This window comes from Corynebacterium sp. HMSC063A05 (genome assembly GCF_001809695.1).
GTDB classification, from domain to species: Bacteria; Actinomycetota; Actinomycetes; order Mycobacteriales; family Mycobacteriaceae; genus Corynebacterium; species Corynebacterium amycolatum.
Map to the genome: position 1 here is coordinate 57,672 of NZ_KV798504.1, position 57,671 is coordinate 115,342.

49 protein-coding genes (2 of these 49 cut by a window edge) are annotated in these 57,671 nt (G+C 58.8%); 11 read left to right on the forward strand and 38 right to left on the reverse strand.

Features of this window, described 5'->3' with window-relative positions:
- On the reverse strand, window positions 1-930 hold the 5' portion of the coding sequence (locus HMPREF2651_RS06780) for an NAD(P)/FAD-dependent oxidoreductase (RefSeq protein WP_049181063.1). It extends 492 nt beyond the left edge of the window; the window shows 930 of its 1,422 coding nt (coding positions 1-930); it begins with the start codon at window positions 928-930; its stop codon lies beyond the left edge, outside the window.
- 186 nt (window positions 931-1,116) lie between these two features.
- Between HMPREF2651_RS06780 and HMPREF2651_RS06785 the strand changes: the two genes are divergently transcribed.
- Window positions 1,117-2,571 carry a class I SAM-dependent methyltransferase gene (locus tag HMPREF2651_RS06785; protein ID WP_070586010.1) on the forward strand — a complete coding sequence of 485 codons (1,455 nt, stop codon included), beginning with the start codon at window positions 1,117-1,119 and terminating at the stop codon, window positions 2,569-2,571.
- Between the two features lie 117 nt (window positions 2,572-2,688).
- Window positions 2,689-4,416 carry an FAD-binding dehydrogenase gene (locus HMPREF2651_RS06790; RefSeq protein WP_038625529.1) on the forward strand — a complete coding sequence of 576 codons (1,728 nt, stop codon included), beginning with the start codon at window positions 2,689-2,691 and terminating at the stop codon, window positions 4,414-4,416.
- Window positions 4,417-4,455: 39 nt separating this feature from the next.
- On the opposite strand, the gene HMPREF2651_RS06795 is transcribed toward HMPREF2651_RS06790, so the two are convergent.
- On the reverse strand, window positions 4,456-4,740 hold the full coding sequence (locus HMPREF2651_RS06795; RefSeq protein WP_005511316.1) for an Lrp/AsnC family transcriptional regulator: 285 nt from the start codon (window positions 4,738-4,740) through the stop codon (window positions 4,456-4,458).
- Window positions 4,741-4,914: 174 nt separating this feature from the next.
- Between HMPREF2651_RS06795 and tpx the strand changes: the two genes are divergently transcribed.
- Window positions 4,915-5,412 carry a thiol peroxidase gene (gene tpx, locus HMPREF2651_RS06800; RefSeq protein ID WP_038625527.1) on the forward strand — a complete coding sequence of 166 codons (498 nt, stop codon included), beginning with the start codon at window positions 4,915-4,917 and terminating at the stop codon, window positions 5,410-5,412.
- 64 nt (window positions 5,413-5,476) lie between these two features.
- Here the strand turns inward: tpx and HMPREF2651_RS06805 are convergent, their stop codons facing one another.
- From HMPREF2651_RS06805 to HMPREF2651_RS06825, 5 genes are all read right to left on the reverse strand, one after another.
- Window positions 5,477-6,514 carry a hemolysin family protein gene (locus tag HMPREF2651_RS06805; RefSeq protein ID WP_038625524.1) on the reverse strand — a complete coding sequence of 346 codons (1,038 nt, stop codon included), beginning with the start codon at window positions 6,512-6,514 and terminating at the stop codon, window positions 5,477-5,479.
- Between the two features lie 3 nt (window positions 6,515-6,517).
- On the reverse strand, window positions 6,518-7,954 hold the full coding sequence (locus HMPREF2651_RS06810; RefSeq protein WP_049181062.1) for a hemolysin family protein: 1,437 nt from the start codon (window positions 7,952-7,954) through the stop codon (window positions 6,518-6,520).
- Between the two features lie 487 nt (window positions 7,955-8,441).
- A complete protein-coding gene (locus HMPREF2651_RS06815) occupies window positions 8,442-8,660 on the reverse strand; it encodes a hypothetical protein (protein WP_049181061.1) in 219 nt (72 codons plus the stop codon).
- 181 nt (window positions 8,661-8,841) lie between these two features.
- Window positions 8,842-9,552 carry a YceI family protein gene (locus HMPREF2651_RS06820; RefSeq protein ID WP_049181060.1) on the reverse strand — a complete coding sequence of 237 codons (711 nt, stop codon included), beginning with the start codon at window positions 9,550-9,552 and terminating at the stop codon, window positions 8,842-8,844.
- A gap of 17 nt (window positions 9,553-9,569) precedes the next feature.
- Window positions 9,570-9,959: a hypothetical protein gene (locus HMPREF2651_RS06825; RefSeq protein WP_080972838.1), complete on the reverse strand. Its 390-nt coding sequence runs from the start codon at window positions 9,957-9,959 to the stop codon at window positions 9,570-9,572.
- A gap of 81 nt (window positions 9,960-10,040) precedes the next feature.
- On the opposite strand from HMPREF2651_RS06825, the gene HMPREF2651_RS06830 reads away from it, so the two are divergent.
- Window positions 10,041-10,430 carry an RNA polymerase-binding protein RbpA gene (locus tag HMPREF2651_RS06830; RefSeq protein ID WP_005511311.1) on the forward strand — a complete coding sequence of 130 codons (390 nt, stop codon included), beginning with the start codon at window positions 10,041-10,043 and terminating at the stop codon, window positions 10,428-10,430.
- 310 nt (window positions 10,431-10,740) lie between these two features.
- Here HMPREF2651_RS06830 and HMPREF2651_RS06835 read toward each other — a convergent pair whose 3' ends face one another.
- From HMPREF2651_RS06835 to HMPREF2651_RS06855, 5 genes are all read right to left on the reverse strand, one after another.
- A complete protein-coding gene (locus tag HMPREF2651_RS06835) occupies window positions 10,741-11,556 on the reverse strand; it encodes a polyprenol monophosphomannose synthase (RefSeq protein WP_038625514.1) in 816 nt (271 codons plus the stop codon).
- Between the two features lie 12 nt (window positions 11,557-11,568).
- Window positions 11,569-13,257 carry an apolipoprotein N-acyltransferase gene (gene lnt / locus HMPREF2651_RS06840; protein WP_049181059.1) on the reverse strand — a complete coding sequence of 563 codons (1,689 nt, stop codon included), beginning with the start codon at window positions 13,255-13,257 and terminating at the stop codon, window positions 11,569-11,571.
- Between the two features lie 38 nt (window positions 13,258-13,295).
- Window positions 13,296-13,916 carry an FxsA family protein gene (locus HMPREF2651_RS06845; RefSeq protein WP_049181058.1) on the reverse strand — a complete coding sequence of 207 codons (621 nt, stop codon included), beginning with the start codon at window positions 13,914-13,916 and terminating at the stop codon, window positions 13,296-13,298.
- 112 nt (window positions 13,917-14,028) lie between these two features.
- Window positions 14,029-17,679 carry a cobaltochelatase subunit CobN gene (gene cobN, locus HMPREF2651_RS06850; RefSeq protein WP_049181057.1) on the reverse strand — a complete coding sequence of 1,217 codons (3,651 nt, stop codon included), beginning with the start codon at window positions 17,677-17,679 and terminating at the stop codon, window positions 14,029-14,031.
- 173 nt (window positions 17,680-17,852) lie between these two features.
- Window positions 17,853-19,406, reverse strand: a complete 1,554-nt coding sequence (locus HMPREF2651_RS06855; protein WP_049181056.1) for a lipase family protein — start codon at window positions 19,404-19,406, stop codon at window positions 17,853-17,855.
- A 249-nt stretch (window positions 19,407-19,655) separates the two neighbouring features.
- On the opposite strand from HMPREF2651_RS06855, the gene cobG reads away from it, so the two are divergent.
- From cobG to HMPREF2651_RS06875, 5 genes are all read left to right on the forward strand, one after another.
- On the forward strand, window positions 19,656-20,831 hold the full coding sequence (gene cobG / locus HMPREF2651_RS06860) for a precorrin-3B synthase (RefSeq protein ID WP_049181055.1): 1,176 nt from the start codon (window positions 19,656-19,658) through the stop codon (window positions 20,829-20,831).
- 11 nt (window positions 20,832-20,842) lie between these two features.
- Window positions 20,843-21,493, forward strand: coding sequence for a precorrin-8X methylmutase (locus HMPREF2651_RS06865; RefSeq protein ID WP_049181054.1), 651 nt, complete (start codon window positions 20,843-20,845; stop codon window positions 21,491-21,493).
- A gap of 3 nt (window positions 21,494-21,496) precedes the next feature.
- Entirely contained in the window at window positions 21,497-23,107 is a 1,611-nt protein-coding gene (gene cobJ / locus HMPREF2651_RS06870) for a precorrin-3B C(17)-methyltransferase (RefSeq protein WP_049181053.1), read from the forward strand.
- A gap of 295 nt (window positions 23,108-23,402) precedes the next feature.
- Window positions 23,403-23,999, forward strand: coding sequence for a hypothetical protein (locus HMPREF2651_RS10925; RefSeq protein WP_141746487.1), 597 nt, complete (start codon window positions 23,403-23,405; stop codon window positions 23,997-23,999).
- Window positions 23,980-24,285 carry a hypothetical protein gene (locus HMPREF2651_RS06875; RefSeq protein ID WP_049181052.1) on the forward strand — a complete coding sequence of 102 codons (306 nt, stop codon included), beginning with the start codon at window positions 23,980-23,982 and terminating at the stop codon, window positions 24,283-24,285. Before HMPREF2651_RS10925 ends, HMPREF2651_RS06875 begins: the two co-directional genes overlap by 20 nt.
- A 24-nt stretch (window positions 24,286-24,309) precedes the next feature.
- On the opposite strand, the gene HMPREF2651_RS06880 is transcribed toward HMPREF2651_RS06875, so the two are convergent.
- From HMPREF2651_RS06880 to HMPREF2651_RS06960, 17 genes are all read right to left on the reverse strand, one after another.
- A complete protein-coding gene (locus HMPREF2651_RS06880; RefSeq protein ID WP_049181051.1) occupies window positions 24,310-25,050 on the reverse strand; it encodes a cobalt-precorrin-6A reductase in 741 nt (246 codons plus the stop codon).
- Window positions 25,038-25,811: a precorrin-4 C(11)-methyltransferase gene (gene cobM, locus HMPREF2651_RS06885; protein ID WP_038625492.1), complete on the reverse strand. Its 774-nt coding sequence runs from the start codon at window positions 25,809-25,811 to the stop codon at window positions 25,038-25,040. Before cobM ends, HMPREF2651_RS06880 begins: the two co-directional genes overlap by 13 nt.
- Window positions 25,812-25,856: 45 nt before the next feature.
- A complete protein-coding gene (locus tag HMPREF2651_RS06890) occupies window positions 25,857-27,083 on the reverse strand; it encodes a bifunctional cobalt-precorrin-7 (C(5))-methyltransferase/cobalt-precorrin-6B (C(15))-methyltransferase (protein ID WP_070586011.1) in 1,227 nt (408 codons plus the stop codon).
- On the reverse strand, window positions 27,080-27,844 hold the full coding sequence (locus tag HMPREF2651_RS06895) for an SDR family NAD(P)-dependent oxidoreductase (protein ID WP_049181049.1): 765 nt from the start codon (window positions 27,842-27,844) through the stop codon (window positions 27,080-27,082). Before HMPREF2651_RS06895 ends, HMPREF2651_RS06890 begins: the two co-directional genes overlap by 4 nt.
- 31 nt (window positions 27,845-27,875) lie before the next feature.
- Window positions 27,876-28,991: a M24 family metallopeptidase gene (locus HMPREF2651_RS06900; RefSeq protein ID WP_053088408.1), complete on the reverse strand. Its 1,116-nt coding sequence runs from the start codon at window positions 28,989-28,991 to the stop codon at window positions 27,876-27,878.
- A 47-nt stretch (window positions 28,992-29,038) separates the two neighbouring features.
- The gene (locus HMPREF2651_RS06905) at window positions 29,039-30,655 is read right to left on the reverse strand and encodes an AMP-binding protein (RefSeq protein ID WP_049181048.1); all 1,617 of its coding nucleotides are present in this window, start codon (window positions 30,653-30,655) and stop codon (window positions 29,039-29,041) included.
- Between the two features lie 69 nt (window positions 30,656-30,724).
- Window positions 30,725-31,576, reverse strand: coding sequence for a GDSL-type esterase/lipase family protein (locus HMPREF2651_RS06910; protein ID WP_049181047.1), 852 nt, complete (start codon window positions 31,574-31,576; stop codon window positions 30,725-30,727).
- A 162-nt stretch (window positions 31,577-31,738) separates the two neighbouring features.
- A complete protein-coding gene (locus HMPREF2651_RS06915) occupies window positions 31,739-34,525 on the reverse strand; it encodes a DEAD/DEAH box helicase (protein ID WP_049181046.1) in 2,787 nt (928 codons plus the stop codon).
- Between the two features lie 24 nt (window positions 34,526-34,549).
- Complete coding sequence (tatC, locus tag HMPREF2651_RS06920) at window positions 34,550-35,776, reverse strand: twin-arginine translocase subunit TatC (RefSeq protein ID WP_246817343.1); 1,227 nt, start codon at window positions 35,774-35,776, stop codon at window positions 34,550-34,552.
- An 18-nt stretch (window positions 35,777-35,794) separates the two neighbouring features.
- Window positions 35,795-36,106 carry a Sec-independent protein translocase subunit TatA gene (gene tatA, locus HMPREF2651_RS06925; protein WP_049181044.1) on the reverse strand — a complete coding sequence of 104 codons (312 nt, stop codon included), beginning with the start codon at window positions 36,104-36,106 and terminating at the stop codon, window positions 35,795-35,797.
- A 74-nt stretch (window positions 36,107-36,180) separates the two neighbouring features.
- A complete protein-coding gene (locus HMPREF2651_RS06930; RefSeq protein WP_049181043.1) occupies window positions 36,181-37,212 on the reverse strand; it encodes a helix-turn-helix transcriptional regulator in 1,032 nt (343 codons plus the stop codon).
- On the reverse strand, window positions 37,212-38,240 hold the full coding sequence (locus HMPREF2651_RS06935; RefSeq protein ID WP_049181042.1) for a helix-turn-helix transcriptional regulator: 1,029 nt from the start codon (window positions 38,238-38,240) through the stop codon (window positions 37,212-37,214). Before HMPREF2651_RS06935 ends, HMPREF2651_RS06930 begins: the two co-directional genes overlap by 1 nt.
- 42 nt (window positions 38,241-38,282) lie before the next feature.
- Window positions 38,283-39,773, reverse strand: a complete 1,491-nt coding sequence (gene pafA, locus HMPREF2651_RS06940) for a Pup--protein ligase (RefSeq protein WP_049181041.1) — start codon at window positions 39,771-39,773, stop codon at window positions 38,283-38,285.
- Window positions 39,774-39,776: 3 nt separating this feature from the next.
- A complete protein-coding gene (locus tag HMPREF2651_RS06945; RefSeq protein WP_005510795.1) occupies window positions 39,777-39,971 on the reverse strand; it encodes a ubiquitin-like protein Pup in 195 nt (64 codons plus the stop codon).
- A 59-nt stretch (window positions 39,972-40,030) separates the two neighbouring features.
- Entirely contained in the window at window positions 40,031-41,632 is a 1,602-nt protein-coding gene (dop, locus tag HMPREF2651_RS06950; protein WP_193393891.1) for a depupylase/deamidase Dop, read from the reverse strand.
- Window positions 41,625-43,202 (reverse strand): proteasome ATPase, encoded by a 1,578-nt coding sequence (arc, locus tag HMPREF2651_RS06955; RefSeq protein ID WP_239663047.1) that lies wholly within the window; start codon window positions 43,200-43,202, stop codon window positions 41,625-41,627. Before arc ends, dop begins: the two co-directional genes overlap by 8 nt.
- 109 nt (window positions 43,203-43,311) lie before the next feature.
- Entirely contained in the window at window positions 43,312-44,154 is an 843-nt protein-coding gene (locus tag HMPREF2651_RS06960; protein WP_005510776.1) for a tRNA (adenine-N1)-methyltransferase, read from the reverse strand.
- 106 nt (window positions 44,155-44,260) lie between these two features.
- Here HMPREF2651_RS06960 and HMPREF2651_RS06965 point away from each other — a divergent pair, with 106 nt between their 5' ends.
- A complete protein-coding gene (locus tag HMPREF2651_RS06965; RefSeq protein WP_049181039.1) occupies window positions 44,261-45,148 on the forward strand; it encodes a RecB family exonuclease in 888 nt (295 codons plus the stop codon).
- Window positions 45,149-45,341: 193 nt separating this feature from the next.
- On the opposite strand, the gene HMPREF2651_RS06970 is transcribed toward HMPREF2651_RS06965, so the two are convergent.
- From HMPREF2651_RS06970 to HMPREF2651_RS06990, 5 genes are all read right to left on the reverse strand, one after another.
- A complete protein-coding gene (locus HMPREF2651_RS06970; RefSeq protein ID WP_049181038.1) occupies window positions 45,342-46,655 on the reverse strand; it encodes an anaerobic C4-dicarboxylate transporter in 1,314 nt (437 codons plus the stop codon).
- Between the two features lie 39 nt (window positions 46,656-46,694).
- Complete coding sequence (gene aspA, locus HMPREF2651_RS06975; protein WP_049181037.1) at window positions 46,695-48,143, reverse strand: aspartate ammonia-lyase; 1,449 nt, start codon at window positions 48,141-48,143, stop codon at window positions 46,695-46,697.
- 304 nt (window positions 48,144-48,447) lie between these two features.
- Entirely contained in the window at window positions 48,448-49,293 is an 846-nt protein-coding gene (gene hisG / locus HMPREF2651_RS06980) for an ATP phosphoribosyltransferase (RefSeq protein ID WP_038625460.1), read from the reverse strand.
- A 14-nt stretch (window positions 49,294-49,307) separates the two neighbouring features.
- Window positions 49,308-49,571 (reverse strand): phosphoribosyl-ATP diphosphatase, encoded by a 264-nt coding sequence (locus HMPREF2651_RS06985; RefSeq protein ID WP_005510825.1) that lies wholly within the window; start codon window positions 49,569-49,571, stop codon window positions 49,308-49,310.
- A gap of 5 nt (window positions 49,572-49,576) precedes the next feature.
- Window positions 49,577-50,278 (reverse strand): HAD family hydrolase, encoded by a 702-nt coding sequence (locus HMPREF2651_RS06990; protein ID WP_239663046.1) that lies wholly within the window; start codon window positions 50,276-50,278, stop codon window positions 49,577-49,579.
- A 155-nt stretch (window positions 50,279-50,433) separates the two neighbouring features.
- Here HMPREF2651_RS06990 and HMPREF2651_RS06995 point away from each other — a divergent pair, with 155 nt between their 5' ends.
- Window positions 50,434-51,339 carry a thioesterase family protein gene (locus HMPREF2651_RS06995; RefSeq protein WP_048734210.1) on the forward strand — a complete coding sequence of 302 codons (906 nt, stop codon included), beginning with the start codon at window positions 50,434-50,436 and terminating at the stop codon, window positions 51,337-51,339.
- A 7-nt stretch (window positions 51,340-51,346) separates the two neighbouring features.
- On the opposite strand, the gene metH is transcribed toward HMPREF2651_RS06995, so the two are convergent.
- The 4 genes in view from metH to HMPREF2651_RS07015 are tightly spaced (at most 49 nt apart) and all read right to left on the reverse strand, a layout consistent with a single transcriptional unit that may run on beyond the window.
- Window positions 51,347-55,006: a methionine synthase gene (metH, locus tag HMPREF2651_RS07000; RefSeq protein ID WP_049181036.1), complete on the reverse strand. Its 3,660-nt coding sequence runs from the start codon at window positions 55,004-55,006 to the stop codon at window positions 51,347-51,349.
- Between the two features lie 49 nt (window positions 55,007-55,055).
- Window positions 55,056-55,463, reverse strand: coding sequence for a hypothetical protein (locus HMPREF2651_RS07005; RefSeq protein ID WP_038625453.1), 408 nt, complete (start codon window positions 55,461-55,463; stop codon window positions 55,056-55,058).
- Between the two features lie 2 nt (window positions 55,464-55,465).
- The gene (mshC, locus tag HMPREF2651_RS07010) at window positions 55,466-56,848 is read right to left on the reverse strand and encodes a cysteine--1-D-myo-inosityl 2-amino-2-deoxy-alpha-D-glucopyranoside ligase (protein WP_049181035.1); all 1,383 of its coding nucleotides are present in this window, start codon (window positions 56,846-56,848) and stop codon (window positions 55,466-55,468) included.
- A gap of 18 nt (window positions 56,849-56,866) precedes the next feature.
- A protein-coding gene (locus HMPREF2651_RS07015; protein ID WP_038625450.1) for an undecaprenyl-diphosphate phosphatase crosses the window boundary here: on the reverse strand, window positions 56,867-57,671 show its 3' portion. 77 nt of this gene lie beyond the right edge of the window; the window shows 805 of its 882 coding nt (coding positions 78-882); its start codon lies beyond the right edge, outside the window; the stop codon is at window positions 56,867-56,869.

Genomic DNA, 57,671 nt, shown 5'->3' on the forward strand with positions numbered 1-57,671 from the left:
AGCTGTCATGTCCTCGTTGACAACGACGCGGCCAGCGCGGTCGGTCTCGGCGCCGGTCTGCTCGGCAATCATCTTACCCAGCGGGGAAGCGGACACGCCGGCGGACCAAATCTTGCAGAACGACGGGATGAACTCCTCGGTTTCATCCTTCATGTTCTTGTAGGTGACGCCCTCTTCATTGACGTCAGTGACCATCGCGCCCAGCTTGACGATGACACCCATCTTCTCCAAGGACTTCTGAGCCTTACGGCCCAGACGCTTGCCGAACGGCGGCAGAACCTGCGGTGCGCCGTCGAGCAACACGACACGTGCAGCGTGCGGGTTGTAGCTGCGGTAAGACGATGCGAGAGTGCGGTTAGCCAGCTCGGCCAGCTGACCAGCAAGCTCAACGCCGGTCGGGCCAGCACCGACGACCACGAAGGTCAGCAGACGCTCGCGCTCGGCCGGATCGTCGGTCAGCTCGGCGCGCTCGAATGCGCCAATGATACGAGCGCGAATCTCGAGTGCATCGTCGATGTTCTTCATACCCGGAGCAAACTCGGCAAAGTGATCATTGCCGAAGTAGGACTGGCCAGCGCCAGCGGCGACCAGGAGGTGGTCGTATTCCCACTTGGAAGTCTGGTGACCCAGTTCGGAAGTCACGACCTGCTTTTCGACATCGATGTCGGTGACATCGCCCTTGACAACACGAACGTTCTGAACACCGTCGAAGATGGTGCGAGTAGACGGTGCGATTTCGCCCGAGGAAAGGATGCCCGTTGCTACCTGGTAGAGCAGCGGCTGGAACAGGTGGTGGTTAGTGCGGTCGATGAGAGTGACGTCGACCTCGGCGTCCTGCAACTTCTTCGCCGCGAACAAGCCACCGAAACCCGAACCGATGACGACCACGTGCGGACGTCCGGAGTGCGGGCGGTACGGAGTCTCGGTCATGTATTTTCTCCTCACAGACTTTAAAGTTCTCGAAGTTTTGATTCGGCTTTTAGCCGGCAAGCCACAATAGTAATCCTCTCGGTGCGCCACCGCCTATTCTGGGTCCCTGCGCGGTAGAATTCGAGAGCAAACTCAGTTCGTTATTCGTACCTTTATGCGGCGCGATTGTTAGGAGGTTCGGGCAGGGTGAATTCGGCAAGCCGGCAGGCAATTGACGCAGAGCGATGGCCTCGGGTTGCGCGTATTCCAGAGGGGCGTTTCTTAGCGAAACGTGCTGACGTAATGGAGCGCTCATTCGAGCGGCTCTGCCAGAACAACGGCATTGAACTGGTTGAATCCGGCGAGTTTGTCGGGGAGTCCTTCATTACTCGGTCGACGAGTGACGCCGATTTGGCTATCGACGGTGTCGGTGGCGCCAGTTCCCGCAGTGACAGTGAATCTCCCGATGATTCCGTCACATTGCGTCCAGTCGTTTTCAGCGTCATTGATCCTGTTTTCTATTCTCGACTAGCTGATTCAGAATGGCTCGGATTGGGGGAGTCCTATCTCGCGGGCGAGTGGTCCAGTGATGACTTGCCAGAGCTTCTCAGCCGACTGCTCAGCGCCGAGTTTGATATTGCCTCGTCGGGGCCGCTGGCACGTGGTCTGATGAAAGTCGCGCGTTCACGCCCGCGTCTCGATGGGCCAGATATGGCGGGAGAGTTGCCGACCTCATTGCTGGAGCTTTATTCCGGCGAATTGCTGATGGGTGGTTCTGGCCTGTTCGCCTCCGGAGTGCGAACCTCGTCGCGTGAACAGATTCCCAACTATGCCCGCGGTGCGGGCAAGGGTGGGGTTCCCTCGCACTGGTCAGTTGACGTGACTTATGTCGATGCCCCAAAATCCGTCGCACGTGCTGATTTTCTGCATGCCCAGGTGCGCAATATTGAGCACATGCTCGATCTCGCTCGAGTGCGGGCTGGCGACCGTGTAGCCGAATGGCCGTCGGCAGGCGGAGAAATTGCACTTCGAGCTGCAGAAAGGGGAGCGGGTGCGGAGGTTATTACCGTCTCAGATGACCACACCGACACGGTGCTGGAACGGGTGGAAAAGGCTGGATTGCGCGGCGCGGTAGATGTAATCCAGATGGATCGCAACATTCCGTCGCCACGCGAATTCGAGTCTGACTTCGAGGCGGTTATCAACGTCGGGCGTCTGGAGACCTTCGGTCGTGCAGGTGCGCTGCGCTGGCTGAAGAGCGCCGAGCGTCTGCTTGTCGATCGCGGCACTATCGTCGTCCAAATGGTGGTAGCTACGGACAAATTCGACGCGCTCTCCGAGCGTAGCTTGGACCTCGTACGCGCTTACGTGTGGCCACAGCTGCAACTCTTCACCATGGAAGAGCTGCGCAAGATGGTTGACCGGGAAACCGGTCTGCGCATCGCGGCGGAGGAATACATTCCTTCGCACTTCGCGACGACCTTGCAGCTCCAGCGCGATTTATTTGCAGCTCATGCGCGTGAAGCCGCTGGTATCGGCTACGACAGAGTGTTTCGGAGGATGTGGAATTACTACCTGTCGCTGTTTGAAGCGCTCGTGCGTGCAGAGACAGTCACGCTCGTGCAGGTCGAACTCGTGCATGCGCCACGCAGGCCTCACTAGCAGCGGGCAGCTCCGGACGCGCTGGAAATTCGCTAGATAAATAGAGCCTGCAAAAATAAATCACGTTTTTAGGCAAAACCACCTCAAAGGCGGTGTTTAGGGTCTAAAAACGAAACTATGAACGCACAGAGCACCACACGTACTGCAGACATTGTTGTCGTCGGCGCCGGACTTGCCGGATTGGTCGCGACGTATGAGGCCACGCAGGCAGGTAAGAAGGTCATCCTTGTCGATCAGGAGAATGCCAACAACCTTGGCGGACAGGCTTTCTGGTCGTTGGGAGGAATCTTTCTCGTCGACTCGCCAGAGCAGCGCCGCCTAGGAGTCAAGGACAACCGCGAGCTCGCTGAAGCTGACTGGTTCAACTCCGCGCAGTTCGACCGCGAGGAAGACAACTGGGGGCGCAAGTGGGCCAAGGCCTACCTGAACTTCGCGGCGGGGGAGAAGCGCGACTACCTCCGCAATCTCGGCGTGAAGTTCCTGCCTGTCGTCGGGTGGGCTGAGCGCGGTGAAGGGCGTGCCGACGGTCACGGTAACTCGGTACCCCGATTCCACTTGACCTGGGGCACAGGCCCCGAGATTGTCCGCGTTTTCGCAGAGCCGGTCGCTGAAGCTGCGAAGAAGGGGCTGGTGGAATACTGCCATCGCCACCGCGTTGATGAGGTGATTGTAGAAGATGGCCGCGCCGTCGGCGTGCGTGGCAAGATTCTGGTTCCCTGTGAATCTTTAGAGCGAGGAGTGGCGTCGTCACGCGAGGAAACAGGGGAAGACTTTGAGATCCACGGGTCGGCCGTGTGCATTGCGACGGGCGGTGTCGGTGGCAACCTGGAAGCCGTGCGTAAGTGCTGGCCGACCGAGCGCCTGGGCGAGATGCCGAAGGACATGGTTTGCGGTGTGCCAGAGCATGTTGACGGCCGTGGCATTGAGATTGCAGAGCAAGCCGGCGCAAACCTCGTCAACCGTGACCGCATGTGGCATTACACCGAGGGCATGAAGAACTGGAATCCAGTGTGGCCGAACCACGGTATCCGTATCATCCCGGGACCGTCGGCCATGTGGTTCGACGCAGAGGGAAACCGCCTGCCTGCGCCGTATATTCCGGGCGCGGATACTGTCGGCACGATGAAGCACATTCTGGCTACCGGACATTCCTACTCCTGGTTTGTGCTGAATAAGAACATCGTGGCCAAGGAGTTTATCTTCTCTGGCTCAGAACAAAATCCGGATCTGACGGACAAGGAGATTAAGAAGCTGATTGGCAAGGTGACCTCTGGTGTCGCCGCGCCCATTCAGGCGTTTATGGATAACGGCGAAGACTGGGTGGTTGCCGACGATTTGCCGAAGCTGGTCGAGGGGATGAACGAGATCGTGGAAGCGAGCTCGGGCGGAGAGTCTGGTTCGGGCAGCGAGTCCGGAGCTGCAGCGCCGAAGATTGACTTGGAGAAGCTTGAGGAGCAGATCCGTCAGCGCGACATGCAGACCGGCAATCCCTTCTCCAAGGACTACCAGGTCAATTACGTCAACGTGGCCCGGAACTTCCTCGGGGACAAAATCATCCGCTCTGTGCCGCCATCACCGATTTTGGATCCGAAGAACGGCCCGCTGATTGCTATTCGTCTGCGCATGCTGACCCGCAAAACGCTCGGCGGCATTGAGACGACCCTCGACGGTCAGTGCTTGCACCCCGACGGAACTCCCTTTGAGGGGCTCTACGCCGCAGGCGAGGCCTCTGGTTTCGGTGGCGGCGGCGTCCACGGCAACAACGCACTGGAAGGCACATTCCTGGGCGGCTGTATTTTCAGTGGCCGTCAGGCAGGCCGCGCGATGGCGGAAGTGGTTAAGTAGCTACCGCATACCGGCACGGTTCGGTGGAAGAATCCGCGACTACTCCAGCCCGATGGAGAATGCACTTTCCAGATCGTGCTGAGAGTAGGTGCGGAAAGCCAGCTGAGTCTGAGTGCGAATGACGCCGTCGACCTTGCTGATGAGGTTTGGAATGATTTCCGCCAAATCATCGTGGTTAGTTGCGCGCACCACGACGACCAGGTCCCAGTCGCCAGTAACGGAGTAGACCTCAGTCACGCCGTCGATCTCGACGATGGTCTCGGCGGCCTCCGGAATCTTGTCAGCTTCGACATCGATGGACACAATTGCGGTAATCAAACTCATGGCTGCCTTTCCTCGGAGTTTAAACGTTGGGCCCGCTGAGTAGCGTGGCCCGGACCGCAAGATACGCAAGATTACTCAAGATACTGCGGCCCGGAATTTCATTTCTGTCACGATTCTACTGATTTCCAGGAAACAGCCTGGAGGATCCTGACGAAAGGCGGTAAAAAGGGCGCTATGACACAAACCGCATTTCAGTCCAACCCAGTCCAGCTTTCCGGCGACCTGCCCCAGGTGGGCAACAAGGCTCCGGAGTTTACCCTCACCGGTGGCGATCTCGGGGAGGTCACCAAGGAGACCTTCGCTGGTAAGAAGGTCGTCTACAACATCTTCCCGTCTGTAGACACCGGTGTTTGTGCAGCTTCGGTGCGTCACTTCAACGAGGACGCTGCTGGGCTGGACAACACCGTCGTGGTTAATGTTTCGCGTGACCTGCCGTTCGCTCTCGGCCGCTTCTGCGCTGCAGAAGGCCTGGACAACGTTGAGGTTGCCTCGGATTTCCGCCACGGTTTCGGCGAAGCCTTCGGTGTTGTCCAGCAGGATGGCCCGCTCGCAGGTCTGCTTGCTCGTGCCGTAGTCATCACTGACGAAGAGGGCAAGGTTATTTACAACCAGCTGGTCGATGAGATCACCACGGAGCCGGACTACGACTCCGCGCTGGCTGCGCTGAAGTAATTAGCTAACTAGCTCGCAGCAGCAAGTAACCAGCTGGAATCGACGGGGCTCGTCGGCGGTCTCGCTAGGCTGTTGCCTGGCGCACTTCGCCGACGAGCTCTTCTAGTACGTCCTCCAGTGCAACGATTCCGTTGACAGAGTTCTTCGAAGTACTATTTCGCTCTGTCACCAAGGCGAAGTGAGCTTGCTCGCGCTGCATAAGCCGCATGACCGATTGGAGCTTGGCGTTCGGGCTGACGGTTGCGAAGGTGCGAATCAGATTCCGCGGGAAGGTCTGGTCGCGGTGACCGTCGTCAAGCGAAAGCAAATCCTTGACGTGAATGTAGCCGATGAAGCTGCCGTCGGTATCAGTGATGGGGAAGCGAGAAAATCGCGTGCGTGCGCTGAGCTCTTCGATGTCGGCGACAGTGGTGTCGGGGTCAATGGTGACGAGGGTGTCGAGTTCCATAGTGACGTCCGCGGCGGTGAGATGCTCGAAGCCGAGAGCTTTGTGAAGGAGTGCGAGCTCGTCATCGTCGAGAAGCCCCTGACGCCCGGACTCGGCGACGAAATCCTGCACCTGACTAGCGGTGAAGGAGGAATCGACCTCGTCCTTCGGAGTGGCGCGAAGAACCTTACGAACCACGATGTTCGAGGTCGTATTCATCGCCCAGATAACCGGGTTGAGTAGCCGCACAATCACATACAGCGGAATAGCCACGAACTTCGCTGTCGGGCTGGGGGCCGCAATAGCGATGTTCTTCGGCACCATTTCGCCGACAACCATGTGTAAGAAAGTGACGATCAGCAGCGCCAACACCAGCGCAACCACGTGGGCGGTGCCCGCGGGGAGTCCAAGTGCTGTCATGTAGGGCTCGAAGAAGTGTGCAATTGCAGGCTCACCGACGGCACCGATGAGCAGGGAACAGGCGGTAATGCCAAGCTGTGTTGCCGCCAGGGAGGCTGACACGTTTTCGATACCGCGCAGCGCGTACTTTGCGCTGGTAGAGCCGCTGACGGCATCCGGTTCAATTTGGTCGCGGCGAGCCGAGACCATCGCAAATTCAGTAGCGACAAACCAGGCATTGAGGGCTAACAGCAAAATAAGAGTAAGTAGTGGCATGTTTTAGCCCTCCTGTTCGCTGTTGTGCTCGACGTGGTTGTGACTGGTGCCTTCCTGATCGGCGCCTTCATCCCTGTGCGCGACCTTGTTGCCGACGCGGTCCACCTGGACACGAATACGGCCAACGCGGTGACGCGCCATGCGCTCTACTCGGAAGGCGACTTCAGCGGTGGTAGGCAAGTTTTCCTGATCGAGGTTTTCGTGGTCGGTGGCTTCGACCGTGACAGTGTCGCCGAAACGCGGCATGCGATCTAAGCGCTCGGTAATAAATCCGCCAATCGTGTCGGATTCGTCGCCCTCCGGCAAAACCAGATTCAGAATCTCTCCCAGCTCATCCGGGCGCATGAGACCGGAAATAATCACCGTATTGGGGCTAATCCGCCTGTAGAGCAACGAACGATCGTCCTGTTCATCATCGATTTCACCGACGATTTCCTCAACGAGGTCCTCCAACGTCACAATACCGTCCGTGCCACCGTACTCATCGACGACAACCGCGAACTGGTATGCATCCTCACGCAATTGACGCATCAGCGGATCAAGTGTGGTCGAATTGTTCACCACGAGTACATCTTTGGCCAGGCTCGCAGCTGACGTCGTCAAGCGTTGTGCGTGTGGCACGCTGAGCAGGTCTGTGTAGTGCACCACGCCGCGAATGTCGTCGACACTATTGCCAACGACGGGGAAGCGTGCATGTCCAGAATCTGCGACGACCGTCAGCATCTCTGCGACGCTTTGATCTTCGATAAAGATAATCTGCGTGCGTGGCGTCATCACATCAGCCGCCGTGCGCTCGCCGAACTCAATCGATCGCGCCACCAACTCGGCGGTCTGCGGGTTAATCTTTCCTTCATCGCTAGAGTGCGTGACGACGGCACGGAGTTCCTCCGCGGTTCTGGCACTGGCAACCTCTTCCTCAGGGGAGAAGCCGAGCCGTTTTAGTACCCAATTAGCCGCGCTGTTGAGCAGCCAGACCAGCCAGCCGAATGCGAACATGAAGGCATTCTGCGGCCTGACCACGAGGTTTGCGACTTTCGTGGGCTCGGCGATGGCCCAGTTTTTGGGAACGAGTTCGCCAAAGACCATTTGAGTGAAGGTTGCGATAATGAAAGCGCCCGTAGTGCTGATTGCAGTGACGGTGGCGGGAGAGACGCTAGTGCCACCAAAAGCGGCTTCGAGGAGCACGCCGAGGGAAGGTCCGGTAAGGAAACCAGCGACGAGGCTGGTGACCGTAATTCCCAGCTGTGCGCCGGAGAGGTTAGTAGAGGTGCGTGATAGAGCACGGTCTACTAAATATGCGGACTTTGAGCCGGAGTCTGCGGCCTTCTTGACGTCGTTTCTGTTAACCGTGAGGTAGGAAAACTCGACAGCAACGAAAACTGCGTGGGCGAAAACGAGGAAAAGAAAAGCTGCGAATACAATGAGCGCGGATACAATCACGCGGCATCACCTGGAGTGTTTGCTGCGTTCGCTGAGGATGTTGCGGTTGCTACGGTTATTGCGCTTACTGCGGCTACAGAGAGCCCGTTTACCTTGGCTCGAGGCTCAGGGTCGTCGGACGAGTCAGCTCTATCTGACGTGTCTGACGTATCGGGTCTGTCGGAGCTACTGGATGTGTCTGAGAAATCAGGCATGAGGGAATTTTACTAAAAATTCCTGAATAGCCGTGTAGCGAAAATCAATTCTTTGCTGAGTGGGCATGGCGGTGCGGGTTGGCGGGACAGTCTGACTGACTGGCTGGCTGGTTAGGCCTGACGACAATGGCGCATCGGCGGTAATGGGGAGAGTAAGCCCCTAAGGTCAAAATGTCATAATGTATATTATCGGACAAGTATTGACAGTGGTTAGGCCTGGAGGCTCCTGAATCTCTAGGGCTGCCACGTTTTCCGCCCCGTTCTACCTTGGCGCTTGATCCATGCTGTCGGGCTTATTGTTTATTGGTCTTGGTGTCTGCTACAAGCTCATCCGCGTTGCGGACGGCAATCTCTTCCCGCAGTCGCTTGTTCTGCCACAGCGTCATGCCAATCAGAAATATGCCAACAGCCACGAGCCACCACACGCCCTTGTAGGCCACGAATGCAATGAAGATAATCAGTAGCACCATTCGCACCTTTCGTGCGAGCAACATTGCTTCGTAGGTGTTCATATTGTTGCGGCTCCCAATTGGCCTATCAAAATTGTTTTTGGCGGGACTTCTGCGGTGTGTGACTAAATAGCTTTATTACGTCACAGTGACGAAACGGGGCATATTTTCGCTGGCTAGAAGCCTCTTTTAGATTCGTTCTCGTGCGATCCATCTTTAGATGGCCGTGCCTGCTAGCCGAAACCTACGCGTCCTGCTTCTCCGCGACAATGCGTAGATTGAGTTCGCCGTTCTCCTCGATGGATGCAGCTACAAACTGTGGCAGGCGCACGTTGTAATCCAGGCGGTTGATTGGCAAGGTGCCCGACAGCAAAACCAGGTTTTCGGTACGAGCGGCCTTCATTGGCACGGTGACATCATTGGTGACACCGCGAATGGTCAGGCGTCCCGGAATCTCGATATTTGCCCATTGGCCGTTATCTGGAATGCTTGAAATATCGAGCGGCTCTGCAAGCTCAAACTTAGCTTCTGGGTACTGCTCAACGCTGAAAATATTGTTGCGGACATTGATGTCACGACGTTCAATATCGCTAGTCAGAGTTGCCATGTCAACAACAACGGATGCGTCCTCAAGGTTGTCGTTAGCAACCTTCAGCTCGCCAGTGACATCGTGGGTGGAACCGGACGTCGTCCGCCTACTGCCTGGCAGCACCTCGTTAAAAGTAAAGCCAACGGAGGTGTTTTGTGAGTTATCGCCACCGACAATCTTCCAGGTGCCATTCGCGTCAGTCGTTGCTGCAGGCAGCTCGTTAGCCTCGAAATCCCCAGTACGCACCCCTTCATGCGTGAAAACGCGATACAAAACTGGTCCCACAATAACAATTGCGAGCGCAACAACTGCAACGGCTATCAAAGTAATAATTGATTTACGGACACCAGAATTCATAGTGCTCATCCTATCCTTTTAATCCGCTATGGGATAAACCGTTCCACCTCACGCGTTTTCATAATCAATTCCTGCGTAATCTCCTGTAGGACGGCGGTCTCCATGTCGTCGTCAAGCGCGGTGCGCAAGTCTTCGGCGAGACAACGTACTTCGAAGAGCCCGTCCCCTATTCGCTTTACGACGTCACCGCCCGCCGGCCTACTCGTGGCATCGGCGGTCTTCAGCGTGAGATCCGAATTGATTCGTTCGGCAATCGGCCTGGAGGCGCCTTTTGCTACGCCGGTGCGTTTTTCATACGCGCGCTGCCGGCAGGCTTGGCTGCAGAATTTGCGCCGGCGACCGCGGATGGCGACCTCCATTTCGCGGCCACACCACTGGCAATTGGCGATAGTTGTGCTCGGCTTTTGATCTGACACAGAAGTCAATTATGGCATGAATGCTGACTAAGGCGTTATAATGTGTGGTCTAATATTTCTACCAAAGGGGGCACGTTCCACATGGCAGATCGAGTTCTTCGTGGCAGTCGCATGGGCGCCGTTTCGTATGAGACCGATCGCGATCATGACCTCGCGCCGCGAATGATGGTCCGCTACCGCACTGAATCCGGTGAGATCTTCGAGGTCCCATTCGCGGATGACGCGGAAATTCCAGGTGAATGGCTGTGCAAGAATGGCCAGATTGGTGAGCTGGTTGAAGGCGAAGGCACCGAAGCTAAGCCGGTGAAGCCGCCGAGGACTCACTGGGACATGCTCCGTGAGCGCCGCTCCATTGAGGAGCTCGATGTGCTGTTGGATGAGCGCGTTGACTTGCTGCGCAAGCGTCGTCGTAACGCCGCTCGCCTGCTGAAGGCTCAGAAGGAAGCCGAAGAGGCAGAGAAGAACGCTTAAGGTTTGAGCTGGTTAGGTTCGAACTTTAGAGCTTTGTGGCCGTCGATCAAACACTGAAATTCGGGTCCGGATAAGGTTTTGCTCCTTATTCGGGCCCGTTTTTCGTTGGTGGCTGGCTGCGGCGGGCCGAGCCGAGTTACTGACTGCGTTTATGACAAAAATGGCCTGAAAAATGGCCTGAAACTGTCATAAACTAAGTCAGTTTCACATTTGCAGCCTGCAGTCATACAGGCAGCCTGCATTCGTACATGCAGCCCGTATTCATACATGCAGCCCGCAATTTTTGTGGTCGCAATCTTTGGGGGTTGCCCTACTTGCGGAATCGCTGCTTAAACTCGTGACCAGCCAGGCGACCAATCTCAGATCCCAGGTTTTTTACCTGCTGTGAGCGGTGCTTGAATCCCCACTTGGTGACCTGCAGCAGAGACTGCTTCACAAAGCTGCCATCCATCTTGGACTCGCCGTACTCGCGCTCAGTAAAGGTGATCGGAACCTCTTCCACCAGGAAGCCCGCCTGCACAGCCTCAAAGGCGAGCTCGGTCTGGAACAGGTACGCAGCCTTGCCAATGTTCTCGAGATCGAGGGTCTCGAGAACTTCCCGTCGATAAGCACGGTAGCCAGCGGTGATATCCGAGATGCCTGCGCCGAGCGCCAGCGAGATGTAGAAGTTGCCGCCGCGGGAGAGAACCTGACGGCTCATTGGCCAGTTGACGGTCTTGCCTCCCGGAATGTAGCGGGAGCCGATGACGACATCGGCGCCGTCCTCGAGCTTCTCCAGCAGCAGATGGAACTGCTCTGGTGCGTGGGAGCCGTCGGCATCCATCTCGCAGAGAACCTCGTAGTCGCGCTCGAGACCCCAAGCGAAGCCCGCGCGGTACGCACCCCAGAGACCGCCCTTGCCCTCGCGGTGCAGGACGTAGATGTGCTCTTTCCCGTTGTTGTCCGCCTTGTCAGCGGCAGCGATTTCATCGGCGAGCTCTCCGGTGCCGTCTGGTGAAGAGTCATCGACAACCAAAATGTCGACGCTCGGCTCCGCTGCGCGCAGGCGTGCAATCACGCCCGGCAGGTTTTCCCGCTCGTTGAAAGTGGGAATGACAACCAGCGTCGACTCATTTAGGGCAGTCACTCGTGATTCTCCTTAGTGCATATTCTGCTCAGTATCCCGGCCATCAACTTCATCTGCGCCTGCCCTGGCATCTCCGCCACGGCGACGCAGGACGGCACCAACCACACAAAGAATACCGAATGCAGTCAGTAGACCTTCAATCCACGTCCCGAAGCGGGCTGCAAAAGTCAGGTGGGAGTACTGAGGCAAAGTCTCGGTGAGCACTTTCTGTTCGAAGATTTTGCTTTGCTTTACGACGTCTCCGTGCGCATCCACAATAGCGCTCACACCGCTGGTTGCGGCGACGGCCGTGGAGCGTTGGAACTCCATGGCTCGCATGCGGCTCATGGCCAGCTGTTGGTAAGTCATATCGGTGAAACCGAAGGTGGCGTTATTCGTGGGTGTGGCAAGCATAGTTGCGCCGTGGTTGACCGCGTTGCGGAAGGCACCGTCGAAAACCACTTCGTAGCAGGTGGCCAGGCCCAGGTTGACCTTTTTTAAACCATCGGTGCCAGGTGTTGTGACCACAGCATCGCCGTTGCCCGGGGTCATGTCTCCGGCGTGATCGACCATGTCGGAAAAGTGACGGAGTAGTTCGCGGAATGGCATGGTCTCGCCGAAGGGCTGGAGATAGATTTTCTCGTGCTGGTCGCCGGGGCCGGTCTTTGGGTCCCAGACCACCATGGTGTTTTGCACCCCATTGGTGTAGGTAAAGGTGCCGACCACGATGGGGGCGCCAATATTCATCGCGGCGTTTTCGATAATGCGTGCCGCTTCCCCATCCGTAAACGGGCTGACATCGGAGGAGTTTTCAGGCCAGATGACGATGTCCGGCTGCTGTTCCTTACCTTGGTGGACACGTCGTGCCAGTTCATTGGTGGCATCGGCGTGGTTCTGCAGTACTGCGCGGCGCTGGGCATTGAACTCCAAACCGAGGCGAGGAACATTGCCCTGGATAACCGCGACACGGGCGTTGTCAGCGGCCGTAGGTTCAGGCAGTGGTTGGGTCCACGCAGGAAGAGCCCAGCCGACGATTAACGCCCCCACCAAAAGCGCAGCGGAGGTTGCGTAGGAACGTAGCGTGAGCGCGACCAGTCCCGCACCAACGCAAGCAGCGAGGAAAGTGACCAATGCAGTGCTGCCGATTGCCACTGCTGGGGCCAGCGGGCCGTCGACTTGCCCCCAGGCAACGCGGAGCCAGGGGAAGCCTCCGAAAGGCCAGCGGGCCAGCAGCGCCTCCCCTGCCACGAGCGCAGCGGCCATGCCAGGGAGCTTCAGCGCGAGGGGGAAACTGGATTGGGCAATCAGCCACATCGCAAGCGCCGCCGGAATTGTGAGGAGACCCAGCACAATTGAGAGCGCCACGTAGGGGCCAATACCGACGAAGGAGCCGATCCACGGCAGTGAGAAAAGCGCCGTCGCTGTTGCCCAGCTGAAGCCCCCCACTACGCTGGATTTCCAATCGGCTGCGCAGAAGAAGGCAAAAATGAGCAGGGCGAGGCCGACCCAGGCGGTCCACCACCAGCTCAGGGGTGCGTAGCTTAAGAATTGCAATCCACCAGCGAGGATTGCAATGAAGGCGAGAAGGAAGCGCTGCTTTAGTGGGGTAAGCGCGCGAAAGCGCGCCTGCCAGCGACTCGGATTCTCCGGAGTGTCTTTCGAAGCGTCTTTCGGAGCAAAGTCCCCGTGCTCGCTGGAGCGCGCTTGACGGTTAGTGTGCACTTGTATAAAAGAACTCTCTACGTCCGCGAGTATTCGAGTTAGCGCTTGTCGCTGTCGTCCTGGTCATCATCCCAGGCGTTGTCCGGCGCCGGTGGCACGATTTTATCCTGTGGGAAGCTCTTGCCATCCGCGCCCGGGAAACCACCAGAGAATCCAGGGAACCCCGAAAAGCCGCCAGCACCAGCGCCAGCTCCTGGAGTACCTGGGTTCATGCCGTACTGAGAGACCACCATCATGCTGCGGTCACTGAAGTTGCGGAGTCCGTTGAGCAGCGCCACCGATCCGCTCTTACGAATCAGCCAGCGAGTCGGCGGTAGCACCATGAGGAAACCAACAACGGTGGTGACGACGCCCGGCAGGGCAATCAGCCACGAGCCAACCAATAGAATTGCCGAGTCAGCCACAAAGTGTCCCGCGCCCTTTGCCGAGCGCTTGATTGCCTCCTCCGGATGCTTCTGTCCGTACTCGGTAAGAGTACGAGAAGTATCCAGCAGCAACTTCTGGTAGATGCGCTTGAACTCGATAGCGGCGAAGACCAACCCCACAATGAACAGGCCCAAAACCAATAGGACGGTCCAGCCGTAGCCAATCCATTCACCGAGTGCGATAAAGGCCGCAATCTCGACAATGAGGTAAATAATTGTGAACCACTTGCTCATAGTTCCCCAGTGTAACCGCCACTAGATGAGCAAGTGGTTAGGGCTATCGGCCGGTTCTCTTGTCGTCATCTAGCCGGCTGTAGCGGCAAGTTAGATGACGACTAGCGCTCGCCTACCGGTCAGCTCGCTCCTCCAAGTCGCCCTCTGTATCCAGGTAGGTCTGGCGCAACAGATCCATGCGTTCCTGGTCAGGGTTTTCCCACATACCGCGCTCGGCGGCCTCCATCAGGCGCTCGGAAATATCGTGCAGAGCCCACGGATTCGACTGTTCAAAGAACTCGCGGTTTTCCGGGTTCGCAACGTACTCGTCGGTAAGCGTTTCGTACATCCAGTCATCCATGACCTGTGCCGTCGCGTCGTAACCGAAGAGGTAATCGACCGTTGCAGCCATTTCGAAGGCACCCTTGTAGCCGTGGTTACGCATGGCTTGCATCCAGCGTGGGTTGACTACGCGGGCTCGGAAGACACGTCGCGTTTCCTCGTGCAGGGTGCGGGTGCGCACGGCGTCCGGGCGCGTGGAATCGCCCACATACGCCTCTGGAGCGGAACCCGTCAGCGCACGGACCGTGGCGATCATGCCACCGTGGAACTGGAAGTAGTCATCGGAGTCGGCGATGTCGTGCTCACGGGTATCGGCATTCTTCGCGGCAACCTGAATACGGCGGTAGGCCGTCTTCATATCGTCAGCAGCCTCTTCCCCATCGACACCGCGACCATAGGCGTAGCCGCCCCAGGTCGTGTAAACCTTCGCCAGATCCGCGTCATCGCGCCAGGAACCGGAATCGATTAGCTGCAGCAAACCAGCTCCATAGGTGCCCGGCTTGGAACCGAAGATACGGCGCGGACGCTCCTGCTGGTCGGCCTTCGCATGTGCGCGCACGTAGTTGTCCTCATCGGATTCATCAAGCTTGACGACGAGCTGAAACGCATCATCCAAAAGGTCGATAACATGCGGAAACGCATCACGGAAGAAACCGGAAATACGGACGGTCACGTCAATGCGCGGGCGTCCCAGTTCCTCTAGCGGAATCGGCTCAAGGCCGACGATACGGCGAGATGCGTCATCCCACACCGGATGCACACCAATCAGCGCGAGCACCTCGGCGATGTCATCGCCGGAAGTACGCATTGCGGAAGTGCCCCACACCGACAGGCCAACCGACTTGGGATACTCGCCGTGGTCGGCGCGATAGCGCTCAATCAGACCATCGGCGAGGTTGACACCGGTTTCCCAGGCCAGGCGTGACGGCACCGCCTTGGGGTCTACCGAGTAGAAGTTGCGGGCAGTCGGCAGTACGTTGACCAGACCGCGCAACGGCGAGCCGGAGGGGCCAGCCGGAACGAACTCGCCGTCCAAGGCCGAAAGAATGCGCGGAATCTCCTCGCTGGTAGCGGCCAGGCGCGGGAGAATTTCGTCGCGGGTGAACTGCAGCAGCTCGACAACCTGATCGAGGCCGTTCGGTGCCGCGATATCGGCAAATTCCTCGGAGTCGAGAACATCAGCCGCGATCTGTGCCACTGGTTGGTCAGGATTCTTCACCACGGCGGTTACCAACGCCGTAGCCAGTGCATCGATGGAGTCCACAGTGTGGCGCTCGTCGGTGCCGTCCTCGGCCAGGCCGAGAGCTTCGCGCAGGCCCGGCAGCGTCTGCTTGCCTCCCCACAGCTGGCGGGCGCGCAGCATGGTGGTCACAGTGCCGATCAGGGATTCGTCTTCCGGTGCCTGGCTGAGTACGTGGAGGCCACCGCGGATGGCGACGTCCTTAATCTCGCAGAGCCAGCCGTCGACATGCATGAGCATGTCATCGAAGACCTCCTCGTCCGGACGCTCGTCCCAACCGAGGTCGCGGTCCATCTTCGCGGCGGTCAGCAGCGTCCAAATCTCCTGGCGAATAGCCGGCAGCTTGGCTGGGTCCATGGCGGAGATGTTCTGGTGCTCGTCGAGAAGCTGCTCCAAACGGGTGATGTCGCCGTAGGACTCGGCGCGGGCCATCGGCGGAATGAGGTGGTCGACAAGCGTGGCGTGAGCACGACGCTTGGCCTGTGTGCCCTCGCCCGGGTCGTTGACCAGGAAGGGGTAAATCATCGGCAGCTCGCCGATGGCAGCATCCGGGCCACAGGAGGCGGAAAGACCGACGGTCTTGCCCGGCAGCCACTCCAGGTTGCCGTGCTTGCCCATGTGAACCACGGCATCGGCGCCGAAACCGCCCTCCGACTGCGGCAGCGACAGGAAGCGGTAGCAAGCCAGGTAGTGATGCGTCGGCGGTAGGTCTGGATCGTGGTAGATACCCACCGGGTTGTCACCGAAACCGCGCGGTGGCTGCACCATGACCACGACATTGCCGAAGGTCAGGCCCGCAATATAGATGTCCTGGGTATCCGGGTGGACGTACAGGGTGCCCGGCGCGGCACCCCACTTGTCCTGCATGTCGGAGCGGAGTTCCTCCGGCAAGGTAGCGAAGAACTTCTCGTAGGTCGCAGCGGGCAGGCGGAGCTCGGCTGCCTCCATAACTTCCTCGGTCAGCCAATCCGGGTCCTGGCCGCCGGCATCGATGATGGCGTGCATGAACGCATCTGGTTCATCGGCGCCGTCCTCGGCGGTGGCGTATCCGGGGATTTTGGTGGTGTCGCCGAGGTTGTATCCGGCGTCGGCAAGCGCGTGCAGCACCTCTAACGTGGATGCTGGTGTGTCCAGGCCGACGGCGTTACCGATGCGGGCGTGCTTGGTCGGGTACGCAGAGAGCATGACGGCGATGCGCTTGTCAGCGTTGTCGATGTGGCGAAGTGCGGCGTAGCGGGTAGCGATGCCGGCGAGGCGGTCGCAGCGCTCAAGGTCAGGGACGTAGGAAATGAGCTCGTCGGAGTCGATTTCCTTAAACGAGAACGCGACCGAGATGATGCGGCCGTCGAATTCGGGGACGGCGACCTGTGTTGCGACGTCCAGCGGTGACAGACCCTCGTCGTTGTCTTCCCATGCCGCCTTGGAGGATGTCAGAGCCAACCCCTGGATGATGGGGATGTTGAGGTCTGCGAGTGCGGCGACATCCCAGCCGTCGTCGTCTTGACCGGCCTGCGCGAGTGCCGGGCGGTTGCCACCAGCGGCGAGCACCGTGGTGATGAGCGCGTCGCAGGATGCCATCTCTGCTAACAGCTCATCGCTGGCGGTGCGCAGGGACGCGGCGAAGATGGGCTTGGCGACGTAGCCGCGAGCCTCGACTGCGTCAGCGAGCGCCTCAATGTAGTGCGTATTTCCAGCCAGGTGTTGGGCGCGGTAATAGATAATGCCGACGGTGCCACGCGAATCTTCCGTGGCCACCTTGGAGTCGCGCTCCAGGAAACCCCAGGCCGGCATGCGAGTGGGCTCTTCAAAGCCAAGACCGGTCAGAAGCAGCGTGTCCGACAGGAAATTGTGCAGCTGTGCGAGGTTTTTTGCGCCGCCTTCCGCCAGGTAGATGTGCGTTTGCGTGGTGACGTTTGCGGGAACCGTCGAGTACTCGGTGAGTTCGGCATCGGGCGCCTGCTCACCCGAGACGAGGACGGTGGGAATACCGGAGTTCACAAAGTAGTCGATGCCGGATTCCCAGGCGCGGCGGCCACCGAGAAGTCGGATGATGACGACATCGGCGCCGTCGGCAAGCGTGGGCAAATCATCGTCGAGCAGACGCGCCGGGTTTGCCCAACGGTAGGACACCTCCGGGTTGGCCTGAGCGGCCGCGCGGGCGGACAGAAGGTCGGTATCCGAGGTCGACAGCAGCAGAATCACGGTGTAGTCATTCACTTCCTGGGGAGCAACGCGTCCCCGGTCGGCGGGAGTCTGCCTTTTAACCGATGACGAGGTCTGACTGTGACAGTGGCGCGACCGTGCGGATTTTCACCGAGCTTCTCGTCAGTGGCATGGCAGTGGATTTCTCCATCACTCTACTGCAGCGTCTATTGCTAGAGTTCCAGCGACTGCTCCGCCGGCTGATCTGGGAAGTGGGACCAGAGGAAGTCGGTGGCATTAGTCAGTTCCGCGAGCATGGGAACGATATGGTTTAGGCCTGTCTTCGGCAGCAGAGGCGAAGTCGTGTTTTCGACGTACTCCAGGTCGGTGAACCCGAGATTCAGCCAAGCATCACGTAGCTTGCGGACCTGGTTGATGGGGATGATGTCATCGTGCTCACCTGAGTAGAGGTACACCGGGGCATTCGGTACGAAATTGCCGACGCGCTGGCGTGCGAGTTCTTTCTGCACCGGCTCGTAGCGCTTAATCATCTCACTGAGCGACTCACCGCTGGTGGTGTACTGGTCAGTGGTCTCAAACGAGTGATGGAAACCCAAGCCGCCTGCGCAGTAGTTGCCAACGTTGTCCAGCAGTTCTTTGCCTTCAGGGCTGATTTCTTCTTTGAGGACACGGCGCAGCTCCGGATCTTTATCCAGGACAGAGTTGATTGCCAATGCAATCGCAGCGGTCAGGGTCGTACCATCAATCTGGTCGAGAACGTTTGCGAGGTCGGACGGTGGGCCGCCGGCGGCAGAAGCGGCGACGTTGAGCTCCGGGGCGTAGACACCTGCACGCTCAGCAGCTGCAGCGGCTGCGGAGCCACCCTGGGAGTAGCCATAGATTCCCACGGGCGCCTTTTGATCCACGCCTAGCTCGTGGGAGGCAGACACGGCATCAAACAGTGACTGTGCCGAGGCGATATTGTCGACGTAGTCCTGGTTGCCCTGGTCATTGCGGTGGTGGTCAATCATCACCACAGTTGCACCTCGCTTCAAGTTCGCGACCATCGGAATCGTCTCGTATGGAGCAATAATGTCCATCGGACCGAACTCAATCTTCAGCCCGGTCTGCGAGGAGATCGACGGGTCGCACTTTTCCGCGCCACCCTGCGTGCCCGGCGCGATCGCCACGACCGGACGCGGACCGCTGCCCTTCCACTCTGTCTTCGGAGTTACCACAATGGCCGTGTCCACACTGGGATTGCCGAGGGAATCCGTGGAGTTGTAGTGAATACGCTTGGCATCCACATTCCACAGCTTGCCGTTCACCATCATCTCGGCATCCTCGCTGTTGACTAGCGTGCCGGCATTCGCCGCGCGCGACGGGGTCAGCGGCAGAGAATTCAGCGGAGAGACTGCGGCCACGCGTGCCTGTTCCGGGGTCAGCTGCCTGCCTGTGCCCTCGTTGCCAGACTGCTCATCGTCCTTCTCGATGCCGAGTAGCCTCTCTACATTCGGGTTCGGTACATGACCGAAACCAGGCAATTCGCGGTTTGCACTTGACGACGACACTTTATCCGCCAGCCCACTATCTGACAGGCCCGGCACGCTTAGTGGCTGAGCGTTTGCAGGTGTAGCCAGGCCGATGGTCATAAGACCCGCAAGCGCTACCCCGATTCCCGTTCGGGTTGTGCGACCGTTTCGTCGTGAAGCAGCGCGCGTCTGTGTTGAGGCATGGCCGATGCCGGCGGTGCCGTGTGTGAGTGCTTCAGCGTCGTGATGTGGCATGAAATCTCCTGAATAACCCCAGATTGAAAACCCAATGAAGACTTCCCTTAATTCGGCGGAAGTTAGGTTATGGAAATAATAAGGTTTTGAAAAAGGAAATCGGTGGATTTAGTGAAGAATTTGTATGTTTTTTGCACGGGGCTATCAAAACTCCACTTCAGAATGGTTTCGTTGGGCTGAAAAGGTCCGGATAATAAGCCCCTGTTTTCGGGGGCTCAGCTCTGTGCTTGTTTGCGTATTCTTGGAAGTATGACTGCATCTGATCAAGGAGCTCGCACTCGTCAGGACGGTTGCCCCGGCACCCGAAAGGTTCATATCGCAGCTGATGGCGCAATTGGTCGCCTTCGCTTCCCCGGAGGCTTCCTTCCCGCGCCGGGCTTTGCCGTACTCGCCGATTTGGCCGAGAATTTCGGCGACGGCGATATTCACTTCACTTCTCGCGGCAATGTTCAGATCCGTGGCATCACTAACACCGGCGCATTCGCCGATGCCGCAGAAGAGGAAAAGCTGGTTCCCTCCACGAGCCACGACCGCGTGCGCAACGTTCTTCAGTCGCCACTGTCCGGTCGCGTCGGCGGCAAGGCCGATGTCCGCGACCTGGTTCAAGAGTTCGACGCGGCGCTCATTGCGGAGCCGTCGCTGGCAACACTTCCTGGCCGCACGCTCATGGCTTTCGACGACGGCCGTGGTGATGTCCTCGGTGAGCGCCCCGACTTCGGCGTTGTCGCCCACGATGAGAACACGTTCGAACTCATCATTGGTGGCGCGACCTCGGGGCTTATTGTTTCGCGTGACGACGTCGTGGGAGCTCTAATCACCACAGCGAAGGTGTGGAATGACAGCCGTGGTACAGCCTGGCGCATCGCGGAAGCCGATGCGGCCGAGCGCGTTGCCGATGGCGTAGTCGACGAACTGGGCGAGCGAGCTCGGCGCCAGGAACCGACCCCGGCTGAGAGCTTCGATGCCACCGCCGGGCTATCCCGCCAGATCGGTTGGATTGACCAGCCGGATGGGCTGGTTAGCCTGGCCGCGGGGCTGCGCTTTGGGGTACTTCCGGCACGTCTGGCCCGAGCGATTTCGCATACGCAGGTTCCCGTGCACATCACTCCGTGGTATTCGCTGATCCTGCACGATTTGGAAGAGGAAGTTGCCGAACAGGTTGTCAAGGTTTTGGCGCCCAATGGCCTAATCTTCGACCGGAAGTCCACCTGGCTGCGCGTCAGCGCCTGCACCGGTCGCCCCGGTTGCGAAAAGTCGCTGGCTGACACCCGAGGTGATGCCGCTCATGCAATTGCCGATGACCGCCTGCCCGAGGGGCGCGTGCACTTTTCTGGTTGTGAGCGCCGCTGCGGCAAACCCAAAGGTGGTTACTTCGACTATCTCGCCACCGGGGACGGAGAATATGAAGTCACTGCTGTGGACTAGGCTTTAAGCCTATGAAGCGCTTTGAGTACAACACCGACGGTGCGGATATTTACCGCAACTCATTTGCCATCATTCGCGAAGAAAGCGATCTTTCCCGCTTCGACGCCGATGAGGAAACCGTCGCTGTCCGAATGATTCACGCAGCAGGTCAGACCGACTTGGCTAAGGACATCGTCTTGTCCGCGGGAGCTGTGCGCGCAGCCCGCCAGGCTCTCGAAGAAGGCGCTCCTATTTTCACCGATGTCAACATGATTGCCTCGGGTATTACCCGCAAGCGCCTACCTGCCGACAACGAGGTCATTTGCCTGCTACGTGATGAGCGCGTCCCCGAACTGGCTCAAGAACTCGGCACCACTCGCACGGCTGCTGCCGTGGAGCTGTGGAAGCCTCGACTAGAGGGAGCGGTCGTCGCCATCGGTAACGCTCCCACTGCCCTCTTCCACCTGCTCAATCGCATCAATGAGGGATCCTTCCCCATGCCCGCTGCCATTTTGGCCATGCCGGTCGGCTTCGTTGGTGCGGCGGAATCCAAGCAAGCCACTATCGACTCCGGTGCCGAAAACCCGGAGCTGAAGTACATCACCGTCACCGGCCGTCGCGGCGGCTCGGCTATCACCTGTGCTGCCCTCAATGCCATCGCCACCGCAAAGGAGATTCTCTAAACCATGTCCGGCTCCTACAGCGCTCAGCCTGGTCATCTCTACGGCATCGGACTCGGCCCCGGCGACGCAGGTCTCATTACACTTCGCGGTGCCGACATCATCCGCACAGCCGATGTCATCGCCTACCATGCCGGGACTCACGGACGTTCCACGGCGCGTTCAATCGCCGCCGAACTGATTGACGCGCGTGACGACGCTGCCGTGGAAGAGCAATTGCAATACCCGGTGACCACCGGGCGTCCGGCCGACTACCGCGAGCAGCTCGCCGGTTTCTATGCACAGGCCACTGCCCGCCTGCATGAGCACTTGGCCGCGGGGCGAAGTGTTGCGGTGCTCTCGCTCGGTGACCCGATGCTCTATAGCTCTTACCAGCACCTGCATCACGCCCTCAGCGAGGACTTCCCCACTGAGATTGTCCCCGGAGTGGCCAGCATTACTGCGGCGGCAGCAGAGATCGGTCAGCCGCTCGGCGAGGCTACCGAAATCGTCAGCGTTGTTCCCGCCACCGCCGATTCCGAGCGGATCGCTGCGGTTCTTGACGCTTCAGACTGTGTAGTCATTATGAAGCTGGGGAAAAACGTTGAGAAGGTTCGTACAGCGTTGCAGGCCGCTGGCATGCTCGATCGCGCCTATGTTGTCGAGCGAGCAACCATGAATGAGCACACCAGCTACCCGCTGGCCGATGCCGACCCGGAGAAGGTTCCCTACTTCGCAGTGGCCGTCGTGCCTTCCGCTGTCTACGGCACTAAACGGAGTGTTTCTGGGGTGCCTTCGCCAGCCGATGATGCAGCGACCGGTGCAGCCACCGATACAGCAACTGAGTCGGCTCCCCCAGCGGTCGGTGAAGTCGTAGTTGTCGGCCTTGGCCCGGGTGCTGAACGCTGGACTACCCCAGAAGTCACCGAGGAATTGGCACGGGCCACGGATCTGGTTGGCTACTCCACCTACATCAACCGAGTTCCTGAGCGCGCCGGGCAACGCCGTCATCTCTCAGATAACCGCGTTGAGGCAGAGCGAGCCACTATGGCGCTGGATATTGCCAAGCGCGGCGGTCGAGTTGCGGTGGTCAGCTCCGGTGACCCTGGAGTCTTCGCGATGGCGGCCGCAGTGTTGGAAGTCGCTGACGACGATATGTGGCGAGGCATCCCCGTGCGAGTCGTGCCGGGCATGACTGCGGCTCAGGCCGTCGCAAGTCGAGTCGGTGCTCCCCTCGGCCATGATTTTGCGATGCTCAGTCTCTCCGACAGGTTGAAGCCCTGGGAGGTCGTCGTTAAGCGAGTGCGTGCCGTAGCAGGCGCAGACATGGCGTTTGCGGTCTACAACCCGGCATCCAAGTCGCGGAGATGGCAGATCCGAGAGCTGCGCGCATTGGCCATGCAGTACCGCGAGCCAACAACGCCGGTGATTGTGGCGAGGGCAGTCGGCTCTGAGCAGGAAAACGTTACCGTGACCACGCTGGCGGAATTCGACCCGGATGTCGTCGATATGCGAACCATGGTGATTATCGGTTCGTCGTCGACAAAAGCGTATCGGGCTGGCAAGACCACTCGGGTCTACACCGCACGTCACTACGGTGAGGGCGGCACCAGCGGGACAGGCGAGTTGCTGCGTTAGTTCTGGAATTTCCAGCACACATCTGAGCTATTAAATATCGGTGCACGAATGAAAAGAAAGATTATTCGCGCGGCTGCCAAACGCGTAAAAGTGATATTGCCGAATTGAGATTTAGCGGCCAGGGTCAAATACGGTTCTATTTGCTTAAATGACTACCACTTTTGTTTACCCCTTTCTTAGCGGGGCTACTTATTTAATCGGGAGATATTTCTAAGCGTGGCTCGATTCCAGTGTTATGCTCGGGGCAATCACCGACGTTAAAGGAGGTTTAGGTGATAGGAAAAAAGTTCTTCTAGTGGAATCTGCCCTTATTTTAGCGGGTATCATCTTTTCACCCGTTGCTAGCGCTGAGGAACCTGCACGTCCCGTGGCAGCTCAGGCTGAATCACTTTATAGGGCAATTGATGAAGGTCGCCTTTCGATGGCGGAGTTGGATAACCACCAAAAAAGCCTTCTGCGAGCCTATACAACTCCGGGTGAGTTGATTGTAAAACGATTGCCACAGCCGTCGAATCTTTCAACGAAGCTTTTTGCGCAGGACGAGGCTGACTACTGCCGAAAGGATGGTGCCCGGTTTGAGCAAAAGGCTGTTATGGGTAACACCCTATACACTTACTGGCAGACTGTTGAAATCTGCGGAACCCCAGGTAAAAAGATTAAGAATGTCAAAGTCCTTGATCACGGTGGGGAAACCAGTACTCCTACATGGTCGTATAGGGGTTCGGCCTCGAATCCAGCTTCGTATGCTGTAGGGGCAGGTTGGTTCGTGCGAACTTCGGAGAACTTTGAGCAGTCCATTGTGGTTGACGGCATTGGGGCAGGTCAAAGGACGGTCTGTATCTCAGCGACTATTCGACCATCTGGAGAATATAATGCAAGCGAAAGGTGCTAAGGATAAAAGAGTGCCGGGAATAATTGACTGGGGATTTCAGATTATTGCTGTCATTCTTTTTCTGGCCGGCGTTTTTATCGCATTCCCAATTCCATTTCTTACTGGAATTTATGGGCTATTCGAGGCCAAAAAAGCCGAGGATGAATATCGTCGCCGATGGACTATTTTCACATTAATTTCTGTTTTCCTAGCAATCGCTATGTTTGTCGCATGGCTGATATTGAGTCCTTCTGGTGGAATCGAGCAAGTTCCCACTGAGCAAACAGAGTGGCAGCCCGTGCTGTAATTTAGGTCACACTAGAATTAGCCGCTATGCCCGGCGGATGACGGCGTTGTACGCCTCATCCACCGTTGTGGCGAAGGTGGCGATATCCGCGCCGGGCAGCTGCGGGCGCTGCACGATAACGACCGGCTTTTTCAGGTCGCGGGCTGCCTCAATCTTGGCGTAGGTAGCAGCACCACCGGAGTTCTTGGTCACCACGCAGTCCACGGCGTAATCCCGCATGAGCTTGCGCTCCGCTGCGACATCGTAAGGCCCACGGCTGAGAATAATCTTCCGATTCTTGGGCAGTGGCGGCGCGGGCTGTTCCACGCAGCGAATGAGGTAACGGCCGTTGGCATCGTCGGCAAACGGAGCTAGCTGCTGACGGCCAATAGTGAGAAACGGGCTGTAGAAGCGGTCGGCAACAATGTCCGCGGCCTCCTGCATAGAGGACACCTCAATCCAGTTGTCGCCGGGCTGTCTCTCCCACGCAGGGCGATGCAGCGCCACGAGCGGAAGACCGGTGGCGCGGGCAGCTTCAGCGGCAGATTCGCTGATTCGCTCCGCATAAGGATGCGTGGCGTCGATGATGACTTCGGTGGCATCGGCGATCAGCCATCGCGTGAGCCCCGCAGGGCCGCCGAAACCGCCGATGCGGACATTGCCGGCGGGCAGCTTGGGGTTGGATACGCGACCGGCCAGTGAAGAGGTGACAAACCAGCCCTCGCCCACTAGCCGCTTGGCCAGGGCACGAGCCTCAGCAGTTCCACCCAGAATTAGTGCACGCATGGAATGGTCCGTCCGTGTTCATCGCGCGGGCGATCATCGCTGTAGAGGTAGCTATCCGGGAACGCCTCGGCGGTGAGCACCTTGCCGACAATGATGACCGCCGTACGAGTCACACCTGCATCCTTGACCTGCTGCGCAATATCAGACAGCGTGCCACGGAGAATAACCTGTTCCGGGCGGGATGCGAAAGCCACGACGGCCACCGGACCGTGTTCGCCATAGTGCGGGGTGAGCTCCTCGACTACTCGGTCGATATCGTGGGCGGCCAAGTGAATGCATAGGGTCGCGCCCGTGCGTCCGAAGTTCTCCAAGGTTTCGCCCTCCGGCATCTTGGAAGCACGCCCGGAGATACGGGTCAGCACGACCGACTGGCCGACAGTTGGCACCGTGAGCTCGTGGCCGAGAGCTGCCGCAGCTGCGGAAAAAGCTGGCACACCCGGAACGATTTCGTAGTCAATGCCGAGTTCGCTGAGACGACGGACCTGCTCTGCCAGCGCCGACCACACTGACGGGTCACCAGACTGCAAGCGTGCAACATCCTTGCCCGCCTCATGCGCCGCCTGAATGGTCTCGATGATGGTGTCCAGCGGCATTCGCGCGGTATTGATAATCTCTGCGCCCTCGGGGCAGCTCTCCAGCACCTCAGGCGGGACAATCGATCCCGCGTAAAGGCACACTGGGCAGGAGCGAATAAGCCGGTCCGCGCGCAGCGTCAGCAAATCTGCTGCGCCCGGGCCTGCACCGATGAAATACACAGTCATTGTGAGTTACAGAGTCCTCAATATTTTTAGACAGAGAAATTACGTCTATGGTAGCGCAGGCTCTACTGGCTTCACCGCCCCCCACTGCACCACCGGCAACGCCGGCCGCCACGCAGTGAAACTGCCGACTGCACCTGCGCGCTCCACGGAAAGCCGGGTGACATCCCCGCCATAGTCGTGACGCGTCTGCCATAGCAGAGCCTCCGATTCCAGCGTGACGGTGTTCGCGACGATGGTGCCTCCCGGGGCAAGGCGTTGCCAACAGGTTTCAATCATGCCGTCAGCAGTGAGACCTCCGCCGATGAAAATGGCATCGGGGTGAAGATCCGAGTCGGCCAAAGCTCCCGGCGCTGCGCCATGGTGGACAGTCACATTGCCCGACAGAGCTGCCACATTCTTAGCAATCCGCTCAGCACGAACGGCATCCCGCTCAAAAATTTCCGCACGTCCGCCATGCCGAGCCCACTCAATGCCAATCGAACCGGTGCCACCGCCGACATCCCACAGCAGAGCTCCCGGTCGCGGATCCAGCGCCGCCACCGTCATTTGGCGAATCGGCGCTTTCGTCAGCTGACCATCCGAGTCAAAGTCACCGTCGCGCAGCCAGCTGCGCGCGCTTCCCGACGGCTCCACTGCCAACACCGTGAGGTTCCCAGCTGGAACCGGTGGACTCGCTACCGTGCCTTCGGCTACAGACTGCGGTAGGCCAGTTGCGTCCGAGCCGCCGAGATTGGTCAGCGCGGTGAGTTCGGTGTCTGGGCGGTCGGCCAAAACCGTAGCGACCTCTTTCACTGAGTCCGCGTTTCGACACAGCACCAGGAAGGGCCGCAGTGCATCTGCTACCGGCACAACACGTGCAGCACCAGGTATCCCCGGCTCCCCTGTTACTAGAGAGATCACCGGAGTGTCATGCAAAGGCCAGCCGAGGTAGGCACAGGCCAATGAGGCCGACGACGGTACTGGAATAACCTCCACGCCACCGCGGCCGAGCTCGCGGACAAGCGATACGCCTACGCCGTGGAACATGGGATCGCCACTGGCGAGGATGACATCGACTGCGGGGTCAACATCTGCCAGGGTGGCCTGCCAGTCCTCCCAGAAGCCACCTGGCCAAGGAGAGAGTTCGGCGTCCAGGTTGACGTCGGCAAGCAAACGGAGCTGACGGGGAGAGCCAATGATGCGGCGAGCCGACGACAACGCCTCGACCGCGCGGGCAGATAGACCCTCGTAACCGTCACAGCCAATGCCGACGACGCGAAGTCTCTGACTCATCGGGGCATCTTCCGCCAAATCCAGCGAGGAGTCAGATGCGTGGCACGGGCGAGCAACGCCAGTTTCCGTGGCACCCAGACATGGGGCTTCCGGCCATCGAAGGCGGTGACGGCGGCCTCAGCGACCTCGGCGGGGCGCGAAGACATCGGCGCCGGCTTCATGCCTTCGGTCATGCGGCCGATGACGAAGCCCGGCCGGACGATTGTCAGCTGAATATGGCTGCCGTGCAGGCGGTCCTGCATGCCTTGGAGGAAACCGTCGAGGCCGGCCTTCGCCGAACCGTAGACATAGTTGGCGCGGCGCACGCGGGCGCCTGCGATAGAGGAAAAGGCCATGATGCGGCCCGCGACCTTGTCGCGCACAGGCAGTTTGCCGGCGGCGATGTCGGACTCCATGCGCGCGACAATCTCTGTGAGAATCGATGCCTGAGCCGTGAAGTCGGTGTGAATGACCGCCGCCGCAGCCTCCCCGGACTCTTCACACTTCTGCTGATCGCCGAGGATGCCGAACGCGACAATCACCGTGTCGATGGGACCGTGCTGCCAGGCGTGCTCAACGAACTGGCGGTGTGTGGCGATGTCATCGGCATCAAAGTGGATGCGATGCACCGCGACAGCACCGGCGTCGATGAGGCGTCCGGCAATGCCGTCGAGTGCCTCAGTGCGGCGCGCGGCGAGCGTGAAGGTGTTGTGATTGGCCAGCCGCGCGGCAACTTCCCCGCCGATTTCGCTGGTGGCACCAAGAACGAGTACGTGTCCCATGCGCTAGAAAAACCTTTCCTCTAAACTTCGATTAGACGGTAATCAAATCGTGCGGACTGTTATTGACCGATTCGCCGCCATCTTCGGTGACAATGATGATGTCCTCCAGCCGCATACCGAAGTCGCCCGGCAGGTACACGCCCGGCTCCACCGAAAACGCCATGCCCGGCTCGAGTGCAAGCTCATTGCCAGCCATAATGAACGGCTCTTCATGGGTGGACAGGCCAATGCCATGACCAGTGCGGTGAATGAAGTACTCGCCGTAGCCCGCAGCGGTGAGGCTATTGCGCGCAATCGCATCAATCTCTGCAGCCGTCACACCCGGGCGAACCGCTGCTACAGCAGCTTCCTGAGCCTTCCGCAGGGCCGCCCACGCTGCGGTTTCCTTCTCCCCCGGCTTGCCGACGACATAGGTGCGCGTGCAATCGGAGTGGTAGCCGAGCGGCAAGGTGCCTCCGATATCGATGACCACCACGTCGCCGTCCTCGATGACGCGGTTGGAGAAATCGTGGTGCGGATTAGCACCATTTTCAGCCGAGCCGACAATGACGAAGTCAATGGCGACATGGCCTTCCTCCAGGATGGCTGCCGAAATCTCGTCGGCGACCTCGCGCTCGGTGCGACCTGCACGCAGCATGCCCGGAACGCGAGCGTGAACGCGGTCAATGGCGGCGCCGGCCTCGCGCAGCTGATCAATCTCAGCGGCGTCCTTGCGCATGAACAGTTCTTTCAGCAGTTCTCCGGCCAACACAGTCTTGGCTCCGGTGAGATCCTGAATGGGAATCAGGTGGTCAGCGGTCAACGACGCCCCAATTGCGAGAGTGCCCACGTGGCCGACTAGGTCGGCGACAATGCGGTGTGGATCCTGACCGTCCTCCCACAACACCACATCGGCGTTGAGGTCGTTGATAGCGCACAATGGCAGGTCCCCCCGCTCCACAGCGGGCAATACCAGCGTGGTTGTGCCGGCTGCGGTGACTACCAGCGCGGTGAGACGCTCATGCGAAGTGACCGCAGAACCGATGAGATACTGCAGGTCAGCTCCGGTTCCAAAGACTGCAGCGTCTGCATCGCGGGTGCGGAGTAGTTCCGCGGTGCGATCCAGACGCTGCTGATAGATGTCAAAGCTAAAGATACCGTTGCTCATAGTTGCCAACTGTACCCGTCAGCCTTGAATAAGACAGAGGCGCGGAACTAGATGCTGGTGTCGGGTAGACGGCGTGGGACGACCTTGCCACCGTCATTACGAGGCAACGATTTCATCCACACAATCTCGTCAGGCACATTGTGCTCCGCGAGATTCTGGCGAACGTGTTCGCGAATCATGTCGTCGGAAAGGTTAGCACCAGCAACGCTGTCTTCACGTACAACGTAGGCTCGAAGAGTCGCGACGATGTCATCCTGACTACCGTGGACAAACACATCGTCGATTCCATCGACGGTTCCGAGGAATTCCTCAACTTCACGAGGGTAGACATTTTCGCCTCCCTTGATCAGCATGTCGTCTGCGCGACCGGCTAGCTGAAGCATGCCGTTTTGATCAATGAGGCCCTTATCCCCTGTTCCGAGCAGCCCATTCATGACATCATATTTGTCACGTGCAGCCAGTAACCCGACCATCGTCATAGAGTTTGCTGCGTAGACGTTACCTAACTCTCCTGGGTTGGCCTCAGTGCCATCTTCACGAAAAATGCGAAGCTCGACGCCAGATGGAATATGCCCAGTGGTGTGCGGGTCAGCGGCGAATTCAGGGCCAGTTGCAATGGCGATTTGGCCATGCTCAGTGGAGCCATAGAAATTGCACACAACAGGCCCAAATCGCTTATTGAGCTCACGAACCAAATATGGCGGCATGGCGTTACCCGAAGAAACGATGAACCCAAATGGGCCAATCTTTGTTTCTGCTCGGTCCGCGGCAGTGACTAGATCCTTCAGGAAGACTGCAGCGGAGACAATTCCGGTTACTCCATACTGAAGGCAGTCCGCAGCAGCCTGATCTGCATCAAAATTTCGACGCAAAATGAGTGTTGAGCCAGTGGCCAAGCCAATCTGAAGGTTGAGCCAACCCCACGCATGGAAGACCGAAGCGGTCAGTTGAACTACCATGTTCTTCTTCCACGGGATTGCCTTTACAATACCGCCGAGCACCTTTGGCGTGCGTGGGACTGGGAGGCGAACGCCTTTGGGGATTCCGTAAGTTCCAGACGACATGATGATCGTTTCTTGCTGCCGCGGCTTTCGAGGAAGCTTGGAGCTATCGGTTTGGCCGGAAACGAGGGAAAGAAACTCATCATGGTCACCACCAACAGTGAGTGATTTGATTGGAAATTCTGCGTCTTGGTTGTACTCGGCGTCTACGACCAAAATATCCGCGCCATAGTCAGACATAATCGCGCTAACCTGCTTTGACGATGAGGCAGGATTCATAATCATCGGGCGGGCCCCGAGGTAGCTGCAGGCCAACAATGGCAGCACGATGGCACGAGAGTTTCGCGCAAGTATTGCGATGGTGGATCCTTCGGTAATCCCCATTTCCATTAGGCGTGCCGTGAGTGTTCTAGCCTGGGTCCGAAGCTCGCTATATGTAAGTTCGCCGAAATCATCCACAATGGCAAGTCGGTCAGGCCAATTAAGGCAGTCGTTTTCGACGAGAGCTGCCATGGAAATGCCCCATTGGGACATATTCTTCAGTGCTTTAGGACCATCATTTCTGAGGATGCCGGCACGCTTGAGAGGGCCGAGAGCAGTAGCAAACTGCTTAACCTGGGTCCAAGGCGACACATGAGTTGCGCGTTGAGTGCGAGGTGTCATTTTTCCCTAAAAGTAGTGAGTTGAAGACAAAAGCCCTGGGCCATAAGGCGCAGGGCTTGGAGGCAAGGACTAGATGCGAGCGACGATTGCGTCGGCGATAATCTCTTTGCCTTCACCATTGAGGTGGACCGGAAGGTTGTAGTCCTGAGTGCGGTTGTCGACTGCGCCTGCGATGATTCGCTTATCATCCGGTGCGCACTCATGGCGATCCGTGGTCATCGAGCGGACATCAACAAACTCGGCGTTATGGCGGTCAGCGGCCTGCTGTGCGTACTTAGAGGTTTCAATCTCACCCTGCTCAATCCAGAATGCGGGAACCCCGGCGTCGATGTTTTGTCCAGCAACGTTCACATGGATGAGGCACTGCTTGGAATCACCGGGATGCGAAATGGTTGGGTAATTGACAAATGCGATACGGGCATTCGGCGCATGTGCGCGAATCTTGTTAACTGCGGCATCGGAAGCATCCTTCCACCAGCCCTCACGCACGGAAGGAAGATTGACTGCGTTGTTGTAGGTGTCGTTGAAACCAATCTGAATTGCAATGAATGCAGTCTGCGGGGTCAGTGCTCCATCGCGAATAGCGCCCTCGATTTGTCGATCGAGATTGTTTGCGTTCGGCGTGTAGAGGACGGCTCCTGCGCAGGAGTAGTCATCTAGCTGGCGGCCAGTCTTTTTACCGATCTTGGCCGGGATTCCATCAGGGTCATGCGCGCAACCATTCTTCTGCTGAACCTCTGGGAGTCCAGGAATTTGCTCTGGAGCCTTGGCAATCCAGTAGTCCTCAACGGTCGGATTGGCGAAATACGAATCGCCGAAGGTAACAACGTTTCCAGCGGGTGCAGCGTTTGCGATTGGGGCAATGCCGAAGCTCAGTGCCGCGATTCCTACAGCGGACAGAGTCTTATGAAGCTTACGCATTCGGGGCCTTCCTGAGAAATGAAGTCAGATATGAAAAATATAATCTGCAGTTTCGTTAGTCACTGCGAGATAAGAATAGCTCTATAACTATTCTACTTTTAGTAATTTATCATCTTCACCTCAGGAACCAGGTGTTCAGGAGAAGAGATGTGTCCGAGATAACTAATTATTCAGCGCCACTACTCCCCTGCGAATCGCCTGAATAGCCTCGGCAGACTTATCGCGAATGTCTGTGGAGTAGCCGGTCTTCTTAATCTGCTGCAATAGATCAATGACCTGACGGCACCAGCGGACAAAGTCACCCGGAGTCAGCTCCGCGCCACTTTCGGCCGCTGCCTGCAGGCAGTACCCCAGCGGTGCGCCCGCAGTCCACTGATGAATTGCAGTGGCAAAGGCCATGTCCGGCAAGTTCGTCACCGGCAGACGGTAGCGGCGCTCGTCCTCCGACAACTCTTCCCAAATGCGATAAGTGTTCCCCAACGCCTTGGCCAGCGGCTCCGTCGGAACCTCGTCGCTGCCCTGGCTGGCCTTGCGGTTTTCAAAGACCAAACTCGACACGGCACCGGCCAGCTCTGCCGGGTCCAAGTCGTCCCAGATACCGCGGCGCAGGCACGTGGCCACCAGCAGATCCGACCCATTGTGAATCTGCGCCAGCCGCAGGCCTTCCTCCGTAATCGTCGGCTCCGCGCCCTCTGGCCATTCCACGTAGTCCATCTGTGTTAGCAACTGCAGCATGCGGTCGAATGTGCGTGCCAACGTATCGGAAGCGGAATCGACGCGCTTTTGCAGCTTGGCAACATGCGCCTCAGCCTGTCGCAGCGTATCGGCGTGACGAGCCATCGTCTCCACCGCAGGGTCCCCATGCAGCGGGTGCTCGCGCAGCTCCTGGCGCAACTTCCTCACCGCCGGAGAGTTGCCACCGCTGCGACGCTTCAGCCTCTTTGGTCCCTTCAGCCCCTTGCGGCCGATCTCTGCACGCACAATACCGAGCGCACGTCGCGGATGCCGATCCGCATCCCGCGGCAGCTTAATCGAGCCGACTGTCTGCGGCGCCGCTGGGAAGATATGCGGTTCCACACGTCCCACAAATCCGCCGACACTGATGACACCGGGACGAGGATTCGACTTCGAATGATCCTCCCGGTACACCACCGCCAACTGCACCTTCTTACCCTTCGGCAGCGGAATAACCTCGCCCCTACGGAGCCTTCGCAGCGCGGTCACCGTTTCCGTGTGGCGGTCTTCAATATTGCGGCGCTTGGCGTTCTTCTCCTCCTGGGTCAGCTTCGCGCGCAGATCCAGGTATTCGAGCATCTGGGTCAGGCGCTCGTCGTCACGCGAACTGCCCTCTCCGCTTGACGACGACCCATCAGCTTCCGACCCTTCGGCGTGCGCATCGGCTCCCCTGCCGAGCAATTCCGCACGCAGGGCCGCGGCTTCTTGCTTGGCCTTGGACAGTTCGGCGGCGACTCCGACGATGTCGCCATCCGCCTGGAACTGTGCGAATGAGCGCTCCATGACACGCTTCGACCCCTCGTAACCGAGTGTCTGTAGGAGGTTGACGCTCATGTTGTAGCTCGGTGCGAAGGTGGAGATCAGCGGGTACGTGCGCGTGGATGCCAGTCCTGCGACGGCCTTCGGGTCCATTGCCGGGGCCCACTGCACCACGGCATTGCCGACGGTGTCGATACCGCGGCGGCCAGCGCGACCCGTCATCTGCGTGTACTGACCGGGCGTGAGATCTACGTGTGCCTCGCCGTTGAACTTGACCAGCTTCTCCAGCACAACCGTGCGGGCAGGCATGTTGATGCCCAGTGCGAGCGTCTCGGTGGCGAAGACGACCTTGACCAGGCCTTCGTTAAAGAGCTCTTCCACAATGTGCCGAAACGCAGGCAGCATGCCCGCGTGGTGCGCCGCAAAACCTCGAATGAGAATGCGGCGCCAGCGCAGGAAGCCGAGAACCTGCAGGTCTTCCTTCGGAATGTGCGCGACACCGTCATCGATAATCTTGGCGATGCGCTCCTGCTCATCTCGGTCAGTGAGTTCTGCGCGAGTAGCGCCGACCTGCGCCAACGCGCCTTCGCAGCCCGCGCGGGAGAATATGAAAACAATCGCGGGCAGCATGTTCATGGAGCCGAGCATGCGGATAACATCGCCGCGCTTCGGTGGGCGGAACTTGCGCTGCCCCCTATCGCCCCAGCTGTATGAGCGCCCACCGCCCTTGTGTTTTTTGTACTGGTAGCGCTCCCTGGCCCCAGCGTCCCCGTAGCCGAACTCGGCGCGACGGCACGCCTCCAGCAGGTCCTGATTGACCTTGTCCGACTTCGCCTCGAAAAGAGGATAGAGTCGGTTGCCCACTAGCATGTGCTGATGCAGTGGAACCGGACGCAAATCCGTGACAATAACGTCCGTGTGCCCGCGCACCGTGGACAGCCAGCGCCCGAATTCCTCGGAGTTGGATACCGTCGCGGACAAACCGATGACAGCCACGGACTGGTCGAGGTTCAAAATAACCTCTTCCCACACAGCGCCGCGCTCCCGGTCAGCGAGGTAGTGAATCTCGTCCATCACCACATGCGTGAGTTTCTTCAGCGTCGGCGAGTTCGCGTAGATCATGTTACGCAGCACCTCGGTGGTCATCACCACGATGTCTGCGTCGCCGTTAATCGAAGTGTCACCAGTGAGCAGGCCCACGCGGTCCTCGCCGTAGTCCTCGACTAGGTCGTGGTACTTCTGGTTGCTCAGTGCCTTAATAGGGGTGGTGTAAAAGCACTTGCCGCCGCGCTCGAGCGCAGCATAAATAGCGAATTCGCCAACAATAGTTTTGCCCGCACCGGTGGGTGCACAGACGACAACGCCCCGTCCTGCCTCAATTGATTGGCAGGCGCGGAGCTGAAAGTCGTCAAGATCGAAATCCTGTTGGCTAACGAAATCGCCGAGAAGAGTCATGCCTCTAGAGTGTCATAAACCACGCTAGAGAACATCATCAAAGTCACTCGTCGGACGATTTCGTAAGTCCTGCGTCGGCATCGGAGTCTCCGGAATCATTCCGTGTGGACGCGGTGGACGCGAATTACGGGTCGGGCGCATCTGGGATGCCTGAGTCGGCGCCGGCGGGTTCACTGGCGTCGGGCCAGAAATCGGGGAGGTCGTCGGAGCCGCTGATGCCGTCGGCATGCCGCCCGGCTGAATCGACGTCGGCGTGCTTACTGAAGTCGGGGCGTCGATGCCGCCCACGTCGCCGATACCGCCAGCAGAACCAATTGGACCGGAGGCTGTGATTGGTCCGGAGCCTTGTTCGTCATCCAGATCTAGCCACTCCGGACGCTCATTTGCCTTACGACGGTCATGGAGGCGACAAATCTGGATTGCGATTTCGACCAGCAATGTCAGCGCCGTCGCCATTGCGACCATAGATATTGGTTCCTGACCTGGCGTCATAAAAGCCGCAAAGACAAACAGCGACATGATGATAATGCTGCGTTTATCCTTGATGCCCTCGTAGGTAATGACGCCCGCCATGTTCAACATCACCACGAAGAGCGGAACTTCGAAGCTGACTCCGAAAACTAGAATTAGTGCGAGGACGAAACCGAAGTACTGCGAACCGGTGAGTGCAGAAATCTGCGTTTCTTCACCGATCTGAAGCAAGAACTCCAAACCGAAGGCGACAACGAAGTAAGCCAGGACGGAACCCATGACAAACAGCAGTGCTGCGGCAGTCACAACTCGGCGGGTGGTGCGGCGTTCCTTCCGCACCAAGCCAGGGGTGATGTAGGCCCAAATTTGGTAGAGCCACCATGGCGACGACATCACCAGACCGGCCAACGCGCCGACCTTTAGTCGCAGCATGAACATTTCGAACGGACTGGTCGCCAGCAGACGACACTCCGCACCCTCGCCGCCGCCGAGACGCATCTCGGGTGGAAGCTGACAGTACGGATCCTTGAGCAATTCACCCAGGGACTTAAAGTGCAGCGGACCGACATCGGTCGAGGTAAACGGTATGCGGAACTGGCCAATTGTAAAGGCGGTCTGGTACCAGATGAAGCCCACAACAGTGCCAACGGCGATACCAGCAAGAGAGAGAACGAGACGACGCCGGAGCTCTTGAATGTGCTCGACAATAGTCATCACGCCCTCGGGATTGCGCTTACGTTGGCGCTTCCGAAGACGTGATGTGGATGTAGCTGAAGTCACGCTTCAACCGGCCTTCTACTACTGCTGCGGCTGGCCAGGGTTGTTCTGGCCAGGCTGCGGCTGGTACTGCTGCTGCGGCTGAGCCTGGGGCGCCGGCTGCTGGTACTGCTGCTGCGGCTGGTACGGCTGCTGTGGCTGGGCCTGCGGAGCCTGCTGGATTGCAGCCTGCTCTTGTTGCTCGTCATCGTTGCGCATTTCCTTGACTTCGGACTTGAAGATACGCATGGAGCGTCCGAGCGAACGAGCGGCATCCGGCAGCTTCTTTGCGCCAAAGAGCAAAACAAGAACAACCAGGATAATGATGATTTCCCAGGGACCTAGGTTCGGCATCCGCTTAGAGACCTTTCAAATGAATACAAATACAAGTGGCAAGTTGCCACATTGTGCGCGATAGAAGCTCTAGTTTAAGCTTTGTCGTTTCGACCATACTCTGCCAAAGCTTCGGAAGCTCGCGCAACAACGGCGTTTTTCAATTTTAGGGGCTCAGTGACTTTTACGCTCGGTGAACGGCGGAGCACAAAGGAGACTGTTGCTGCCAGGTCGGACATGGGCACGTCAGCGGCAAATTTCGACTGCCCTAAGCCTTGGTCAGAGACCGGTTCGGTATCCTCTTCTTCTCCCTCATCTTCGGTGAAGAAGACCGGTTCATAGTCTGCGATCCACGTAGCATCGGCGTCGATAAGCACACTCGCCCATTCGGACGTCCCCGTTTCCGCACCAAAGGCGTGCGGATCACGGATATCGACGGGCTCTGGGCGGTGGAAAGCGGCGGGAATGTCGAGGACCTCGGCGGCCTCCAGTCGGTCGACACGGAAACTCTTCTGATGGCTGTCTTCCTGCGCCCGGTCGACGGCGCGGAGGTATGTTGTGGACTCAACTGTATAAACGTTGACACAGTCAAGTTCACGGACTGAAACCTGCCCTGAGGCATTCCGGTAACGCACCTTCAGCACTTTGCGCTGATGCAGCGCGGAGTAAATCTGCTCTGCAAAGGCAAAGGCCTTGCCATCCTCTGCGGCGGTCGAATCGATGATGGGAACGTTCGTTCCCAGGGCACTGCGGAGCTTTGTCGCGGCCCTCTGCGCGGCCTCGGAAGAGGTGGCGGCTGCGGAGTCCTCGATGGTTTCCAGGATGAGCAGCAAGGTCGCGGTCTCTTCGGCTGTGAGCGCACGCGGGTGGCTGAGCACCGTTGCATGAGGGCGAATACGGACGTCAAAGCTGTTGCGGTAATCAACTTCAAAAGCCCGCACTCCGAGGAGTCCCGGCTGGTCAATATCGGCAATCTGCTCCACGATTGCCCGAATTCGGGCAAAAGGGATGGCCAGCTCGGTTGCGGCCTCTGTCATTGAACGGTGCTGGGAAAAATACGGTACGACCGCCAACAACTCGTCGACGCTGACAGTCGCGTCTAGTTCTCGGGCTGCATGCACTGTCATTAGTTGCCCTCCAGAGTGTTCTTCGTACCATTCGATCCGCCATGGCGAGCGAGTACCTGCTCCAACCGAGCAATAATTTTCGACCGTGCCTCTTTAGGTGATTCCACAATCAAATCCGGTGCGTAACTCAAACCTGTGGACACAATCTCGCTCACAGGTGCCGCTGGCAGCTCGTAGCGGCCCTCCCCCAGCGCTGTTGCTTTCATTACGACATCAGCGCAGGTATTCGGGGTAATACGAACGACCGCCTGATACGTCTTCCCACCGCGGTGCAACATCTCTTTCGCAATCTGTTGCAAGTCACCATCGGGCATTGGCTGCGTCACCGACGTTCCCGTATCCGACACATCGCGGATACGGCTGAGCCGGAACATACGCGCCGCCTCACGCTGCGGATCAAAACCCAGCACATAGAAGCGTCCGCGCAGGTTAATCAAACCCCACGGCTCCAGCGTGCGCAGTTCATCATCCACGCCGTACTGGCGGGAGTACCACATCTCTACCGTCCGCCGCGGCGAAGTCATTGCGGTCAGTAGCGTGCTGAAATCCGCCCTACTCATATCCACCGCATCGGCTACCACCACCGACTCATCCGGCTTCGCAATGGCGCTGCGCTGCGCAAATGACGCGAGCTTCCGCCACGCCGCCACAGCCGTCGAACTCAGTTCCTCCGAACCAAACGCGGCATTCGCGGCCTGGAACACCACCGAAGCCTCCGCTTCAGTGAACTCGGGGTCGTGCTGGGGCCACCGCAGCCTGTTCAGGCGCAGGCGTTTGACCTTATCGCCAGTGCTTGACGACGAAACCTCCACCGGGACCCCGGCGGTCAGGAGTGCGGCGGTGTCCGCACGTAGGTATCGAGCCCGAGAATCCTCGGAAACACGAGCGTAACCCTCGACATGTTTGGAGATCCACGACTCGCTGACCCACCCGGTGTCGTCGGCAAGCGCCAACAGCAGCTGAACCTGGCGTTGGTTCTCACTAATCGCGGCGGTTCCGGGGTTTTCCGATACAGGTGGGACAGACACGACTGTGGGGCTCCTTTTCCTGGGCGGTTTCCTGGGACGGAACTAGTTTTCCGGCTGCGTATCCGAGGTCTTCTTCGCGGCCGTCAGAATCTCAATCATCTCGCTGACCTCAGCGTTTTCCGTGGCAAAGGGGTCGCCGAGCATCGTGGAGATGGGATCATCGCCGGAGATCTTCAGGTGTGTCCAGTCCACGACGGTCTTCAAACTGGATTCTTCAGCTGCAACGAGGAAATCACCCCGCAGCTTCGCACGAGTAGTCGGCGGTGCGGTGCGGACTGCCTCAGCAACCTGCTCATCGGTAATCCACCGCGAGGCAATACCACGGGCTTCCAGCGCGCGGAAGATGCCGCGGCCGGGACGGATGTCGTGGTAGGCCAAGTCGATCTGATGAAGCTTGGGGTCCTCCAGAGTCAGACCGCGGTCCAAGTAGCGCTTCATTAGCGAGTACTTAATGGCCCAGTCAATGTCGTGCTCAATGAGAGACCAGTCACCGGTTTCCACGGCATCCAGTGCGCGCCCCCACAGCTCGACAATGCGGCCCATTTCCTCGTTGGACGTGCCGGCACCGGCAATGCCCTTGTCTTCGTTGACCATGTTTTCTTCGCGGACCTTCAGCCACTGCGCTGCAGCGTCCAGGAACTCGCGCTGAATCTGCAGCGCGGTGGCAGTTTCGCCACTGCGCAGTGGAATCTCGGCCTTGCCCGTCATATCGCGGCTCACCGCACGGATGGACTTAATTTCGTTGGCGACCTCGAAGTCCGGCAACTTCACGCCAGCTTCAATCATCTCCAGGACCAACTGAGTGGAGCCAATCTTGAGTGCGGTCGTCGTCTCACTCATGTTGGAGTCGCCCACGATGACGTGCAAGCGGCGGAATCGGTTGGAGTCCGCGTGTGGCTCATCGCGAGTGTTAATAATCGGTCGGGAGCGCGTCGTTGCACTGGAGACACCCTCCCACACATGATCCGCGCGCTGCGAGAAGCAGTACTGAATCGGATCGTTGTGATACGGCGAGGTTGGGTACGGCAGGAAAATCTTCCCCGCCCCGCAAATGAGCTGTCGCGTAACCAAGAAAGGTAGCAGCAGCTTGGACAGGGACTTCAGCCCCAGTTCACGTCCAACCAGGTAGTTTTCGTGACAACCGTAGGAGTTACCGACGGTATCAACGTTGTTCTTCAGCAGGTAGACCTTGCCACCGATGCCCTCGTCAGCAAGCTCTGCTTCAGCCCTTTCGGCGAGCTCGTTCAAGATGACCTCGCCCGAGCGGTCGTACGCGACCAGCTGCGAGACAGAATCGCACTCAGCGGTGGCGTACTCCGGGTGGCTTCCGACATCGAGGTACATACGACCAGCATTGGGGGTGAAAATGTTGGTTGCCCCGTACTTGGCGATCACGGGTCGGAACATGTAGCGGGCAATCTCATCCGGCCCCAGGCGACGCGAGCCATCCAGCGTCAGAGTGATGCCGAACTCGGTCTCAATGCCGGTGATGCGTCGGGTCAACGCCTGTGCTGGTACCTGCTGGTCAGTCACTTCTTACTGGCCACCCTTCTGGACGTACGAACGCACGAACTCCTCGGCGTTGTTCTCCAGCAGACCATCAATTTCATCCAACAGGTCGTCAGCAGCTGCAACGTGCTCCTGTGCCTGACCGCCGCCAGCGACCTCGCCGAACTCTTCCTCGTCGCCTCCGCCGGAACCGCCGCCGAAAACCTGAGTGTTACCAGCCATGATATTGCTCCTTAAAATGAACTTTTGAGTATTACTGCCTATTACCGCACTATGCGTGCCTATTGTTCGCGGATAGCCCCGAGCGTACGCAGATGCTCGACCACCTCGGCCACTGTCTCCGCAGACTCCAACACCTCACCGCAATCAGCGGCAGTGAAACGGTCAACTTCATCCAGCGTAATGTAGGCCAGCGTGATTCCCGGCGACTCCACGTCACGAGTGCGTCGATACACCCCCGAAGTGTCCACCACTAAGCTGGTCCAACTGCCCGCGACGACATCCTTGCCAAAGCGGCGCAAAATGCCACCGCGCACATACGCACGCGTGGATTCCGGCGCATATTCAACCGCGCGGTTGACTTCTTCCTCGGACACGAGCGTGCGCATCGAACCGCGGCGTACCAGCGCATGGTACAGCCCACGAGTCGGATCAATATCCGAGTACTGAATATCAATCAGCGCCAACTTCGGGTGATCCCAGCCTGCGCCCAGGCGGGTACGCAAGCCCTCCATGAGGTTGTATTTCGCCACCCAATCCAGCAGGTGGGCTGCCTTGCGGGGGTCGTCGGCAAGCACGTCGAGCACTTCACGCCAGAGCTTGACGACGTCGCCCTGCTGATCGTAGCTCTCCACGCGACGCAGGTACTCGTACTGCGTTTCCACCGCGGACATCCAGGTGACATGGTCCGCCAGCTGCAGCTTCTCGGTGCAGGTTAGGTCTCGGGAGACCTTATGGACCGCCTCGACGGGGTTGCGGAGCTGCAGATCGTCGAAACGCACGCCGTCCTCGATGGCGTCAATGACCAAACCTGTGGTGCCCAGCTTGAGGAAGGTGGCGACCTCACTCATGTTGGCATCACCGATGATGACGTGCAGGCGGCGGAAGCGATCGGAGTCGGCGTGTGGTTCATCGCGGGTGTTGATGATGCCGCGGTTCAAAGTGGTCTCCAGTGAGACTTCGGTCTCGATGTAGTCCGCGCGCTGCGAAATCTGGAAACCCGACTCCTGTCCCGTCTGTCCCAGACCGACGCGACCAGCGCCCGTAAACACCTGGCGGGTGACGAAGAACGGTGTCAGACCGGCGACAATGTCATCGAACTCGGTTTCCCGGGAGAAAAGGTAGTTCTCGTGGGCGCCATACGAGGCACCCTTGCCATCGACATTGTTGCGGTAGAGCTTGAGCACCGGGCCGGGGTTGCCTTCGGCATCGGTGGCTTCTGCGGCAAGCTGAGCTGCCCGCAGCATAATCTTGTCACCTGCACGGTCTGCGATGACCGCTTCGCGGGCAGTTGCCGTCTCCGGTGAGGAGTATTCCGGGTGTGCGTGGTCGACGTAGAAACGGGCACCATTCTGCACCAGCAGGTTTGCAGCGCCAACGGCGTTTGGATCCACAATCGGTGGCTGGTGGTAGCGGCGCAGGTCAAAGCCACGGTTGTCGCGCAATGGCGACTCCGGTGCGTAGTCCCAGCGGATGCGCCCCGACAGGCCCTCCTCCTGCTCGTGCGCGAAAGCCAGCACGGCCTGCGTGGAGGTGAGAATTGGGCTGACATCCGGGTTGTCCGGGCTGGAAATGCCGTACTCAATTTCGGTGCCGAAGAAGCGGTTCGGCTGTGCGGGGTTTGCAGCAGAGTTAGCAGCAGACTTCGCAGCGGAATTAGCCATGGCGAATCACCTCGACCGAGGCAACGCGCGAGGTTGGGCGGCCGGAGATACGAGCCCACTCATCCGGGTTCGAGGTATTCGGCAGGTCCTCGTTCTGCGCGAACTCCTCCGCCACGGCGGACAGCAGATGGTCCAAGCTAATGCCCGCCTCGCCACCGGCGATAACCGACTTGATGGCGGACTTCTTCGCGCGGTCGACGATGTTGGAAATCATCGCGCCGGAGTTGAAATCGCGGTAGTACATGACCTCGCTGGTGCCATCTGCATAGCGGATCCGCACATACTCGTTTTCTGCCGTCTTGGCGTACATTCGCTCAACGACCTGATCAATGAGGTGTGCCACATTCTGTTCCACCCCACCGTGAGCCTCTACCTCAGCCGCGTTGTACGGCAGCTCCGGGGTCAAGTACTTGCGGAAGATATCCTTCGCCGCAGCCTCATTCGGGCGCTCAATGCGGATCTTCACATCCAGGCGTCCCGGGCGCAGAATTGCCGGGTCGATCATTTCCTCGCGGTTGGTGGCACCAATCACGATGACGTTTTCCAGTCCCTCTACACCGTCAAGTTCACTGAGCAGCTGCGGAACCACAGTGTTTTCCATATCCGAGGAGATACCCGAACCACGAGTGCGGAAAATCGAGTCCATCTCATCGAAGAAGACAATAACCGGCTTGCCATCTTCGGCAATGTCGCGAGCGCGGTCGAAAATCAGGCGAATCTGACGCTCCGTCTCGCCCACGAACTTATTGAGCAGCTCCGGGCCCTTGACATTCAAGAAGTACGACTGCGCTCGCTGCGCCTCCGCCTCGGTCTTGCCTCGGGACAGCGCAATCTTGCGTGCCAGCGAATTAGCCACAGCCTTGGCAATGAGCGTCTTACCGTTGCCGGGAGGACCGTAGAGCAGCACGCCCTTCGGCGGACGCAGGTTGTACTGCTCAAACAGTTCGGGCTGCAGGAACGGCATCTCCACGGCGTCGTGAATCTGCTCAATCTGACTATCCAAACCACCGATATCCGTGTAGGTGACATCCGGTACCTCTTCCAGTACCAGGTTTTCCACCTCGGACTTCGGAATGACCTCAAATGCATAGCCCGACTTGCGGTCAATCATCACCGAGTCCCCCGGCTTCGGCGACAAGTCCCCAGCCAGGGACACCACGAATTCCTCACCGTGAGTATCCGAGGCCAAAATGCGCTCCCGATCCGGCAGCACCTCACGAACATTGGCGATATCGCCGCTTTCCGGATAACCGCAGTCCTCCACGATTATCGAGCCCTCATTCAGGCGCACCTGCGCGCCCGGCCGAAGCGCCCGCTCGTTAATCTCCGGCTGCACCCTCAGTCGCATCCGGCGGTTTCCGGTAAACACCTCTGCGGTGCTCTTCTCCGGTCCCGGCTTAAGGAAAATACCGTACGTGCTAGGCGGCTCCAGCATGTCCTCCATGTCTTGGCGCAGTAGCTCTAGCTTGTTACGGGAGTCCCGCAACAGCTCAACCAGGCGATTATTTCGAATGCCGAGGTTGTAGTTCTTCTGCTCAAGATCACGGATTTTGTCAGACGGCGTTGTCATGTACCCCAGATTACCCATAGGGCCAGATGCCGTTGTTGCTTGGTCGATTTAGACCGTGTGTCGTATCACGCTTTACGACGGCTACACCTCCCAGCGCGAAGCGGCGGTCTTACAGCTTCTTTTGATTTCGTCGCTGTGGACGCGGAGGCACCGTGCCGTCGGCAAGCCTGCGTGCCCACACCAGGAACGCGGTATGTGCTTGCATACGGTGCGCCGGGCGGACGGAGAGATCCTGAACATTCCAGTCGCGGACCAGGGATTCCCAGGCGCGTGGTTCGGTGAAGCACTTCTGCGCGCGGATGCCTTCCATGACCTTCATTAGCTGCGGAACGGTGGCGACATAGACCATGAGCACGCCGCCAGGCTGGAGCACCTTCGAAACGGTGTCCAGGCATTCCCACGGAGCGAGCATGTCCAGAATGACTCGGTCGACCGGACCGCCGAGCGACTCGACGGAGGCTTCGTTGAGATCGCCGAGGCGCAAGTCCCAGTTGTCGGGCTTGTGGCCCATGAAGTCGACAACGTTGCGTTCGGCGTGCTCGATGTGGTCCTCGCGGACCTCGTAGGAAATAAGCTGCCCGTCAGCGCCGATGGCGCGGAGCAGGTTGAGGCTGAGTGCGCCGGAGCCAGCGCCGGCCTCCAACACCCGCGCACCTGGGAAGATGTCGCCCTCGACGATAATCTGTGCGGCATCCTTCGGGTAAATCACCGCAGCGCCGCGCGGCATGGACAGGACGTAATCGACCAGCAAGTGACGCATGGCCAGGTAGACCGTGCCTTCGCCGGAGGTGACGGTGGTGCCTTCCTTGGCGCCGATGAGGTCGTCATGGAGGATGGTGCCGCGGTGGGTGAAGAACTTGCCACCCTCCTCGAGGATGACGGTGAAGTGGCGATTCTTCGAGTCAGTCAGCTGGACTCGGTCGCCGACCTGGAATGGTCCGCTTAATGCCATAGGTGTGTGGGCTCCTTTTGGGGTTTGGTTGGGTCTGGTTTTGTTTTGGTCGTGGCGGGATGTGTCGGGTGCAGCCAAATCCGGGCAGTACTCTAACCTGGCTAGTATGCCCGACAATGCCCAAAGTTCTAAGTCAGCAGTTCAGCCCTCCCGCCGCTCTAAGTTGGCGCTGTCGCCGTCGAGAGCTAATGACTACCGCCAGTGCCCGTTGAAGTACCGGTTCCGTGCGATTGACAAGATTCCGGAGCCGTCGACCGTCGCGCAGGTCAAGGGCACATTGGTACATGCTGTGCTCGAACAGATGCATGCCTGGCCCCGTGAAGAACGCACTTACCCAGCGGCGGTGAAGCGCCTGAAGCCGACCTGGGAGGACATGCGTGCAAAGGACGAGGAACTGATTGAGCTAGTTCCGGAGAATGATTACTACGACTTCCTTGTCGAATGCCGCGGCCTGCTCAAGGGCTACTTCATGATGGAAAATCCCATGGGGTTTGATGCGGCCGAGATGGAAAAGTTCGTTCAGCTAGTTATTGATCCGGATGCGGATCAGACCGTGCCGTTGTCGGTGCCACTTCGTGGTTTTATCGACCGCGTCGATATCGCCCCGACTGGTGAGGTCCGCATCGTCGACTACAAGACGGGCAAGAAGCCTTCTCCTCGCTTCCAGGATGAAGCACTTTTCCAGATGCGTTTTTATGCGCTGGTGTGGTGGCGACTCACCGGTCATATCCCGGAACAGCTGCGGTTGATGTACCTGAAGGTTGCCGATGACCTGGTGCTGAGCCCCAATGCGACAGAATTAGAGGCTTTCCAAACGGAGATTGCCGACTTGTGGTCGGCGATCGTGCGCGACGGTGAAAACGGTGACTTTGTGCCGAAGAAGTCCAAACTCTGCGGGTGGTGTTCTTTCCAGGAGATGTGCCCTGCCTACGGCGGCGTCACGCCGGAGTACCCCGGCTGGCCAGGCGCCGTCGGTGACGGTGGCGCTGAGTAAAAGTTGCGGATGGCGGTGGCTCTCGATGGCGGTGGCTCTCGAGGGATGTTAGCTTTCGCGGGTGCCGCCGTCGGCGGGAACGGCGCCAGTAAGAGTTACTGATTAGGTTTATAACGGGTGAATGAAATTAACTGTTCAGTTTTTGTCATAAACCTAGTCAGTTTCTCTATGCGGTGTTTTAGGTAGACCCCCGCTACAACAGCACGCTGCCGAAAGCGAAACCAAACGCGGCAGCCAGGGCAATACATAAAGTGCCCGGGATGATAAACGAGTGGTTAATCACGTATTTGCCAATTCGGGTGGTGCCGGTGTCGTCCATCTCCACCGCGGCAAGGAGCGTCGGGTAAGTAGGCAGCACGAATAGCGCGGAAGTCGCTGCGAAGGAAGCAACGGCAGTGATGGGAGAAACTCCCACCGCGAGCGCAGCGGGCATGATGGCCTTTGCAGTGGCCGCCTGCGAGTAGAGCAAAGCGGCCGCGAAGAAGAGCACGATTGCCAGCATCCACGGCATCGTGGTCAGTAGGCTGCCGGACGCGGTCTTAATGTCGTCGATGTAGTGGTTGATAATTGTGGTTCCCAGCCACGCCACACCGAGAACGCAGACGCTGGCGGACATGCCCGATTTAAACACTGGGGTGTTCAAAATCGTTGCCGCGTCCAACTTGCAGGCAAGCACGATAACGGTAGCGGCGGTCAACATTATTGACATGATCGCCTCGTTTCGTGGAAGCGTGGGATCAGTGATGAGACCGACCTGCTCAGTGCTGATGGTCGCGTAGACCATCACTGCGAGAATCGAGAGAAGGAAAATCGCCACCGAACACTTGGCCGACTTGGTTGGTGTGTATTCGCTCATCTGGCCACGTGGCTTAGAGACCAACCCCTTTTCCAAGCGGCTTTGATACTCCGGATCGTCGTCAAGCTCTTTGCCTAGGTGATTCGTGACAAAGGCGGTCGGAAGGATGGCGAGGAACGTCGAAGGAATGAGAATCGCCAGGAGTGTGAGATAACCAACGCCGCGGGGTTCCATGAGCGAAGCCATGAGCACTACAGCCGCTGAAATGGGTGATGCCGTAATCGCCAACTGAGATGCGATGACCGCCACGGACAGCGGGCGGGACGGGCGAACGCCTCCTTCCTTGGATACTTCGGCGATAACTGGGAGGGTGGAAAATGCGGTGTGGCCGGTGCCGGCGAGCAGGGTCATCAGGTAGGTGACAACCGGGGCCCAGTAGGTGATGTGTCGCGGGTTTTTGCGCAACAACCGTTCGGCAATGTGGACGAGATAGTCCATGCCTCCGGCCCTCTGCATAGCGGCAATTGCCGCTATTACCGACATAATGATGCCGATGACATCGAAGGGGATGTCATCTTTGGTAACTGGCACCCCGGTGATGCCGAGCGCCAAAACGCCCAGCCCACCGGCGAATCCGATAGCAATTGAACCTAGACGCGCTCCAAGGAGGATCGCTGCTAGAACGATAAAGATTTGGACGGCAACTAACATGTGTATCTGCGAAAAGTCACTCGTTAGGCTTGTTGCCGCTTAGGACAAATCGTCGAGGCGAGACTCCCCTGCCACGTAGCGCTTACCCCGATATTCCGGGTGCATGAGGTTCTCGGTGCTCAGGACGTGGTTGAGCTCCTTCTCGTCCATCAGCCCACGTTCAAGGACAATGTCGCGGACGGAGCGGCCGGTGCGAGCGGCTTCCTTGCCGACCATATCGCCCTCGTGATGGCCAATGACCGGATTCAGGTAGGTCACGATACCGATGGAGTTTTCCACATAGCCGCGGCACACTTCCGGGTTAGCGGTGATGCCGGTAATGCACTTGTCGCGCAGAGTGTCGGTGGCGCTGCGCAGCAGTTCAATCGACTCGAAGAGACATGCGCCGATGACAGGCTCCATCACGTTTAGCTGCAACTGACCGGCCTCGGCTGCCCAGGTCAGAGTCACGTCGTTGCCGAAGACCTTGAAGCAGGCCTGGTTCGCGACCTCCGGAATTACCGGGTTGACCTTTGCCGGCATAATCGAGGAGCCAGCGGCGCGCTCCGGCAGGTTGATTTCATTCAGTCCGGCTCGTGGACCCGATGCCAGCAGGCGCAAGTCGTTGCACATCTTGGAAATCTTCATGGCTGCGCGCTTCAGGCATGCATGCACGCTGACGTAGGCGCCGGTATCGCTGGTGGCTTCAATTAGGTCCTTCGCAGAGGTCACCTTAAAACCACTGACCTCACGCAGCGCTTGGGTCACGGCCTCGCGGTAACCCGCCGGCGCATTCACACCGGTACCGATAGCGGTTGCTCCCAGGTTGATTTGCAGCAGGCGTGCCGACGCAGTTGCGATGGACTCCTGTTCTTCCTCAAGGTTGTGGGCAAATGCGTGGAAAACCTGTCCCAGGGTCATGGGAACGGCGTCCTGCAGCTGCGTGCGGCCCATTGTGATGATGTCGTTGAATTCATCACCCTTAGCATGTAGGGCCTCAACCAGGGAATCGAAGTGCTTCTGCAGGCTCAGCAGTGACATGTGGATAGCAAGACGGAAACCCGTTGGGTAGGCGTCGTTGGTTGACTGGCACTGGTTGACATCATCGTTGGGGTGAATGACGTCGTATCGGCCCTTTTCCAGACCGAGCAGTTCCAGCGCGAGGTTAGCGATGACCTCGTTGGTGTTCATGTTGAGACTGGTGCCAGCTCCACCCTGGAAGACATCGATTGGAAACTGATCCATGCAGCGTCCCTTTTCCAGGATTTCATCACATGCGGCGACGATGATGTCTGCAACATCGCTGGGCAGCGTGTGGACGCGCTGGTTGGCAATGGCCGTGGCCTTCTTCACCATCACCATGCCACGAATGAATTCGGGCACATCGTTGATGGTCTTGCCTGAGATTTGGTAGTTGTCGATTGCGCGCAGGGTGTGGATGCCGTAGTAAGCCTCTGCTGGAACCTCCATCGATCCAAGCAAGTCGACCTCGGTACGCGTTGCGGACATATGGACATAATCCCTTCTCGTAGGCGCAGTCTTATGAACCACAATTCGTGTGAACCACAATTGGTGGTGCTGCTTGGTTACACCGTCAAAACTACAGCGCTGGCGCAGCTGCCGCTTTTCCGGCATAAGGGGACTATGTCAGTACGGCTAACGCCGTGCGCACGCTTAGTGCTAAGCCTACTACCTACGTCGAGGTAGGTGGATGTGAAAATGCAGTGGTCAGCTCCCGGCGCGAGATGGCGTCCCCACTCGAGCTGGTTGGTCCTCCCCCCCCACCTCACCCCTTGAGCAGGTCAAGCTTCCACTAGATACGCGCGATGCGGATATTCGAGGCCAAGATTGCCTCGGCACCAATCTTTGCCAGGGCATCCATGAGCGGGTTGGCCTCTGCCTTCGGGACTAGCGCGCGAACTGCTACCCAATCCTCGTTAGCCAGCGGCGACACGGTCGGGCCAGATAGGCCCGGGGTGAGCTTGGATGCCTCTTCCAACGCGGACGCACGGATGTTGTAGTCAATCATCAAGTACGTCTTGGCATGCAGAATGCCGGTCATACGACGCAGGAACACCTGCTGCTCCTCGGTGACCTCCACACCCTTGCGTCCGACAACAACTGCCTCAGAGCTGACCAAAACATCGCCGAATGGCTTCAACCCCTGCTTACGCAGGGTGCGGCCGGTGGAGACAACGTCGGCGATAACGTCGGCAACTCCCAAGCGGATGGAAATCTCCACTGCACCATCAAGGCGAATGACGGTGGCGTTAATGCCGCGAGCCTTCAGGTCTTCGCGCACCAGATTCGGGTACGAGGTGGCAATGCGCTTGCCCTCCAGAGCTTCTACGGTCCACTCCTCATCGGCTGGGGCGGCGTAGCGGAAAGTCGAGGCACCGAAGCCCAGATTCAGAACCTCATCGACCGGAGCCAGCGAGTCAGCGGCCAGGTCGCGGCCTGTGATGCCCAAATCCAGATGACCGTTGCCAACATAGATGGGAATGTCCTTCGGGCGAAGGAAGAAAAACTCAATTTCGTTGGCTTCGTCGTGGATGGTCAGGCTCTTGGAGTCGCCTCGACCCGGGTAACCAGCTTCCTTCAGGATTTCGACTGCCGCCTCGGACAGCGATCCCTTGTTGGGCACGGCAATACGCAGCATGGTGTTGATTTCTCCTACAGGTACTTGTAAACATCCTCGGGGCTCAGCCCGCGACCGACCATGACCACCTGCAGCCAGTACAACAGCTGCGAAATCTCCTCTGCGAGGGCTTCGTCAGATTCGTGCTCAGCTGCAAGCCAGACCTCACCGGCCTCTTCGACAATTTTCTTGCCCTGGAAATGCACACCAGCGTCTAGCGCCTTGACTGTGCCCGATCCCTCGGGGCGCGACTGTGCTTTTTCCTTCAGCTCTGCAAACAGGTCATCAAAGTTCTTCACCTGGTCTATTGTTCCATGTCGTCTACTCGCCCGCGAAAGCAGCCCGCAATAAGCCCAAATTCGAGGTATCCAAATTGCCCGAAATGAAGCGCGCCGGGGGGTACTAGCGTCTCCACATCAGCTTGCGAAACGCTCACATCCGGCATTGGATTCCACACCACCGTGCATCCCGCAGCGAGTGCAGAGCGCACCCCGGTTGAGGAGTCTTCGATAGCCAGGCAGTCCTCTGGCGCAAATCCGACGAGCTCTGCGCCACGCAAGTACGGATCCGGCGCCGGCTTGCCGTTGGCCACCTCATCGCTACACACTGTTGCCGCGAAGTGCTGCTCCCCCATGACATCAATGCAGGGTTGCGCCACGTGTCGGCGAGTATTGGTCACCAACACCACCGGAATGTCAGCAGCTCGGGCCTGGTCCAAAATCTCCGGCACACCCGGGCGCCACTCCACCCCATGTTCTAGAACCAATTCTGTGAAGCGGTTTTCGACGAATTGGGAGCCCGAGGAAAACAGCTCGTCGTCAAGCGTGCGTCCCGCATGATCAGCGCAAATCGACAGCGTGTCCCAGAGAGTGTTGCCGACGCACTGCATGCGCAACTCCGGAGTCAGGCGACGGCCTACGAATTCCGAGAGGTCGTACGTGGCAATCTCCCACAGGGGTTCCGTGTTGATGAGGCTGCCGTCCATGTCCCACAAAATTGCTTTCACACCATGCGACTATGCCAGGCAAACAAGCATTTAGCGATTATGTCAGCAAAGCCGCCGGATTTGGGTTTAGAGTTTTAGAAAGGAAAGTATGTTGCGGTGCTGCATGCAACCACCGCATGAACGTGTCCCGCGCGAATGAAAGGCATCGACTCGCTATGACAACCACTGAAGATTCACTCGCCCAGGCAATCGACCAGCCCGAGGCGTACTTTATTCCGTTAGGCGCGGTCACCGAAGGCGAGCTCAGCTACGAGCGCTTCATGCCCACCAGCTTCACTTACGGGGCGTGGGGGCCGTTTCAGCACGGTGCGCCACCGTCGGCGCTGCTGACACGCATGTTGGAGCGCAGGCGCCTGGAAAGCGAGGGAATGCGTATTACTCGCATCGCCGTGGATCTGTTGTCGGCTGTACCGTACACGGAGCTGCGCGCGCGGTCATGGGTCTCGCGCCCGGGGCGGCAGATCGCCAAGATCGAAGCCGAATTGCTTGCCGACGTCAAGGGTGCCTGGTGGCCCGTTGCCACCGCGTCCGCGTGGATGATGGCCACCGCGGATACGCGGGATATTGAGCGTGCATTCGACAAGCAGGTGCCCGGGCCCGAGGAATGTAGCGCCGAGTACATTCCGCTTACCGACGACTGGAGTGGCGGCTACATCGAATCGATTGAAGCCCGCGCAGGTGCGACGGAAGAGCTGGCCGAGACGCAGATTCACTGGGTTCGCGCGACATACCCAATCGTGCTCGGGGAGGAGCCGACTGCGGTGGAGCGAGTCATGCAGGTAGCCGATACCGCCAACGGTGTCGGAGCCACGCTGAGCCCGCATCAGTGGGCGTTTATGAATACCGACTTAGTGGTTCACCTGCACCGACTCCCCCAGCTTGGCCCATCGGAGCAGTCGGCGGAATCGGAGTCGCAGCCGGAAGACGGCGGCTGGGTTGGCATCGCCGCCCGCGGTTCCATCGGTCCGGACGGAATCGGCATGACTGCGGGCGAGCTCTACGATGTGCACGGCCCCATTGGCCGCAGCATGCAGACCTTGCTGGTGCGACCGCAGGGATAACGCGAAGCTACACGTTGAAGTACTTCGCTTCCGGGTGGTAGAGCACGAACGCATCGGTGGACTGCTCTGGGTGCAGCTGGAGCTCCTCAGAGAGTTCCACGCCGATGCGCTCCGGCTGCAGCAGGTCAATCATGCCCTGACGGAAGGTCAGATCCGGGCAGGAACCATAGCCGAAGGAGTAACGAGCGCCACGGTACTTCAGGTCAAAGAAGTCCTGGGTATCGTCGGAGTCTTCCGCGCCAACACTTGTGCCGTCGGAGAACGCGAGCTCGGAGCGAATGCGCTGGTGCCAGTACTCGGCCAGCGCCTCGGTGAGCTGCACACCGATACCGTGAACCTCCAGGTAGTCGCGGTATTCGTTCTTGGCGTAAATATCGTTGGCGAAGTCAGCGATGGGCTGTCCCATGGTCACCAGCTGGAACGGCATGACGTCGGTCTGCCCTGCGGCGATGGCATCTTCGCGCGAGCGAATGAAGTCAGCAATGCACAGGAAGCGACCGCGCTGCTGACGCGGGAAGGTCCAGGACACCACTGGCTCGGCCGTGGGGTCAGGCTGCTCCCCTTCCGCCGGCAGCGGCAGTACGTGGACGGTATCGCCCTCAGAAACTGCCGGGAAGTAGCCATAGACGACAGCCGCATGTTGGAGAATGTTCTCGGCGCGCAGGCGCTGCAGCCATGCGCGCAGGCGTGGACGACCATCGGATTCGACCAGTTCCTCGTAGCTCGGTCCCTCGTCGCCGCGGGTGCCGCGCAGGCCCCACTGTCCCATGAACAGAGCGCGTTCATCGAGAGTGGTCAGGTAGTCGTCGAGAGGCAGACCCTTGACGATGCGGGTTCCCCAGAACGGCGGTGTCGCAACGGGGACATCAGCGGCGACGTCGGAACGCTCCGGCACCTCGGGGGCTTCAGCAGCAGCCTTGGCGGCGCGCTGCGCGGCGATCCGCTTTGAGCGCTCACGGCGGGCGCGGCGAGCTTCCTTCTTTTCGCGGGCGGCGATGGCCTCAGGCGAATTCTCGTCCGGGCCGAGGCCCTTCTTAGCTGCCATCAGCTCATCCATGATGCGCAGTCCTTCGAAGGCATCCCTGCCGTAGTAGACATCGCCGTGGTAAAGCTCAGACAGGTCGTCTTCCACGTAGCTACGCGTCAGCGCGGCGCCGCCGAGCAGCACTGGGAAGCGGGCGGCATCACCGGCGGAGTTGATCTCCAGCAGGTTGTCCTTCATCACCACAGTGGACTTCACCAGCAGACCGGACATGCCGATGGCATCGACATCCAGTTCCTTAGCTGCGGACAAAATCGTAGCAATCGGCTGCTTAATGCCCAGGTTATGCACGGTGTAGCCGTTGTTGGAGAGAATAATCTCCACCAGGTTCTTGCCGATGTCGTGGACATCGCCCTTCACCGTGGCCAGCACAATCGAGCCCTTGGAGCCCGTGGCATCCTCGGCATCCATAAAGCCCTCGAGGTAGCTCACCGCGGCCTTCATCGTCTCGGCCGACTGCAGCACGAATGGCAGCTGCATCTGACCGGAACCGAACAGGTCACCAACGGTCTGCATACCTCGTAGCAGGTCTTCGTTGACGATCGCCAGGGGTTCCTTTTCCTTCATGCCCTCATCGAGGTCAGCTTCGATACCTGTGCGCTCGCCGTCGATGATGCGCTGCGCCAGGCGGTCGAACAGCGGCATGGCGGCGAGCTTCTCGGCCCGGGCGTCCTTAGCGTCAGCGGCGGAGACTCCTTCGAAGAGCTCCATGAAGACCTGCAGTGGGTCGTACTCCCCGTCAGGGTGTCCCGCTTCACGACGGCGGTCGTAGACCATATCGAGAGCGACTTCGCGCTGTTTGTCGTCGATCTTGTTCATCGGCAAGATCTTGGAGCTGTGGGCAATGGCGGAGTCCAAGCCGGCCTCGATGCACTCGTTGAGGAATACCGAGTTGAGTACCTGGCGAGCCGCCGGGTTCAGACCGAAGGAGATGTTGGACAGGCCGAGCGTGGTGTGCACGTTCGGGTGGCGACGCTTAAGTTCGCGGATGGCTTCGATGGTTTCGATGCCGTCGCGGCGAGTTTCCTCCTGCCCAGTGGAAATCGGGAAAGTCAGACAGTCGACAATAATGTCCTGCTCGCGCAGTCCCCACGTGCCGGTGATGTCGGCGATGAGGCGCTCGGCAATCTCAACCTTCTTATCCTTCGTACGCGCCTGACCGTCTTCGTCGATAGTCAAAGCGACCACGGCAGCACCGTGCTCAACAACCTGGCGCATAATACGCTGGTAGCGCGACTCAGGGCCATCGCCGTCTTCAAAGTTCACAGAGTTGACCGCACAGCGACCACCGAGGTGCTCCAGGCCAGTCTTAAGAACTTCCGGTTCCGTAGAGTCCAGCATGACCGGCAAGGTCACCGAGGTGGCGATTTGAGATGCCAGGGTTGCCATGTCATCGCGACCGTCGCGACCCACGTAGTCGACACACAGATCAATCATGTGTGCGCCATCGGTGACCTGACCTCGGGCGGTGTTAAGGCACTTCTCCCAATCACCGGCCAGCATGGCCTCGCGGAAAGCCTTGGAGCCGTTGGCGTTGGTGCGCTCACCAATCATGGTGATGCCGGTCGTCTGCGTCAGCGGGGTTGCCGAGTACAGAGAAGCGACCTCATCGATGGGCTTTGCGTCCGGATCCGTCGATGGGCGTTCTGCCTTAACGGCTGGGCCCTGCTCGGCGTAGGTGCCAGCACCGGTAATAGCGTCGCGAACAGCGGAAACATGCTCCGGCGTGGTACCACAGCAGCCACCGACCATTGCCAGACCGAACTCTTCAACAAAGCCGCGCAGTGCAGTGGCCAGCTCTGGGGCGGTCAGCGGGTAGGTCGCACCGTTCTTACCCAGCACTGGTAGACCCGCATTCGGCATCACCGATACCGGGATCGAGGCGAAGTTGGACAGGTAGCGCAGGTGCTCGCTCATCTCGTCCGGACCCGTTGCACAGTTCAGACCAATCATGTCGATACCCAGCGGCTGCAGCGCTGCCAAGGCTGCACCAATCTCCGAGCCCATCAGCATGGTGCCCGTGGTCTCGACAGTCACGTGGACGACGATCGGAATCTTCTTCTCAGTCTGTCGCATAGCGGCCTTGACACCGTTGACGGCCGCCTTTACCTGCAGCAAGTCCTGACAGGTTTCAATCAAAAACGCGTCCGCGCCACCAGAAATCATGCCGAGTCCGGCCTCCGTGTAAGCGTCGCGAAGCTGAGCGTACGGAGCGTGCCCCAAAGACGGCAGCTTCGTGCCCGGGCCCAGCGAACCGAGGACAAAGCGTCGCATGCCCTCGCGCCCCGGCCCCATTTCGTCAGCGACCTTGCGGGCGATTGCGGTGCCCTTGTGCGCTAGTTCCTGGATACGGTCTTCGATGTCGTAATCCGCGAGGTTCGGGAAGTTACAGCCGAAGGTATTGGTTTCGACCAGGTCGGCGCCGGCCTCGAAATAGCGTCGATGAATCGTCTCGATAATGTCGGGACGAGTGTCATTGAGAATCTCATTACAGCCCTCGTAGCCGAGGAAGTCCGCGTCAACGTCGAGGTCAAAAGACTGCAGCTGGGTACCCATGGCGCCGTCGCCAATGAGTACACGGCTGTGCAGTGCGGTGAGGAACTCGGAAGAGTGGCGATCAGTCATAAGTAGACACCTTAGTCTACTTTCATAATCGCGCCGTTAATCGGGCTGGTTATTCCATCTCGAAGTAGCTTTCTGCCTTCACCGCAGGCAGGTCCAAACCGACAGCTTTCGTTGCGGAATTGATAATCACGAGAATCTCGTCGAGCTCCTCGTCAAAAATCGAGCCGCCGTGCTCATGCTCAATCGCAGCCACGCGCTGTAGGCAGTTCTCTACCGCCTGCGTCGCGGCTTCTTCTCGCTTATCGACGGCCAGCTCCGCCGCCTGATCAATACCAGCGGCGGCCTCGCGGAGAACTTCCCCGACCTGGTCGGCTACCGCTTCGTCAAAAAGTGGCTCCCAGAACTCGCGTTCCTCGGGCTGCAGGTAGCTGCCGGTGGCAAACATGCGCAAATCGGCAACTAGTTTATCGATGTTCTCTTTCGTTACTTCGACTGCAGACATGTCTGAGTTGCTCATGATCAAAGCTTAACGCCAAGCAGCGCGTCCAGCGCGGCGGCGACAAATTCGCCGGCGCCGGCTGCGCCAGTTACTGTGCCAGCTTCTGCGGCCTCTTCTGCTGCGCCAGCTTCTGCCTTGTTGCCGGTAGCCGAGGACCACTCCGCAGCCCAGGCATCGATAGCGTCCAGAGCAGCCGGCGTATCCAAGTCATTGGCCAGGCTTGCGCGCACATCGGCAACCAGTGCCGCTGCCGCGCTCACCGCCTTCTCATCGGTGGCAGTCTTAGTAGCTGCGCAAGCCGCACGCCAGGTCTCGAGACGTGCCTTGGCCGCCTCCAGCACCTCGTCCGACCAATCGCGATCAGAGCGGTAATGGCTGGCGAACACGCCAATACGAATCGCACTCGGATCCACGCCGGCGGCCACCAGCTTGGAGACAAAGACGAGGTTGCCCAGCGACTTGGACATCTTGACGCCATCCAGCGCAATCATGCCCGCGTGAACGTAGTGGCTAGCCATGCGTGCACAACCAGTAGCGGCCTCAGCGTGAGCCACCGAGAACTCATGGTGTGGAAACGCCAGGTCAGAGCCACCGCCCTGAATGTCGAAGCTCTTACCCAAGCGATTGGTAGCAATCGCCGAGCACTCAATATGCCAACCCGGACGGCCCGCACCAAAGGGGGCGTTCCAGCTTGGTTCTCCAGGGCGAGCAGCACGCCACACCAGCGCGTCTAGCGGATCTTCCTTGCCCGGGCGATCCGGGTCGCCACCGCGCTCCGCAAAGAACTCCGCCATCTGCTCTGCCGAATAATTGGATTCGTAGCCAAAGTTCTCGGTGGCACTCTTGCGGAAGTACACATCCGGGTACTCGTCATTGGTGAGCTGATAGGCCGAGCCGTTCTCCAGTAGCTTCTCGACCATTTCCACGACCTCATCGACGGACTCAATGGCGCCGATGTAGTCGCGCGGCGGAATCACCGACAGGTTTTCCATATCCGAGCGGAACAAATCAATCTGCGAGGTGCCCAGCTCGCGCCAGTCCACCCCATCGCGCTCCGCACGCTCGAACAACGGGTCATCGACATCGGTGATGTTCTGCACGTAATGCACCGAGTGCCCATTGTCCAGCAGCTGGCGGTAGATCAAATCAAAGGTGAGGTACGTTGCCGCGTGCCCCAGGTGTGTGGCGTCATAGGGCGTGATGCCACACACGTACATAGTCGCCTCTGGCCCCGCTTCCACCTGGGAGACCTTCTGATCCGCGGTGTCGTAGAGGCGTAAGGGTACCGATGTTGAGCTTTCGTCGTCAAGCGAATGCGCCGTACCTGCATTGCTGGCGCGGTTGAACACATCGAAGCGCGCATCGCCGAGACTGGGAACCTGTGGTTGGGGCCACGAATGCATGAAATACTCACTACCTCACTAAACAGCGTTGATCGTGCCGAAGCCGAGCAACACCATAACAATCAAACCGACCGGGATGCGGTACGCGGAGAACCAAGCGAAGGAGTGGTTCGACACAAACTTCAGCAGCCATGCGATAGACGCATAACCGACGACGAAGGCAATCAGCGTACCGATGGCCAATTGCGCACCACTAGCGGCCTGTCCCGCCGCAGGGTCAAACGCGTCTGGAAGCGAAAAAATTCCAGCAGCGAAAACAGCGGGGATAGCCAGCAGGAAGGAAAAGCGCGTTGCAACCTCTCGATCCAAGTGCAAGAACAGGCCGGCAGACACCGTACCGCCCGAGCGCGACACCCCCGGAATGAGCGCCAGACACTGCGCGAAACCCATGACGATGGCATCTCGCATGGTCAGCTCTTCATAGTTGCGCTCACGACGGCCGAACTTCTCTGCGGCGATAAAGACAAAGGAGAAAAGCACCAACACAGCGGCTGTAATCCAGAGATTGCGCAGGTTGTCGCGGATGAGATCCTTCCCCAGCACGCCGATGATGGCAATCGGCAGTGTACCGACAATCACCATCCAGCCCATGCGGTAGTTGAAACCGCGTGCTTCCTTATTGAACAGGCCGGCAAACCAGCCAGTGAGAATCTGCCAGATGTCCTTGGCGAAGAACACCAGCACAGCCAATTCGGTGCCGAGCTGTACTACAGCGGTGAAGGATGCGCCGGCGTCCTGGCCCCACAGCAGCTCAGAGACAATCCGCAGGTGCCCCGAGGAACTCACCGGGAGAAATTCCGTTAGACCTTGCACTACGGAAAGG

Excerpts from the sequence above, each read along its gene's own strand:
- HMPREF2651_RS06790 (WP_038625529.1), top strand. The coding sequence starts at position 2,689 with ATGAACGCACAGAGCACCACACGTACTGCAGACATTGTTGTCGTCGGC.
- HMPREF2651_RS06795 (WP_005511316.1), bottom strand. The coding sequence starts at position 4,740 with ATGAGTTTGATTACCGCAATTGTGTCCATCGATGTCGAAGCTGACAAG.
- tpx (WP_038625527.1), top strand. The coding sequence starts at position 4,915 with ATGACACAAACCGCATTTCAGTCCAACCCAGTCCAGCTTTCCGGCGAC.
- HMPREF2651_RS06805 (WP_038625524.1), bottom strand. The coding sequence starts at position 6,514 with ATGCCACTACTTACTCTTATTTTGCTGTTAGCCCTCAATGCCTGGTTT.
- HMPREF2651_RS06815 (WP_049181061.1), bottom strand. The coding sequence starts at position 8,660 with ATGAACACCTACGAAGCAATGTTGCTCGCACGAAAGGTGCGAATGGTG.
- HMPREF2651_RS06820 (WP_049181060.1), bottom strand. The coding sequence starts at position 9,552 with ATGAGCACTATGAATTCTGGTGTCCGTAAATCAATTATTACTTTGATA.
- HMPREF2651_RS06830 (WP_005511311.1), top strand. The coding sequence starts at position 10,041 with ATGGCAGATCGAGTTCTTCGTGGCAGTCGCATGGGCGCCGTTTCGTAT.
- HMPREF2651_RS06845 (WP_049181058.1), bottom strand. The coding sequence starts at position 13,916 with ATGAGCAAGTGGTTCACAATTATTTACCTCATTGTCGAGATTGCGGCC.
- HMPREF2651_RS06855 (WP_049181056.1), bottom strand. The coding sequence starts at position 19,406 with ATGCCACATCACGACGCTGAAGCACTCACACACGGCACCGCCGGCATC.
- cobG (WP_049181055.1), top strand. The coding sequence starts at position 19,656 with ATGACTGCATCTGATCAAGGAGCTCGCACTCGTCAGGACGGTTGCCCC.
- HMPREF2651_RS06865 (WP_049181054.1), top strand. The coding sequence starts at position 20,843 with ATGAAGCGCTTTGAGTACAACACCGACGGTGCGGATATTTACCGCAAC.
- cobJ (WP_049181053.1), top strand. The coding sequence starts at position 21,497 with ATGTCCGGCTCCTACAGCGCTCAGCCTGGTCATCTCTACGGCATCGGA.
- HMPREF2651_RS06875 (WP_049181052.1), top strand. The coding sequence starts at position 23,980 with ATGCAAGCGAAAGGTGCTAAGGATAAAAGAGTGCCGGGAATAATTGAC.
- HMPREF2651_RS06880 (WP_049181051.1), bottom strand. The coding sequence starts at position 25,050 with ATGCGTGCACTAATTCTGGGTGGAACTGCTGAGGCTCGTGCCCTGGCC.
- cobM (WP_038625492.1), bottom strand. The coding sequence starts at position 25,811 with ATGACTGTGTATTTCATCGGTGCAGGCCCGGGCGCAGCAGATTTGCTG.
- HMPREF2651_RS06890 (WP_070586011.1), bottom strand. The coding sequence starts at position 27,083 with ATGAGTCAGAGACTTCGCGTCGTCGGCATTGGCTGTGACGGTTACGAG.
- HMPREF2651_RS06895 (WP_049181049.1), bottom strand. The coding sequence starts at position 27,844 with ATGGGACACGTACTCGTTCTTGGTGCCACCAGCGAAATCGGCGGGGAA.
- HMPREF2651_RS06900 (WP_053088408.1), bottom strand. The coding sequence starts at position 28,991 with ATGAGCAACGGTATCTTTAGCTTTGACATCTATCAGCAGCGTCTGGAT.
- HMPREF2651_RS06905 (WP_049181048.1), bottom strand. The coding sequence starts at position 30,655 with ATGACACCTCGCACTCAACGCGCAACTCATGTGTCGCCTTGGACCCAG.
- HMPREF2651_RS06910 (WP_049181047.1), bottom strand. The coding sequence starts at position 31,576 with ATGCGTAAGCTTCATAAGACTCTGTCCGCTGTAGGAATCGCGGCACTG.
- HMPREF2651_RS06915 (WP_049181046.1), bottom strand. The coding sequence starts at position 34,525 with ATGACTCTTCTCGGCGATTTCGTTAGCCAACAGGATTTCGATCTTGAC.
- tatA (WP_049181044.1), bottom strand. The coding sequence starts at position 36,106 with ATGCCGAACCTAGGTCCCTGGGAAATCATCATTATCCTGGTTGTTCTT.
- HMPREF2651_RS06930 (WP_049181043.1), bottom strand. The coding sequence starts at position 37,212 with ATGACAGTGCATGCAGCCCGAGAACTAGACGCGACTGTCAGCGTCGAC.
- HMPREF2651_RS06945 (WP_005510795.1), bottom strand. The coding sequence starts at position 39,971 with ATGGCTGGTAACACTCAGGTTTTCGGCGGCGGTTCCGGCGGAGGCGAC.
- dop (WP_193393891.1), bottom strand. The coding sequence starts at position 41,632 with ATGGCTAATTCCGCTGCGAAGTCTGCTGCTAACTCTGCTGCAAACCCC.
- arc (WP_239663047.1), bottom strand. The coding sequence starts at position 43,202 with ATGACAACGCCGTCTGACAAAATCCGTGATCTTGAGCAGAAGAACTAC.
- HMPREF2651_RS06960 (WP_005510776.1), bottom strand. The coding sequence starts at position 44,154 with ATGGCATTAAGCGGACCATTCCAGGTCGGCGACCGAGTCCAGCTGACT.
- HMPREF2651_RS06965 (WP_049181039.1), top strand. The coding sequence starts at position 44,261 with ATGCCCGACAATGCCCAAAGTTCTAAGTCAGCAGTTCAGCCCTCCCGC.
- HMPREF2651_RS06970 (WP_049181038.1), bottom strand. The coding sequence starts at position 46,655 with ATGTTAGTTGCCGTCCAAATCTTTATCGTTCTAGCAGCGATCCTCCTT.
- aspA (WP_049181037.1), bottom strand. The coding sequence starts at position 48,143 with ATGTCCGCAACGCGTACCGAGGTCGACTTGCTTGGATCGATGGAGGTT.
- hisG (WP_038625460.1), bottom strand. The coding sequence starts at position 49,293 with ATGCTGCGTATTGCCGTGCCCAACAAGGGATCGCTGTCCGAGGCGGCA.
- HMPREF2651_RS06995 (WP_048734210.1), top strand. The coding sequence starts at position 50,434 with ATGACAACCACTGAAGATTCACTCGCCCAGGCAATCGACCAGCCCGAG.
- metH (WP_049181036.1), bottom strand. The coding sequence starts at position 55,006 with ATGACTGATCGCCACTCTTCCGAGTTCCTCACCGCACTGCACAGCCGT.
- HMPREF2651_RS07005 (WP_038625453.1), bottom strand. The coding sequence starts at position 55,463 with ATGAGCAACTCAGACATGTCTGCAGTCGAAGTAACGAAAGAGAACATC.
- mshC (WP_049181035.1), bottom strand. The coding sequence starts at position 56,848 with ATGCATTCGTGGCCCCAACCACAGGTTCCCAGTCTCGGCGATGCGCGC.